General features: G+C 66.9%; 46 protein-coding genes, 2 tRNA genes and 1 riboswitch (1 of these 49 running past the window's edge). Of the genes, 22 read left to right on the top strand and 26 right to left on the bottom strand.

Features of this window, described 5'->3' with window-relative positions:
- The 3 genes from J7I84_RS08355 to J7I84_RS08345 all read left to right on the top strand — a co-directional run.
- A protein-coding gene (locus J7I84_RS08355; RefSeq protein ID WP_214943281.1) for a TPM domain-containing protein crosses the window boundary here: on the top strand, positions 1-1189 show its 3' portion. Its footprint begins 875 nt before the window's first position; 1189 of the gene's 2064 nt are visible here — the last part of the coding sequence; its start codon lies off the left edge, out of view; it ends in the stop codon at positions 1187-1189.
- Positions 1190-1296: 107 nt separating this feature from the next.
- Entirely contained in the window at positions 1297-2085 is a 789-nt protein-coding gene (locus J7I84_RS08350; RefSeq protein WP_214943279.1) for a PspA/IM30 family protein, read from the top strand.
- Positions 2086-2174: 89 nt separating this feature from the next.
- A complete protein-coding gene (locus J7I84_RS08345; protein ID WP_214943276.1) occupies positions 2175-3602 on the top strand; it encodes a deoxyribodipyrimidine photo-lyase in 1428 nt (475 codons plus the stop codon).
- Between the two features lie 24 nt (positions 3603-3626).
- Here the strand turns inward: J7I84_RS08345 and J7I84_RS08340 are convergent, their stop codons facing one another.
- The 5 genes from J7I84_RS08340 to J7I84_RS08320 all read right to left on the bottom strand — a co-directional run bounded on the left by J7I84_RS08340 (position 3627) and on the right by J7I84_RS08320 (position 9453).
- On the bottom strand, positions 3627-4559 hold the full coding sequence (locus J7I84_RS08340; RefSeq protein WP_214943274.1) for a cytochrome b/b6 domain-containing protein: 933 nt from the start codon (positions 4557-4559) through the stop codon (positions 3627-3629).
- Positions 4560-4697: 138 nt separating this feature from the next.
- Positions 4698-4771 (bottom strand) — tRNA-Met (locus J7I84_RS08335).
- A gap of 134 nt (positions 4772-4905) precedes the next feature.
- Positions 4906-4979 (bottom strand) — tRNA-Met (locus tag J7I84_RS08330).
- Positions 4980-5096: 117 nt separating this feature from the next.
- Entirely contained in the window at positions 5097-8096 is a 3000-nt protein-coding gene (locus J7I84_RS08325) for a UPF0182 family protein (protein WP_214943868.1), read from the bottom strand.
- A 142-nt stretch (positions 8097-8238) separates the two neighbouring features.
- Entirely contained in the window at positions 8239-9453 is a 1215-nt protein-coding gene (locus tag J7I84_RS08320; protein WP_396020048.1) for a PDZ domain-containing protein, read from the bottom strand.
- A 136-nt stretch (positions 9454-9589) separates the two neighbouring features.
- Between J7I84_RS08320 and J7I84_RS08315 the strand changes: the two genes are divergently transcribed.
- Positions 9590-11023 (top strand): zinc-dependent metalloprotease, encoded by a 1434-nt coding sequence (locus tag J7I84_RS08315; protein ID WP_214943271.1) that lies wholly within the window; start codon positions 9590-9592, stop codon positions 11021-11023.
- Positions 11024-11181: 158 nt separating this feature from the next.
- On the opposite strand, the gene J7I84_RS08310 is transcribed toward J7I84_RS08315, so the two are convergent.
- From J7I84_RS08310 to nudC, 3 genes are read right to left on the bottom strand one after another with little or no spacing between them, the layout of a single operon-like run.
- Positions 11182-11832 carry a M48 family metallopeptidase gene (locus J7I84_RS08310; protein WP_214943269.1) on the bottom strand — a complete coding sequence of 217 codons (651 nt, stop codon included), beginning with the start codon at positions 11830-11832 and terminating at the stop codon, positions 11182-11184.
- Positions 11829-13964: an ATP-dependent DNA helicase UvrD2 gene (locus J7I84_RS08305; protein ID WP_214943266.1), complete on the bottom strand. Its 2136-nt coding sequence runs from the start codon at positions 13962-13964 to the stop codon at positions 11829-11831. The genes J7I84_RS08310 and J7I84_RS08305 overlap by 4 nt, the downstream gene beginning before the upstream one ends.
- A 55-nt stretch (positions 13965-14019) precedes the next feature.
- Positions 14020-15042, bottom strand: coding sequence for an NAD(+) diphosphatase (gene nudC / locus J7I84_RS08300; protein WP_214943262.1), 1023 nt, complete (start codon positions 15040-15042; stop codon positions 14020-14022).
- Positions 15043-15183: 141 nt separating this feature from the next.
- Between nudC and J7I84_RS08295 the strand changes: the two genes are divergently transcribed.
- The gene (locus J7I84_RS08295; protein ID WP_214943259.1) at positions 15184-16452 is read left to right on the top strand and encodes a macrolide 2'-phosphotransferase; all 1269 of its coding nucleotides are present in this window, start codon (positions 15184-15186) and stop codon (positions 16450-16452) included.
- A gap of 47 nt (positions 16453-16499) precedes the next feature.
- Here the strand turns inward: J7I84_RS08295 and J7I84_RS08290 are convergent, their stop codons facing one another.
- Genes J7I84_RS08290 through J7I84_RS08280 form a run of 3 tightly spaced genes read right to left on the bottom strand, consistent with a single transcriptional unit; the run spans position 16500 to position 23751 of the window.
- Complete coding sequence (locus tag J7I84_RS08290) at positions 16500-20009, bottom strand: ATP-dependent DNA helicase (RefSeq protein WP_214943257.1); 3510 nt, start codon at positions 20007-20009, stop codon at positions 16500-16502.
- Complete coding sequence (locus J7I84_RS08285) at positions 20006-23338, bottom strand: ATP-dependent DNA helicase (protein ID WP_214943254.1); 3333 nt, start codon at positions 23336-23338, stop codon at positions 20006-20008. The genes J7I84_RS08290 and J7I84_RS08285 overlap by 4 nt, the downstream gene beginning before the upstream one ends.
- Positions 23335-23751 (bottom strand): MGMT family protein, encoded by a 417-nt coding sequence (locus tag J7I84_RS08280; RefSeq protein WP_214943250.1) that lies wholly within the window; start codon positions 23749-23751, stop codon positions 23335-23337. Before J7I84_RS08280 ends, J7I84_RS08285 begins: the two co-directional genes overlap by 4 nt.
- 63 nt (positions 23752-23814) lie before the next feature.
- Here J7I84_RS08280 and J7I84_RS08275 point away from each other — a divergent pair, with 63 nt between their 5' ends.
- From J7I84_RS08275 to J7I84_RS08260, 4 genes are all read left to right on the top strand, one after another.
- Positions 23815-24525, top strand: coding sequence for a 3'-5' exonuclease (locus J7I84_RS08275; RefSeq protein WP_214943247.1), 711 nt, complete (start codon positions 23815-23817; stop codon positions 24523-24525).
- A gap of 328 nt (positions 24526-24853) precedes the next feature.
- On the top strand, positions 24854-25807 hold the full coding sequence (locus J7I84_RS08270; protein ID WP_214943245.1) for an ABC transporter substrate-binding protein: 954 nt from the start codon (positions 24854-24856) through the stop codon (positions 25805-25807).
- Positions 25808-25819: 12 nt separating this feature from the next.
- The gene (locus J7I84_RS08265) at positions 25820-26584 is read left to right on the top strand and encodes an amino acid ABC transporter permease (RefSeq protein ID WP_214943242.1); all 765 of its coding nucleotides are present in this window, start codon (positions 25820-25822) and stop codon (positions 26582-26584) included.
- The gene (locus J7I84_RS08260) at positions 26581-27318 is read left to right on the top strand and encodes an amino acid ABC transporter ATP-binding protein (RefSeq protein WP_214943239.1); all 738 of its coding nucleotides are present in this window, start codon (positions 26581-26583) and stop codon (positions 27316-27318) included. Before J7I84_RS08265 ends, J7I84_RS08260 begins: the two co-directional genes overlap by 4 nt.
- Positions 27319-27479: 161 nt before the next feature.
- On the opposite strand, the gene hemL is transcribed toward J7I84_RS08260, so the two are convergent.
- From hemL to hemQ, 7 genes are read right to left on the bottom strand one after another with little or no spacing between them, the layout of a single operon-like run.
- Entirely contained in the window at positions 27480-28811 is a 1332-nt protein-coding gene (gene hemL, locus J7I84_RS08255; protein WP_214943236.1) for a glutamate-1-semialdehyde 2,1-aminomutase, read from the bottom strand.
- A gap of 44 nt (positions 28812-28855) precedes the next feature.
- Positions 28856-29929, bottom strand: coding sequence for an LLM class flavin-dependent oxidoreductase (locus tag J7I84_RS08250; protein ID WP_214943233.1), 1074 nt, complete (start codon positions 29927-29929; stop codon positions 28856-28858).
- Positions 29926-30909 (bottom strand): porphobilinogen synthase, encoded by a 984-nt coding sequence (hemB, locus tag J7I84_RS08245; protein ID WP_214943230.1) that lies wholly within the window; start codon positions 30907-30909, stop codon positions 29926-29928. Before hemB ends, J7I84_RS08250 begins: the two co-directional genes overlap by 4 nt.
- A 47-nt stretch (positions 30910-30956) precedes the next feature.
- Positions 30957-31844 carry a uroporphyrinogen-III synthase gene (locus J7I84_RS08240; RefSeq protein WP_214943227.1) on the bottom strand — a complete coding sequence of 296 codons (888 nt, stop codon included), beginning with the start codon at positions 31842-31844 and terminating at the stop codon, positions 30957-30959.
- Positions 31845-31851: 7 nt separating this feature from the next.
- Entirely contained in the window at positions 31852-32850 is a 999-nt protein-coding gene (gene hemC / locus J7I84_RS08235; protein ID WP_214943224.1) for a hydroxymethylbilane synthase, read from the bottom strand.
- Positions 32847-34034, bottom strand: a complete 1188-nt coding sequence (locus tag J7I84_RS08230; RefSeq protein ID WP_214943864.1) for a ferrochelatase — start codon at positions 34032-34034, stop codon at positions 32847-32849. The genes hemC and J7I84_RS08230 overlap by 4 nt, the downstream gene beginning before the upstream one ends.
- 53 nt (positions 34035-34087) lie before the next feature.
- Positions 34088-34789: a hydrogen peroxide-dependent heme synthase gene (hemQ, locus tag J7I84_RS08225; protein ID WP_214943220.1), complete on the bottom strand. Its 702-nt coding sequence runs from the start codon at positions 34787-34789 to the stop codon at positions 34088-34090.
- A 123-nt stretch (positions 34790-34912) separates the two neighbouring features.
- Here hemQ and J7I84_RS08220 point away from each other — a divergent pair, with 123 nt between their 5' ends.
- A complete protein-coding gene (locus J7I84_RS08220; protein ID WP_214943217.1) occupies positions 34913-35605 on the top strand; it encodes a hypothetical protein in 693 nt (230 codons plus the stop codon).
- Positions 35606-36041: 436 nt separating this feature from the next.
- Here the strand turns inward: J7I84_RS08220 and hemG are convergent, their stop codons facing one another.
- Entirely contained in the window at positions 36042-37490 is a 1449-nt protein-coding gene (gene hemG / locus J7I84_RS08215) for a protoporphyrinogen oxidase (RefSeq protein WP_214943215.1), read from the bottom strand.
- Between the two features lie 2 nt (positions 37491-37492).
- Positions 37493-38587 (bottom strand): uroporphyrinogen decarboxylase, encoded by a 1095-nt coding sequence (gene hemE, locus J7I84_RS08210; protein WP_214943212.1) that lies wholly within the window; start codon positions 38585-38587, stop codon positions 37493-37495.
- 158 nt (positions 38588-38745) lie between these two features.
- Between hemE and J7I84_RS08205 the strand changes: the two genes are divergently transcribed.
- The gene (locus tag J7I84_RS08205) at positions 38746-40101 is read left to right on the top strand and encodes a glutamyl-tRNA reductase (RefSeq protein WP_214943209.1); all 1356 of its coding nucleotides are present in this window, start codon (positions 38746-38748) and stop codon (positions 40099-40101) included.
- Positions 40102-40249: 148 nt separating this feature from the next.
- Here J7I84_RS08205 and moeB read toward each other — a convergent pair whose 3' ends face one another.
- Positions 40250-41449 (bottom strand): molybdopterin-synthase adenylyltransferase MoeB, encoded by a 1200-nt coding sequence (moeB, locus tag J7I84_RS08200; protein ID WP_214943206.1) that lies wholly within the window; start codon positions 41447-41449, stop codon positions 40250-40252.
- Positions 41450-41534: 85 nt separating this feature from the next.
- Here moeB and J7I84_RS08195 point away from each other — a divergent pair, with 85 nt between their 5' ends.
- From J7I84_RS08195 to J7I84_RS08185, 3 genes are all read left to right on the top strand, one after another.
- Entirely contained in the window at positions 41535-42200 is a 666-nt protein-coding gene (locus tag J7I84_RS08195) for a TetR/AcrR family transcriptional regulator (protein WP_214943203.1), read from the top strand.
- Positions 42201-42262: 62 nt separating this feature from the next.
- Entirely contained in the window at positions 42263-42487 is a 225-nt protein-coding gene (locus J7I84_RS08190; RefSeq protein WP_188570977.1) for a DUF3107 domain-containing protein, read from the top strand.
- A 59-nt stretch (positions 42488-42546) separates the two neighbouring features.
- Positions 42547-42849 (top strand): hypothetical protein, encoded by a 303-nt coding sequence (locus J7I84_RS08185; protein ID WP_214943200.1) that lies wholly within the window; start codon positions 42547-42549, stop codon positions 42847-42849.
- A 76-nt stretch (positions 42850-42925) separates the two neighbouring features.
- Here J7I84_RS08185 and J7I84_RS08180 read toward each other — a convergent pair whose 3' ends face one another.
- From J7I84_RS08180 to thiO, 3 genes are all read right to left on the bottom strand, one after another.
- Complete coding sequence (locus J7I84_RS08180; RefSeq protein WP_214943198.1) at positions 42926-43741, bottom strand: thiazole synthase; 816 nt, start codon at positions 43739-43741, stop codon at positions 42926-42928.
- A gap of 4 nt (positions 43742-43745) precedes the next feature.
- On the bottom strand, positions 43746-43982 hold the full coding sequence (gene thiS / locus J7I84_RS08175; RefSeq protein ID WP_214943194.1) for a sulfur carrier protein ThiS: 237 nt from the start codon (positions 43980-43982) through the stop codon (positions 43746-43748).
- A complete protein-coding gene (thiO, locus tag J7I84_RS08170) occupies positions 43979-45277 on the bottom strand; it encodes a glycine oxidase ThiO (protein ID WP_214943191.1) in 1299 nt (432 codons plus the stop codon). Before thiO ends, thiS begins: the two co-directional genes overlap by 4 nt.
- A riboswitch (TPP riboswitch) is annotated at positions 45270-45388 on the bottom strand. It overlaps the preceding gene by 8 nt.
- A gap of 27 nt (positions 45389-45415) precedes the next feature.
- Here thiO and thiE point away from each other — a divergent pair.
- The 4 genes from thiE to J7I84_RS08150 all read left to right on the top strand — a co-directional run bounded on the left by thiE (position 45416) and on the right by J7I84_RS08150 (position 50548).
- On the top strand, positions 45416-46165 hold the full coding sequence (gene thiE / locus J7I84_RS08165; RefSeq protein WP_214943188.1) for a thiamine phosphate synthase: 750 nt from the start codon (positions 45416-45418) through the stop codon (positions 46163-46165).
- Between the two features lie 37 nt (positions 46166-46202).
- Positions 46203-47702 carry an RNB domain-containing ribonuclease gene (locus J7I84_RS08160; RefSeq protein WP_214943185.1) on the top strand — a complete coding sequence of 500 codons (1500 nt, stop codon included), beginning with the start codon at positions 46203-46205 and terminating at the stop codon, positions 47700-47702.
- Positions 47703-47972: 270 nt separating this feature from the next.
- Positions 47973-49667, top strand: coding sequence for a DEAD/DEAH box helicase (locus tag J7I84_RS08155; RefSeq protein ID WP_214943182.1), 1695 nt, complete (start codon positions 47973-47975; stop codon positions 49665-49667).
- A gap of 8 nt (positions 49668-49675) precedes the next feature.
- A complete protein-coding gene (locus J7I84_RS08150; protein ID WP_214943179.1) occupies positions 49676-50548 on the top strand; it encodes a site-specific DNA-methyltransferase in 873 nt (290 codons plus the stop codon).
- 14 nt (positions 50549-50562) lie between these two features.
- Here the strand turns inward: J7I84_RS08150 and J7I84_RS08145 are convergent, their stop codons facing one another.
- Positions 50563-51411, bottom strand: coding sequence for a PHP domain-containing protein (locus J7I84_RS08145; RefSeq protein WP_214943177.1), 849 nt, complete (start codon positions 51409-51411; stop codon positions 50563-50565).
- A gap of 80 nt (positions 51412-51491) precedes the next feature.
- On the opposite strand from J7I84_RS08145, the gene J7I84_RS08140 reads away from it, so the two are divergent.
- The gene (locus J7I84_RS08140) at positions 51492-53066 is read left to right on the top strand and encodes an aminopeptidase P N-terminal domain-containing protein (protein WP_214943175.1); all 1575 of its coding nucleotides are present in this window, start codon (positions 51492-51494) and stop codon (positions 53064-53066) included.
- 116 nt (positions 53067-53182) lie between these two features.
- Here J7I84_RS08140 and J7I84_RS08135 read toward each other — a convergent pair whose 3' ends face one another.
- The gene (locus tag J7I84_RS08135; protein WP_214943172.1) at positions 53183-54175 is read right to left on the bottom strand and encodes a general stress protein; all 993 of its coding nucleotides are present in this window, start codon (positions 54173-54175) and stop codon (positions 53183-53185) included.
- 77 nt (positions 54176-54252) lie between these two features.
- Here J7I84_RS08135 and J7I84_RS08130 point away from each other — a divergent pair, with 77 nt between their 5' ends.
- The 3 genes from J7I84_RS08130 (at position 54253) to J7I84_RS08120 (ending at position 57434) form a co-directional block, all read left to right on the top strand.
- Positions 54253-55536 carry a magnesium transporter MgtE N-terminal domain-containing protein gene (locus tag J7I84_RS08130; RefSeq protein ID WP_214943169.1) on the top strand — a complete coding sequence of 428 codons (1284 nt, stop codon included), beginning with the start codon at positions 54253-54255 and terminating at the stop codon, positions 55534-55536.
- Positions 55520-56212, top strand: coding sequence for a DUF1003 domain-containing protein (locus tag J7I84_RS08125; protein WP_214943166.1), 693 nt, complete (start codon positions 55520-55522; stop codon positions 56210-56212). The genes J7I84_RS08130 and J7I84_RS08125 overlap by 17 nt, the downstream gene beginning before the upstream one ends.
- A gap of 64 nt (positions 56213-56276) precedes the next feature.
- Complete coding sequence (locus tag J7I84_RS08120; RefSeq protein ID WP_214943163.1) at positions 56277-57434, top strand: Mrp/NBP35 family ATP-binding protein; 1158 nt, start codon at positions 56277-56279, stop codon at positions 57432-57434.
- Positions 57435-57671 lie beyond the last annotated feature (237 nt).

Here is a 57671-nt window from a genome sequence, read left to right as displayed (position 1 = left end):
CGAGGAGCAGCAGCGGACCTGGCTGGGTGAGATTATCCGCCGCTCCGAGGCCGCCCTCGAATCCCTCCAGGAGCAGAAGGCGGACTTCGACTCCCTGCGTGAGCTGGAGAAGAACGCTCCGCAGGCCCTTGCCGCCGTCAACGCCGGAGCCCGTGAGGCGGATGGCAAAATCGCCAGCGCCGAGCAGTCCCTGGCGGCCATGCGGTCCCAGTACGCGGACAGTGCGCTGGCACAGGTATCGGACAACATTGTGCAGGCCAAGGAACGGCTCGCCTTTGTGCAGAATGCATCCCAAACCGCCCAGCAGAAGCTGAGTGGGGGCGAAGGGAGCCTGGCCGCCGTGGCCGTCCGGGCGGCCGAGGAGAGCCTGCACCAGACCAACGTCCTCCTGGAAGCAATTTCCAAGGTCGAGGCCAACCTTGATGAAGCCCGCAACGGCCTCGAAGCCGCCGTTGTGGATACGTCCCAGGACCTGGCCCAGGCAAAGGCCATTATCCAGTCCGGCGCCCACGCGGAGCTGGCGGGCCCCGTGGCCGCGGTGGAGGCCGCTTTGGCACAGGTAAAGACCGAAATCCAGGGCGGACGGATCGACCCCATCGCCACCCTCCAGCGGGTGGAAACCGCCCACCAGTCCCTGGACCAGGCCCTGACCGGCATCCGCGACCAGCAGGAGCAGTCCCGGCGTGCCCAGGCGTCCCTGCAGCAGACCATCATGTCGGCGCAGGCCCAGATCAGCGCCACCTCCGACTACATCACCGCCCGGCGCGGCGGGGTGGGCACCGAGGCACGCACCCGGCTCGCAGAGTCCCAGCGGAACCTCGACTACGCGCTGTCCATCTCCCGCACCGACCCGGTCACCGCGCTCACCTACGCCCAGCAGGCGCACGCCCTGGCAGCCCAGGCAGCCCAGCTGGCCCAGGCCGACGTGGACCACTTCGACGGCTATGCCAACCAGGGCTTCAGCCGCGGCGGCATGTTCGGCGGCGGAGGCGGCGGCGGACTTGGCGGTGCCATCCTGGGCGGCATCCTGATCAACTCCATCCTCAATGGGGGCCACGGGGGCTGGGGCGGCGGTGGCGGCTGGGGTGACGGCGGCGGAGGCGGCGGCTGGGGTGGAGATTCCGGCGGCTTTGGCGGCGGGGACTTTGGCGGCGGCGACTTCGGCGGCGGAGACTCCGGCAGTTTCTAGGATCTTCCGCCGGACACGCCGGAAGATCCCGGCAGGCGGACAGACGCAGTACACCACTGTGCACCGGTTCCAGTGGTCAACACAGAGCAGGACGAAAGGCAAACACCATGGTTAAGCAGTCCATTTTCGGCCGGATCGCGCAACTGGCAAAGGCGAACATCAACTCGTTGCTGGACAACGCCGAGGATCCGCAGAAGATGCTGGACCAAATGGTCCGCGACTACACCAACAACATCGCCGAAGCCGAGTCCGCCGTGGCGCAGACAATCGGCAACCTCCGGATGCTGGAGGACGACTACAACGAGGACGTTAAGAACTCCCAGGACTGGGGCAACAAGGCCCTAGCCGCCTCCCGCAGGGCTGATGAATTCCGTGCCGCCGGCGACGTAGCCGACGCCGAGAAGTTCGACAACCTGGCAAAGGTGGCGCTGCAGCGCCAGATGGCGGCCGAAAGCGAAGCCAAGGGTGCAGAGCCGAGCATCGCCTCCCAGCGCGAGGTAGTGGACAAGCTGAAGACCGGCCTGGACCAGATGAAGAGCAAGCTCAACCAGCTGACCAGCAAGCGTAATGAGCTGGTTGCCAGGTCCAAGACGGCGGCGGCGCAGACCCAGGTCCACGACGCCATCAAGAGCATCGACATCATGGACCCCACCAGCGAGGTGGGCCGGTTCGAGGAAAAGATCCGCCGCGAAGAGGCAAAGGTCCGTGGACAGCAGGAGCTTGCGGCGTCGAGCCTGGACGCCCAGTTCAACCAGCTGGAGGACCTGGGCGAGCAGACGGAGATCGAAGCCCGCCTGGCCGCGCTCAAGGCCGGAAACTCCAAGCCTGCCCTGGGCGCCGCGAGCCCCGCGTCGTCCGAATCAACCGTCGACGAGGCAGACTTCGACAAGCTCTAAAAGCCCGGGCGGCGTCTCCGGTTGAAACGGCAATGGCCGGGACCGTGGTCCCGGCCATTGCCGCGTCCGCTGTGTGTAGCGTGGGTGCCATGACTTCCTCCGATGGCACGTCCCTGGTTTGGCTGCGCGATGACCTGCGGTTGGATGACAACCCGGCCCTGGCAGAGGCCGCCGGACGGGGTGCCCCGCTGACGGTGGCTTACATCCTGGACGAGGAGTCCGACGGCGTGCGGCCCCTTGGTGGAGCAGCGCGCTGGTGGCTGCACCGTTCCCTGGCGGCACTGTCCGCCGAGCTCGAAAGCAAGGGATCCCGCCTGGTGCTTCGGCGTGGCCCCGCAGGTGCGGTCCTCAGGAACCTCGCCAGCCAGACAAAGGCCGGCCACCTCTTCTGGAACCGCCGGTACGGGCAGCCGGAGCGGACCATCGACGCAGAGCTCGAGGAATGGGCAGGCAACAACGGAATCCAAGCCTCGAGCTTCCAGGCGAACCTCATGTTTGAGCCCTGGACTGTCAGGACGGGGGCCGGCGGCCCCTACAAGGTCTACTCCCCTTTCTGGCGGGCCTGCCTCGCATCACAGGACATCCGTGACCCATTCGAAGCGCCGGATACAGTGCCGCAACCCGCCGCAGCCGGCCGCGGCCTGCCGGCCAGCGACGCCCTCAGCAGCTGGAAGCTCCTGCCTTCCTCCCCCGACTGGAGCGGCGGGCTCGCAGAGGCCTGGGTTCCTGGTGAGAAAGGTGCTGTTAGCCGGCTCCAGGACTTTCTGGACGGCCCCATAGAGGAATACGGCACCGGCCGGAACCTGCCCGGAAGGGAGGGCACCAGCCGGCTGTCACCACATCTCCGTTTCGGCGAGGTCAGCCCGTTCCGCGTGTGGCGGGAGATCCGCCGCCGGCATCCGGGCAAGATCCCTTCCGGCGTGGGGACCTATCAGTCTGAGCTGGGCTGGCGGGAGTTCAACTGGCACCTGCTGTACCACAACCCGGATCTGGCCACCCGTAACTTCCGGTCCGCCCTCGACAACTTCCAGTGGGCGCCCCCCAACCGCCAGGAGATTGCCGCGTGGCAGCACGGAAACACCGGTTACCCGCTGGTGGATGCCGGGATGCGGCAGCTGTGGCAGACAGGCTGGATGCACAACCGGGTACGGATGGCTGCCGCGTCCTTCCTGGTCAAGAATCTCCTGACGGACTGGCGGATCGGTGAGGAATGGTTCTGGGATACCCTGGTGGACGCCGACGCCGCGAACAACCCCGCCAACTGGCAATGGGTGGCGGGATCCGGGGCGGATGCCTCGCCCTACTATCGGATCTTCAACCCGGTGACCCAAAGCAAGAAGTTCGACGCCGACGGCAGCTACCTGCGGGCCTATATTCCGGAACTCCGCGGGCTGCAGGGTAGGGAAATCCACGAACCGTGGGCAGCGGCCGCGGAGGGCTACCCCAAACCGCTCGTGGACCTGCCGGAGTCGCGGGAACGGGCCCTGGACGCCTACCAGAAACTCAAGGACGCCTGACGGCGTCCCCGGGGCCCTCCACCGTCAGCGGCTGACCTTGCCCATCAGCGACGCGATGGGCCGCAGGAAGATCGGGCGTGCCAGGAACCAGGCGGCAACCATGACCGCCACGGAGGCGAGGAACACCCAGAAACCAAACCAGCCGTCGTCGTCCCTGACCCCATACATATGGTTCAGGTTCCGCAGGGCACCGGTGGTAAGCACCAGGAAGATGTGGACCACGATGAACGCCACGAAGTAGAGCATCACCGGGAAATGGACGGCGCGTGCCCATTCGATCGGGTAGGCCTTATTCAGTCCTGCCGCCTTCTTGGGCCAGGCGGAGGACATCCGCAGGCCCGTGATGAAGGCCAGGGGCGCGGCGATGAAAACGGTGACGAAGTAGGCAAGGAGCTGCAGGGCGTTGTAGTTGATCCAGCCGTCTTCCGTTGGCCAGTCCAGCGACGCGTACTGCAGCGCGGCTGAGAGGGCATTGGGGACCACGTCCCAGCTGGTGGGCACGATGCGCATCCATTGCCCGGTGGCGAGCAGCAGGACGGCGAAGACGAGCCCGTTCAGGATCCAGAGGGCATCCAGTGTCAGGTGGAACCAGAGCTCAAGGCTGATCTTGGTGGGCGCGTTCCTGGTGCGGATCAGGCCCTTGTTGTTCCTGGTCCAGTGCCCGCTGGGCCGTGTGGTGGTCCGCACCTGCCAGCCGGTGCGGATGATCAGGAGGAGGAAGAACGCGTTGAGGAAGTGCTGCCACGCCAGCCACGCCGGGAATCCCACTGGGGCGTTGCCGGGCAGTTCGGACTGGCCCGGGTAGTCGGTGACAAAGGAGGCGACGGCGGGCAGTCCCACGAGCAGCCTGGCAATCAGCACCACCACGACCAGCGCCACGAGGACGGCAGGAACCATCCAGTAAAGCCGGGACCGCTTACCCGTCGCGGCGCCGGGCTTCTTGGTGGGTGTGGCCATGGAACAACATACCTCTCAGGAATGACTGGGGCTGCCCACAGATCGCGGGACCCTTCGAAAGAGAATACTAGGAACTGGGCGCATCCAAGGAAAAGAAAGGCCCCGACCGGCGTAACTGCCGGTCAGGGCCTTCATAAGTTGCGGGGACAGGATTTGAACCTGTGACCTCTGGGTTATGAGCCCAGCGAGCTACCGAACTGCTCCACCCCGCGTCGCTTGATCTACACTACCCTACTTTGGCGGCCGCCTCGACCACTCCCCCCCTCAAAGGGGGCATCTGGGAACAGGAGCACCCAGGGAAAACAAAAGACCCGGACATCGTGTCCGATGTCCGGGTCTTTCCCAGTTGCGGGGACAGGATTTGAACCTGTGACCTCTGGGTTATGAGCCCAGCGAGCTACCGAACTGCTCCACCCCGCGTCGCAAGAACTACTTTACCGGGAGGTGAACCGCAGGCCAAATCGGAACGGCGTGACGTCCGTTACGCCGCTCCCGGCACCCGTCCCGCGGGGATCGGGTGCCGGTGCCGCCGTCGTACTACTGCCCCGCTGACGGGGACGGCGAGGCGGAGGGCGACCCCGAAGCAGCGGGGGCCGGGCTGGCCTCCGGAGCAGTAACCGGAATCTTGGCCTCAGCGTCCATTGCCTTCTTCAGGGCTGCGGCAACCTTCTTCTGCGCGTCGCCGTAAGCAGCGAAGTCGCCGGCTGCAAGTGCCGTTTGGCCTGCCTGGATGGCGGAGTTCGCATCATCCAGGGCCGCCTTCAGCTGGGCCTTCGCATCCGCTTCTCCAGGGGTGGCAGGCGCTGACGGCCCCGCAGGTGTCTGGCCGTTGTTGGCGGAATCTCCCGCGGCTGCTCCGGAATCGCCACCGAAGAGCTGCTTGAGGGCTGCATCGAGCGTCGGCGCGAAGCCCACCTTGTCGCCAAAGGCCACCAACACGCGCTGCAGCGTGGGGTACGACGTCTCACCCGTCGACTTGAGGTAGACCGGCTGGACGTAGAGGATGCCGCCGCCCACCGGCAGCGTGAGCAGGTTGCCGTTCAGGACGTCCGAGGCACCCTGCCGCAGCAGGTTAAGTGCCTGCGACACGGTGGGATCTGAGTTGAACTTGTTTTGCGCCTGCCCCGGACCGGGCACCTGTGTTTCCGGCGGGATCTGCAGCAGCCTCAGCTTTCCGTAGCCGTCAGCCTTCACTCCGGCCTGGTTGCCAGCATCGGAGTCGGCCGCGAGGAAGCCGTACAGGACGTTGCGCGCGTTTCCATTCACGATCTGCGGGATGAAGGACGACGTCAGCTGGAACGCCGGCTTCTGCTGGTCCGGCATCTGCAGCGACATGTAGAACGGCGGCTGCTTTACATCCGTACTGACGGTGGGGTCAGCCGGCGTGCTCCACGCGTCGTTGTTCTTGTAGAAGCTGGTGGGATCCGTCACGTGGTACTGCCCCAGCAGCTCGCGCTGGACCTTGAACAGGTCCTCCGGGTAGCGGACGTGGCTCATCAGGGCGCCGGACATCTCCGAATACGGCTTCAGCGTGGAAGGGAAGACTTTCTGCCAGGCCTTGAGGACGGGGTCGGTGTCGTCCCAGGCATACAGGGTGACCGAGCCGTCATAGGCATCCACAGTCGCCTTGACCGAGTTGCGGATGTAATTCACCGTGCTGTTGGGCAGTGCCACGGCGCGGCCGGAACTCGTCTGGGAATCAGCAGTTGCGTCCGACAGCTGCTTCTGCTGCGAGTAGGGGAAATACTGGCTGGTGGTGTAACCGTCCACGATCCACTTGACCCGGCCGTCCACCAGGGCCGGGTAGGCGCCCCCGTCCACCGTCAGGTAGGGAGCCACCTTCTGCACCCGATCGCGGGGGCTGCGGTCATAAAGGATCTGCGAGTCGGTGTTCACGCCGTCCGAGAGCAGCAGGTCCGAGGACTGGAACTTGATGGCGTAGAGGATCTTGTTGAAGAACGACCCCACATTCGGCCCGCCGTTGCCCTTGAAGGTGTACTGGGTTTCGCCCTCCCCTTCCTTCCCGGAGGGGCGGTCCTGTTCGCGCGGACTTGCGCCATCAGGGGCACCCACGATCGAGTATTCAGGCGAAGACTCACCGAAGTAGATCCGCGGTTCGTAGGTGGTGTCGTTACCCAGCACGCCGGTGGATGGAATGCCGGACTGGAGGAATTCGGGCTTGCCGTCCACTGTGAACTTGTTGCCCTTGGCCGCCACAACCCCGTAGCCGTGCGTGTACACCACGTGCTGGTTCAGCCAGCCCTGCTGGTTGGTTGCGACGTTCGTGGGGTTCAGCTCACGCACGGCAATCACGGTGTCCTGGATCTTGCCGTCCACCTCGTAGCGGTCCACGTTGAGGGCCTTGGGGAACTGGTAGTACGGGCGGTACTGCTCCAGCTGCGCAAAAGCGTCGGAGATCAGGTTCGGATCCAGGAGCCGGATATTTGCCGTGGTCTGGGCGTCGGGGGCCAGCGCGCCGCTGTTGGCAGTGTTGGTGGCGTCATACCGGGTCTCCTGGATGCCGTCCAGGCCGTACGCCTTGCGGGTGTTCTCGATGTTGCGCTGGATGTACTTGCTTTCCAGGGTCTGCTCCGACGGGCGGACCTGGAACTGCTGGATCACCCAGGGATAAACGCCGCCGGCGAGGATAGAGGTGATGATCAGCATGGCGGTGCCGATTACCGGCAGGCGCCAGCGGCCGATGACGGCGGCAACGATGAAGAGGATGGCCACCAGGACCGCAGCTACGGCGAGAATTGACTTGGTGGGGATGACGGCGTTGACGTCGGTGTAGAGGGCACCGGCCCAGCGTCCGCCGTTGCTTTGGACGGAAGAGTAGCGGTCCAGCCAAAAGTTGACGCCCAGGAGCACCAGGAACGCGGCACCGATAACTGCGATGTGGATCTGCGCCGCGCGGCTGGTGAACACACCGCGCTCCATCAGCCGGATGCTGCCGTACAGATAGTGCGTGAGGATGCCGGCGATGCCTGCGATCACCACCACGCTGATGAGGAACCCGGTGACGAACCCGAGGAACGGCAGGGTCATCAGGTAGAAGCTGATGTCCATGTTGAACTGCGGATCGGGTTGGCCGAAACCTACCTGGTTGAAGAAGAGCAGGACCTTCTGCCACTGGCTCGCGGCTGCGCTGCCTGCAAAAAGGCCGAACAGGACAGGAAGGCCGATCATGACAATCCGGCGGACCGGCTCCAGCTGCGCCTGGTACCGGTTGAGGTTGTCCCGGATCTCAGAGTCCGGGGCGTAGACGGGCCGGGAGTTGTAGGCGATGCGGATTGAGAAGAAAACCGCCGCGAACATGATGGCGAAACCGGCCACGAATATGGCGATCTTGGCGAGGTTTTCGGTGACGAACACTCCGATGAAACCCAGCTGCTGGTACCAAAGGACGTCGGTCCAGACGTTGGCGAAGAAAATGAAGCCCACTACCACCAGGGCAACGACGATCAGGGTGGGCGTCAGGGCGCCCCGTCGCGAGGGGGGCCTTCCTGTGGACGTGGTGCTGGCGGGACGGGACAAACTGGGTACCTCATAGCTGGTCGTCGAGACAATCGAAGCGTGCGAGCGACGGACGGTACCGGTCAAACGGCTGGTTTCGTCCGTCATCAGTGCCACGAGTGGCGGTAATGCTTAGTTCCTGTCGAGTCTAGTTGCGCCCAGTCTATTTGCCGGTGCAGCCCGGGAGCGCGGATATGTCCTGCCCGCTTCCGGCCAGTTCCACGGCGTGCCGCGCCTCCGCAAGGTTTTCCACGCGGACTACCTGGAGGCCATCGGGGATGTGGCCGGCTACCTCGTCGCAGTTGCCGGCAGGCGCCAGGAACAGGGAGGCTCCGGACGAGCGCGCACCCCGCATTTTTTGCCCGATACCGCCGATGGGTCCCACGGCACCGTCCGGCGAAATGGTGCCGGTGCCCGCGATGTGTTTGCCACCGGTGAGGTCGCCCGGGGTGACCGTATCAATGATGCCCAGTGAGAACATGAGCCCGGCGCTGGGGCCGCCCACCTTGTCCAGGGAGATCTGCACCTGGAACGGGAAACTGAACAGGTACTTCAACATGACGCCGAGGATGAAGCGGCCCTGGCCGTTGTCCTTGGGCGTCACCTCCAGGGCAACGGACTGGCCGGCCCGTTCCACCGTCAGGGCGGCCGGGGCGCCCTTGCCCGCGGCCAGTTCATCCTGGATGACCGTGAGCGAGGTGATGTCCTTGCCGTTGATGGACTTGAGGATGTCCCCTTGCTGGATCTTGCCCGCTGATGCCGAATCCTTGGACAGGCCTGCAGCCTGGAGCTGCTGGCCGTAGGGGATCTTGAGTTCGTTCAAGGCGGAGGCCACGGCGTTCTCCTGCGAAGTGGCCATGGCAACCGCGCTCTGCTCCTGGGCCTCTTCCTTGGTGGTACCCGTGGGATAGATCAGTTCCACCGGGTAGACGGCCTTGGAATTGTCCAACCATGCGGAGAACGCATTGAGGATGCTGACGGAGCCCGTGGGACCGCCATCGACATACACGGTTGTGAGGTCCAGGCTTCCGGCCGCGGGATACGTTTCGTGGCCGCTGACGTTGATGACCGGATGGCCCTGGCTCTCCCCCAGCGTGTTGTAGGTGGGCCCGGGCGACTCGATCACGTAGGGCACCGGAAGCGTGCCCACGGCAATTCCCAGCCCCAGCGCCGCCAGCCCGGCAACCATCATGGTGGATAACCGCCGGCCCGGGCGTCCGGCATCGGCCGCGCCGGTGCTCCCGCCCGCACCCGCTGTGCCGCCGCTTCCGTGGGCGCTTTCCGTTGGATTGGCGGCACCCGATGGCCCGGCGCTGGCGAAGGGGGAAAGATCGGGAACGTGGTCCTCGGAGGGATGGCCGCCACGGGTTGTAGTCACCCCACCAACAGTACGCGGTGGAGGCACGCCGGAAGGCTTTGCCTAGAGCGAACGACGGCGGCGGGCGGCAGACAGCCGACCCCCACCGGGGTACCGTGAAGGTTGATCAACAGTCACACCATCGATCGGCGGGACCATGACCTCCAATCCACTCAATCCGTCCAACGGCGACGACACCCCCAAGGACCCGTTGACCGAAATGCTGCAGAACCTGATGGGCGGCAAGGGGATGGAAAACTTCGACCCCTCCGAACTCGCCAAGGCTGCCGGCCTGCCGGATGACCCCAACCTGCTGGCCCAGATGTTCTCCCAGGTCCAGGCCATGATGAGCGCCCCGTCCGAGGGCCCCGTCAACTGGACGCTGGCCCACGACAACGCCCGCCGCGTGGCCGCCGGCAGTTCAGACCCGTCGGTCTCGGCCCAGCAGTCCCGGGAGGTGGACGAGGCGCTGCGCCTCGCCGAGCTGTGGCTGGACCCGGTCACGGACCTGCCCGGCACCGGCCTGATCGGCAAAGCCTGGTCCCGCGCGGAATGGGTGGAGGCCACCCTGGGTACCTGGAAGCGGCTGACCGAACCCGTGGCCAACAGCATCGCCAATGCGCTCTCCTCCGCCATGACGGAGCAGATGCCCGAGGAAATGAAGTCCATGATGGGCGGCGCCTCCTCCATGCTGCAGAACATGGGCGGGGCCATTTTCGGCATGCAGCTGGGCCAGGCCATTGGCGCCTTGTCCCAGGACGTGGTGAGCTCCACCGACATCGGCGTCCCGCTGGCCGACCTTGAAATGGCTCTCCTGCCAACAAACGTTGCCGCTTTCGGCCAGGGCCTGTCCCTGCCGGAGAACGACATCCGGCTGTTCCTCGCCGTCCGGGAAGCCGCGCACGCGCGCCTCTTCGTGCAGGTTCCCTGGCTGCGCGGCCACCTGCTGGGCGCCATCGAGGCATACGCCCGCGGCATCCACATCGACACCTCACGAATTGAGGAACTCGCCCGCGACCTGGACCCCAGCAACCCTGAAGGCATCCAGGAGGCCCTCTCCCAGGGTGTGTTCATGCCGCAGCGGACCCCTGCGCAGGAGCAGGCGCTGGAGAAGCTCGAGACCGCGCTGGCCCTGGTGGAGGGCTGGGTGGACGAACTCACCGCTGCTGCCACAGAAAAGGTGCTGCCGTCGGCCGGCGCGCTGCGCGAAACCGTACGGCGCCGCCGGGCAACGGGCGGTCCCGCCGAGCACGCCTTCGCTTCCCTCGTGGGGCTGGAGCTGCGCCCGCGCAGGCTCCGCGACGCCGCCACCTTGTGGGCGACACTGAAGGAGGAACGCGGCATCGAGGGCCGGGACGCCATCTGGCATCACCCCGACCTGCTGCCCACCGCCGAGGACCTGGACGACCCGAAGGGCTTCAGCTCACGCCGGAAACTCGCCGAGGCCAGCGACAGCGAAGTTGATGACGCACTGCAGAAACTGCTGAGCGGCGGTTTCGACGACACCTCCACTGAAGAGGGCGGGACCGGGGAGGCGGGAGCTGACGGCGGCACTGACGACGACGGCGGGCCCGAGCAGCCCAGTAGCTGACACTGTACCGGCGGGCCAGGATTTCCTGGCCCGCCGGGGTGTTTAACGTCCAGTGGGTTCCGGGCCACCGCAGGTCAACAGTTCGGGAACTGGTGGGCTGACTGTTCCGAAACTGGTTGGTTGACTGTTCCGGAACTGGTTGCCTGTCCGTTCAGGAGTTAGTCGGCGTCTTCGGACCAGGGGCCCGGCGCTTGGCCGCCGCCGTCCCCGCTGCCGGCCGCACCGTCCTTGTCCAGGCCCCGGGACGTGGCAAACGAAACCCCCTCGAGGAATGCCTTGGCCCGCTGGGTTTCAGGGTACGCCTCCAGCAACTTCCAGAACGCGGCATTGTGCGAAGCCACCAGGAGGTGGGCCAGTTCGTGCAGCAGGACATAATCGATGACCCACTGCGGCATCGGCCGCAGCTTGTCCGAGAGCCGAATTGTTCCGTCGGCCGGGGTAGCTGAGCCCCACCGGGAGTTCTGGTTGCTGACCCAGCGCACGGATGTTGGCACTGGCCGGCCGCCGAGGTATTGCGCCGACAGCTGCGCGGCATGGGCTGCAAGGGCGTCGTCACTTGCCGGCCGCCGCCGGCCGGCTGCAGCCCGCCGCTCCCCCTGCTTATGCAGCTTGGCCAGCATGCGGTGCACCCACTCCCGCTCCTGCGCCGCGGTGAAGCGGGCCGGAATGGCAATCACCGCCGTTCCGTCTTCCCAGAACGCCGCCACGGTCCGTGTGCGCCTCGCAGAGCGGCGCACCTCCACGGGAGCACCCTGGGATGTGGTCAGTAACGCGGGCTGATTGGGCCCGGCACCGGGACTGCGCCTCACAGGACGGAGCTTTCAACAAGGACCCGGAGGACGTCTTCCCCGTACTTTTCAAGCTTGGACGGGCCGACGCCAGCGAGGCCGGCGAGCTCCTCCAGCGACGCGGGCCTCGCCTCGGCAATGGCAGTGAGGGTGGCATCGGTGAAGACGACGAACGCGGGGACATCCGCGGACTGCGCCACCTCGCGGCGCCAATCACGCAGGGCGTCAAAGGTCTGTTCCTCGTACGTGGGGGGACACGCATTGCAGCGGCCCACCTTGCGTTCTGCCCCGGTGGCCAGCATGGTGCCGCAGACCCTGCACACGGCCGGCGCGGCAGCTTTCCGGCGTGGAGCGGCTCCCTTTCCCCGGGCATTTGAGCTTGCCACCGAATCAGGCCGCAGCCCGTCCAGGAACCGGGACGGCTTCCGGTTGGCGCGGCCCCCGGGAGTCCTCGCGGTGCTCCACGAGAGGAAGAGATGTTCGCGGGCGCGGGTGATGCCCACGTACAGCAGGCGGCGTTCCTCATCCACGGATTCGGGTGAATCCGCGAAGGAGATGGGCACCAGGCCTTCACTGAGCCCCACCAGGAAAACCGCGTCCCACTCCAGGCCCTTGGCCGCGTGGAGGGAGGCGAGCGTGACGCCCTGGACGGTAGGGGCATGCTGGGCGAGGGAACGTTCCTGGAGTTCGTTGACAAAATCCGCCAGGCCGAACTGTGGGCCGCGGTTCCGTGCGAGTTCGTCGGCCAGTGCCACCAGCGCCGCGAGGGACTCCCACCGTTCGCGCAGGGCTCCGCCGCTGTGCGGAGCGGAATCCGTGTAGCCGAGGGAGGAGACGATGTCCCGGACCAGCTGGCCCAGCGGTTCTGGAGCATCTGCTTCAGAAACAGCCCTGGTGGCTGCGCGCAGCTGGAGGATGGCGTCCCGGACCTCCTTGCGGGCGAAGAAGCGCTCGCCGCCCCGCAGCTGGTAGCCGATTCCCGCCGCAGCCAGCGCCTGTTCGTAGGCCTCCGACTGGCCGTTGGTGCGGAAAAGGACGGCTACTTCGCTGGCCGGGGTCCCGGCGTCGAGCAGTGCCTTGATCTTCTGCGCCACCGTGGCGGCTTCGGCTTCGTCATCCGTGCATTCGGTGAATTGGGGCACCGGCCCGGCCGGGCGCTGCGCCACGAGCTGAAGGGGGGCTGCCCAGGCGGCATCGGCCGTCGGACCGCCACTTCGGCGGCCGGCCAGCAGGTCATTGGCCAGTTTCACTACCTGGGGGGTGGAACGGTAGTCCCGCACGAGCTTGACCACATTGGCCTGCGGATAACGGGTCTTGAAGTCCAGCAGGTGCCTGGGCGAGGCGCCGGTAAAGGAGTAGATGGTCTGGCTGGCGTCCCCCACCACGCAAAGTTCGTCGCGCCCGCCGAGCCAGAGCTCCAGGAGCCGCTGCTGCAGGGGGGATACGTCCTGGTACTCGTCCACCACGAAGTGCCGGTACTGTTCGCGGACCGTGGCAGCCACCTTCTCGTCCTCCTGCAGGATGCCCACCGTGATCAGCAGGACGTCCTCAAAGTCGATCACGTTGCGGTCCGTCTTGACGTCCTCGTAGGACTGGAAGACGCGGGCTACCGCCGTAAGGTCGAACCCGCCGGGGGCGCCCCGCCCCTGCGCGTTTTCCAGGTAATTCGCGGGGGTGAGCATGGACACCTTGGCCCATTCGATTTCCGAGGCGAGATCGCGGATGGAGGCCCGGTCCGTGCTGAGCCTAAGCCGCCGGGCGGCTTCTGCAAGCAGCTGGGCCTTGTGGTCCAGCAGGTTGGGCAGCGTACCGCCCACCGCCTGCGGCCAAAAGAACTGCAACTGGCGCAATGCTGCGGCGTGGAAGGTCCGGGCCTGCACGTTTCCGGCACCGAGGTCGCGCAGGCGGCTGCGCATCTCCGCCGCCGCCCGCGCGGTAAAAGTTACCGCCAGCAGGCGTTGCGGGCTGTAGACCCCGGAGTGAACGCCGTAGGCAATGCGGTGGGTGATGGCGCGGGTCTTCCCGGTTCCCGCGCCGGCGAGCACGCATAACGGGCCGCTCAGCGTACTGGCCACCTCACGCTGTTCTGCGTCAAGCCCCCCGAGGATACGGTCCTCAAGGGAGGCTGCTCCGTCAATATCTTCTGTAGTCACTTCTGCTGCTTTGTTTCTCGACTACCGCGTTCTGGAGTCTGGTGGATGGAACAACTTAGGCGCCGGCCCTGTCATGGATCCGGCCGCCGTACCAGTGCTCAATCAGGGAGCGCGCAATGGAGAGCCTGCTGGAAATGGTGATCTCACCACTGAGCACCGCTTCCTGGAGTTCCTCGCGGCTGAACCAGCGCGCCCTGGTGACCTCCACGCCGTCGGGCGTTGCCTGGGTGTCCTCGGTGACGGCGGTAAAACCAAGCATAAGGGAGGCCGGGAATGGCCACGACTGGGAGCCCAGATACTGGCAGGCTGCGACCCGCACGCCAACCTCTTCCTGGATCTCGCGGACCACGGCTTCCTCCAGGGACTCCCCGGGCTCCACAAACCCGGCCAGGGTGGAGTAGTTCCGGGCATCCAGGGGGCCGCCGCCCCCAAGGAGCAGCCGGCCGTCCGGGCCTACCACCGTGACAATGATTGCGGGGTCGGTCCGGGGATAGTGTTCGGAATTGTCTGCCGGGCACCGGCGTACCCAGCCGCCGGCTTCAACGTCGGTGGGTGTGCCGCAGCGGGGGCAGTGGGTGTGGGCTGCATGCCAGTTGGCGATGGCGCTGGCTTCCACGAACAAGGCAGTGGAGGTGGCCGTCAGGTCCGCTGCGACCTCCCTGAACCCAGCCCACGAAGCATCCGCGGGTATACCGGCGGTGCCGGGTTCCGGAGGTGCGGGAAGGACGAAAAGCAGCATTTCGGTCCCGGCCGGAACGTCCGCAGCAGGCAGGGCTGATCCCAGGTACACCACCAGTTCCGGGGGTGATCCTGCCTCTGTCAGCTGTGCCAGGAGTTCCCGGGCGCCGGTCATGACCAGGTTGCTGCCCCGCACCAGGCCCTGGCGCCTTGACAGTACTGCAGCCACCGCGTCAGTTCCGGCCAACAGATCATCGATCATGCCGGGCCTGATGCGGGCGGTTGATCCGCGGTCCACCAGTGCCGGCCTCACCGGGAGGAGGGTGTCCACCAGATGGTTTGCCGGCAGCCGCGCGGGCACAGCCTGGTGGACGGGTGTGGCAGACTCGGTGTGGCTCATGCTTCCACCGTACTGACTGCTGCCGACATTTCACATTTCGCCCAACCACTGTGGTGCTGGGCGCCCCGCGATTTCCAGCTATCTGAAGACTCGCCGCGGCCAGACCGCCGTCTGGGACGGCACGCAATCTACCGTGGAACGGTGAGAAGAAAACCGATTGAACTGGCGGCGATTGCAACCGCGGCAGTCCCCGGACTGACCCCGACAGCTGTTAGCTCTGCGCCGGATGACCCCGCGGACTTCGACTCGGCCCTGCTCCTCGATTCCGAAGGCAAGCGTTGGCGGGTGCGGTCGCCGCGGCACGCGGAAGCCAGCGCGCGGCTGGAAACCGAGTTCCTGGTGCTGCGCGCCTTCGCTCCCGCTGTACGGGCAGAACTGCCGTTCCTGATGCCCACCGTGGCCGGCAGCGTCCGGCTGGGAAGCCTGACCACCTTCGTGTACTCACACCTGTCCGGCAGCACGCGCAGTGTGGAGGAACTGACATCCGGGCCGGCCAGCCTGGCACGCGAAATCGGTTCCGCACTGGCAGCGGTCCACGACCTCCCCCGGTCCTTGGTCAGCAACGCCGACCTGCCCAGCTACACCCCCAATGAGTTCCGCCAACGGCGGCTGAACGAACTGGACCAGGCAGCAACCACGGGCAGGATTCCTGCCGCACTGCTGCGCCGCTGGGAACACGCCATGGAGGACGTATCCCTGTGGCGGTTCAACCCCTGCGTGGTCCACGGCGACCTGCACGAGGACAACCTGCTGGTGGAGTCGGGACGGGTAACCGCAGTAACCGGCTGGACGGACCTGCGCATCGGCGACCCCGCAGACGATTTTGCCTGGCTGGTGGCCTCCAATGAGCAGGAGTTCATTGATGCCGTGCTGGAGTCCTACACTTCCAGCCGGCGGGATGTCCCGGACCAGCACCTCCTCCGCCGGGCCGCACTGTCCGCCGAGTTCGCCCTGGCGCAGTACATGGTCAAGGGTCTGGCGGCCGGTGACCAGGAAATGGTCGGCGAGGCGGAGGGAATGCTGGAGAGCCTGGCCAGCGATATTGCCGAATTCGGCGGGCAACCGATCAGCGTTGAGCCGCTTCCGGCCAAGGGCAGCCCCGCCGGGCCGGAAACTGCCGCTCCCGCCCCCGCCGGAACTTCCGGGGCAGCCCCGGCATCGGCGGGCGGCAGTTCTGCGGTGAGCCCTGCAGTGACCGTCATTCCGGTCCCCGCCGTACCGGCAGCAGATGCCGCACCGGCTGTTCCGGGAACGGAAGTCCATTCACAGCCCGCCGTACACGTCACCCCCATTCCGGTGGAACAGCCTGCTGCGGAAGTTGAGGCCGCGGAGGTGCAGGTCCACCAAACCAAGGGCCCGGACGATACGTCCACAGCCGCCATCTCGATCGTCAACGCCAAGCGGGGCTGAGCCGGACAGGCGCCACCCCGCTGGTGGGCATCGTTTAGGGGCAGCCCTCAAGGCCGGGCAAGCGCGTCGGTAACGATTCCTTCCAGCTCGGCTGCCGACCCGAGATCGTGCGGCCGCACCACGGCGTTATCAGCCACGTAGAAGAATGCGGCCCGCACGTCCTCCAACGGAACATTCTTGAGGCGCGCCCATGCCAGCCGGTACACTGCCAACTGGATCGAACGGGTCTTCAGCTGCCCGGTGGATGGCCGGCGGCCGGTTTTCCAGTCCACCAGGTCCCAGCTGCCGTCAGCCTCCTGGAACACGGCATCCACCCGGCCGCGCACCACCACCTCCCCCACCCTGGTTTCCACGGGAACCTCAACGAAGGCTGGGGACCTGTCAGCCCAGGGGGAAGCCTTGAACGTGGCTACCATCTCATCCAGGTCGTAGGCGGCATCGATGTGATCGTCCGAACCCGGTGCCTCGCCGAGGTCCAGCATGCCGGCCCTTCCGAAATATTCCTCCACCCAGGCGTGGAACGCCGTGCCCTTCCGCGCCGACATACCGGGTTCGCGCGGCACAGGGCGGCGCAGCCGGCCCAGCACCGCTTGGGGGTCGTCTCCGAGGTCCACGAGGGTGGAAGCCGAGATATGGGTGGGCAGGTGCACGTCCTGGCCGCCTGACCTTCTTGCCCTGCGCTCCAGCAGCAGCGCAGCTTCGCGCGCCCAGCCGGCCGCTGGCCCTGTCAGGCCAGGCAGCGGACTGCTTACCTGGCCGGCAGTGTGTAGCTGCCCAGTGCCCCCAGCCCGCACCAATGGACCGTCACCGGTGCCCAGGATCCCGAGCACCCGCTGCGCCGCCGCCTCCATGGCTGTCCTGCGCCCAGGGGCCAGGCGCAGTCGCTGACCGGTGCGAGGGTCCACGGGTCCTTCAAGGGGATCGTACGGCCAGCGGGCTTCTTCCGTTTCACGCGTCAGTGGGCTCTGGAGGGGCAGTGCCCCCTCCTCCAGAGACAGCGGATGAACCAGAGCGTTTGCACGGGGTCCGCCGTCAGCCTGTTGCCTCAAGGCGTCCAGTTCCGCGAGGAACGGGGACATTTCCGCCCGTCCGGCCCGTGATCCCACCCACGCAGCGCTGGACACCCACAGGACGTGTTTGGCCCTGGTATAGGCAACGTAAGCCAGCCGCCGTTCCTCCGCCTCGCTGTGGGCCTGGACGCCGGCCTTGTATTCCTTCTCGGAATCCAGCCAGCCTTTCTGGTCGGGCTGGTCCAGGTCCCACTGGGGCAGATCTGCTCGGTCCCCGCGAAGGGGCCACGGCAGTGCTGCAGAGCCGCTGCTCCAGCGGGAGTCGCGGTCGCTGGGGAAAGCCCCCGCATTCATGCCTGGGACAAATACCACGTCCCACTCGAGGCCCTTGGAAGCATGCACCGTCAACAGCTGCACGGCTTCCCGGTTTACGTCGCTGGCCGGCGCCTCCAAACCGTTTTCTTCCGCCGACGCAGCCTCAAGCCAGGACAGGAAAGCGAGGATGTCGACCCGCTGCGAGGTGCGGAGGAAGCCTGCGGCCGCATCCTGGAAGGCGTCGAGGTTGCGGCGGGCCTGGTGGATGCTGATCCCGGGGCGGGCTGCCACTTCGATATCCAGCAGCATGGCCCTTTCCACCTCGCCCAGGAGCGTGGTGAGGTCATCACCGAGGTAGCCCCGCAGTTGCCGCAGCTCGGCTGACAGCCTGGCCAGCCTGCTCCGCGCACCCGCGCTGAGGGTGCGGCCATTCGACGATGTCCACCCCTCCCGGGGCAGGAAATCAAGGGCCTCCACGAGGCTGGCCCCGTCGGTCAGGTCGCCCTCGGGGACGGGGCCATCCGCTTCATCGCTGTCAATGTCCCGGACGTCGGCCCTGGACCCTTGTGCAGCCTTCTCCCGGCTCCGTTCAAGCTGCCTGGACCAGTCGCGCAGGGCCATGAGGTCGGCAGGCCCTATCCGCCATCGCGTTCCTGCGACAAGTCGCATGAGCGCATCAGACCGGCCGGGATCTGCAAGGACGCGCAGGGTGGCCACCAGATCCACTATCTCCGGGGTGTCCAGAAGCCCACCGAGGCCCACTATTTCGTAGGGTATCCCCCGGGCCTCAAACTGCCGCCGGACGGGCTCCATCTGTGCGCGCCTGCGGCACAGGACGGCCAGCGCCGGCGGCTCCGCTGTACCGTCAGGCTTCAGCTCAAAGTCCGTCACCCGGTACCTCAGGACGTCGTCGGCCAAGGCTGCAGCTTCCTCCACGTCGCTGGCGAAACGCCCCAGCACCACGGTCCCGTCCACCGCATGGGGACTCGGCTGCAGCGGAGGAACCTCGGCAGCAGCTGTCCTGTTCCCGGCAGGTCCATTGTGAGCTGCCGTCCGGCCCAGGGATTGCGACATGACGTTGGCCGCTGCGAGGATCGATCGGCCATTCCGCCATGCCGTGGTCAGATAGGAAGTTGGGGCCGGCGCCCAGCCCGCCCCTTCCTCCGGTGCATCGATCCGAACGGGAAACTCGCGAACGAAGTGGAACAACTGGCCTGCCGAAGCGCCCCGAAAACCGTAGATTGACTGGTTGGGGTCGCCGACCGCTGTCACGGCATGGCCGCCCCCGAAAAGGCGCGAAAAAAGCACCAGCTGGGCAAACGACGTGTCCTGGAACTCGTCGAGCAGAACCACCTTGTACCGCTGGCGCTCCATCTGGGCCGCCAACGGGACGTCCTGCGCCACCTTGGCAGCGAGGGCCACCAGGTCCCCGAAGTCGAGTGCCCCGCGGGCTCGTTTAGCGGCGGCGTAGCGGCCCACCATGTCGGCGACGCTTGCCCTGGTCCGCAGCATCCCGCCGAGGTCCAGGGCTGCCTTTGGCCTGTTCTTCTTCTTGTCTGCCAGGTATGGCAGGGATTCAAACTCGGAGAGACGCGCCATGAGCCACCCTTCGACGTCTTCAGGTTCCTGAAGGTGTTCGGCGCATTCTCCAGCCAACTGTATGACGGCCTTCACCAGGGTGGACTTGGCGGCACGGAAGTGGTGGTATTCGCCGTCGTAGGCTTCAACCACCTCGCTGGCGAGCTGCCAGGCCTGCGCACCGCCGAGCAGGACCACATCCCGCTCCACGCCAAGCCGCAGCCCGTAGTCGGAGACGATGCCGCTGGCGAACGAGTGGTACGTGGACACTTTGGGTTCCAAAGCGTCATTGCTGAGCAGTCCTGCTGGGAACAGCTCCTGTCCGCTGTCCTTTGCGGCAAGGCGCTGCAGCGCCAGGAGCTTTGACCGGATGCGGGTGGCGAGTTCGCCCGCAGCCTTGCGGGTGAAGGTCACGCCCAGGACTTCCTCAGGGGTGACCCATCCGTTGGCAACGAGCCATACCACCCGGTCCGCCATGGTGGCGGTCTTTCCCGAGCCTGCGCCGGCAATAACCAGCCGAGGCGCCAAGGGGGATGCGATGATGGCGGATTGCTCGGGCGTGGGCGTGTTCTTCTCGCCAAGCAGCACGGACAGTTCTTCGGGGCTGAAGCGCACGGCCGGGGCGGCTTCCGCCCCAGGCAGTGCCACGCTCATTCGGTCACCTGCCGTCCACGCACGCAGAGCGGGCACACCTCGGGGAGCCTGCACCCATGGCCGCCATGGCTGCCCTTGGCTGGATCGTGCCGCGCAATGAATTCGCTGCCACCCATCACGGCGGCTGCCTCCATGACCATGTCCAATGCCCAGTTCTCCTGCGGGTCGAGTGGTTCCTGCTGTTGGATGGCTGGGTTTATTGCCCCGGTTCCGAGTTGCGCCAGCACAGCGCCGCCGGGCAGGCCCTGCCCGCCGCGGGAGCCGACGTCGAACCCGCCGGCCAGCACTGCTGCCTGGTACGAACCAAGCTGCGGATGGCGGGACAGTTCGTCCTTGCCTGGCTGCCTTTTTCCGGTCTTGAGGTCAACCACCACCAGCCGGCCTTCGCCGTCGATTTCCAACCGGTCCACCTGGCCGCGGAGTACCGCCTCCCGCGGCGAGGCTTCGTCCACCGCCACCTGCCCAAGCGCCACTTCGAAGTCCTGCTCAACGCCCAGCAGGCTGCGGCCTTCACTTCTCATGACGAGTACATAGTGGGCCAGCTTCCGCACCATCGTTTCAGCGCGCTGGAAGTCCAGCCGGCCCTCCCAATTGTCCTTCATGCCGAGGGCGGGCCAGCGCCGCACCAGTTCAGCAACGTACTCGGACCCGGAGGCGTCCGGCATGTCCTGGGCGATCGCATGCACCAAGGTGCCCAGGCTCCGGGCGAAGTCGGTGGCAGGTTCCCCTCCTGCTGCCTGGACGAACCAGTCCAACGGCGACTTTTGAACTGTTTCGACCTTTGACGGCGACACGGACACTGTTCCCCCCGGCGGCACCACCGCTTCGGAGGAGGTCAGCGGGGCCAGTCCCCACCAGCTGTCGGGGTGTGCTCCGGCCACGGCAGGTTCCGCCACGGCGAGATGCGCCAGGACCCTGGCAGCTTCTGCTGCCTGCGGCGTCCCGCCGTCAAGCTGGGCATGTTGGCGGAGCTCGGCGACTAAAGCGCGCAGCGTCATGGGCCGTTCCACCTGGGTGAAAGCCCGGCCCTCCGCTTCCGGTCCCAGGGGTGCAACAAAGTCGAGGAACGAGGACGGCTGCTCGTCTTCGGACGAGACCGCGGTACAGACCAGCAGTTCCCGCGCCCTGGACACCGCCGTGGAAAAGCTGCGGAGTTCGTCATAGCGGATGTCCCGCAACCGGCTCAGCGGGTCACGCTGGAGGGCATATTCGGGACCGTGTTCGACGGCATCCGCATACAGGGTGCTGCCGAGCAGTTCACCGCGGAGCCTCGTATTGGGCCACACCCCCTCCTGCAGCCCGGCGATGATCACCACCGGCCACTCCCGGCCTGCCGCACTGGCCGGCGTCATCAGCTCCACAGCATCATCAAGCTGGGCACGGGCGGCAAGGGTGTCCATGGGAAGCTCCTGGTTCAGGAGATACTCCAGGAACTGTTCAGGGCCGGCGCCGGGCATCTGGTCCACGTAGCGTTCCGCCGTATGGAAAAGCGCCATCATGGCGTCAAGGTCGCGGTCAGCCCGGGCTCCCTGCGGTCCTCCCGCCAAGGCTGCCTCGGTCCAGGCCGGGGACAGCCCCGTTGAGTCCCAGAGGGCCCACAGCACCGTCTCGGCATTGGCACCCGGCAGTCCGGCTGCCTCCCGCCCCGCACGGATCATCCGGGCCGTGCGCCTGGCGGCGCGGCCTTCGATCCCCAACGTGCCAAGCGCGCCCGGCTCCAGCAGGGCCTGGACCAAAAGCGCATCACTGGCGCGGCCCCCGCCGCCCAGGAGTTCTTCCCGCCGCAACGATTGCCGCAGCCTGCGCAGCTCAATGGAGGTGGCACCTCCGATCCGGGAGGTGAGAAGGGACACCGCAGCCTCGGGGGTCAAAAGCTCCGGATCCAGCGCGATGGCGTAAGCATCGAGGAGCGGACGGACAGCCACCTCGTCCCGGACCGCGGATTCAGCCACGGGCACCCGCACGGGAATGCCCTGTCCGGACAAATAGCGTTGCAACTCGCTGACCTGGCCGCCGTTGCGCACGATGACTGCGATGTCCGCCAGGTCGCGGTTGTGGTTTATGTGCTGGTCCAGGATCCGCTGGGCAACATACCGGAGCTCGTGAACTGGAGTAGGGACCAGATGGGCCTCAACGCTGCCGGGCTTATCGTCCTGTCCGGGCTGTGTGAGGCGGCGTGCCAGTTGCCCGCCTGCCCGCTGTGAGATGCGGCCCGCGACGTTCAGCCACGCCTCTGCCACAGCCGGCGCCATGCCATGGGCATGCCACAGCGGACGCTCGAGGACAGGTGCCTGGGCTGACAACAGCAGGGGCAGTTCAGCCACCAAATCCGGCCGGGCTCCCCGGAACCCCTGGACCACGGTGTCCGGCGACGACGTTACGTAGCAGTCTTTTCCCGCGGCGATGTCCGCCAGTAACTCGAAAATGGCCGGGTTCGCTTCCTGGATATCGTCCACCAGGACAACCTGCAGCCTCGCGCGTTCGGCCGCGAGGAACTCCGGCACATCCTGGAAGATCTGCCGTGCAGCCGTGATGATCCCGGCGGGGTCGAAAGCTTCGGGCATCCGCAGGTCAAGGACGTCCCGGTATTCCGCGTAGAGGCCTGCTGCGGCTTTCCAGTCCGGCCGGCCGCAGGAATCCGCCAGCTGCGCGAGGTCCTCCGCCGTGCGGCCCGATTCAATGATGCGGTCAAAGAGTTGCCGCACCTCCTGGCGGAAGCCCCTGGTCTCCAGGGCGCCATCAAGATCGGACGGCCATGGCAGTTCCAGTCCGGGCAGCCGGTGGCCCTCGAGGAGCTCCTTGATGATGAGGTCCTGCTCCGGGCCTGACAGCAGGCGGGGTGGCCTGGACAGCGGCATGGCGCCTTCAGCCTTGGCACGGCGGATCAGGTCGAATGCGTAGGAGGCCCACGTCCTGGCCGGAGTGGTGCTGAGGCTCCTGTCCAGGCGGGCAGTGAAACGGTCCCGCAGGAAATCGGCAGCCAGACGGGTGGGCGCAAGAATCAGCATGTGTTCGGGGTCGACACCGTCGCGGAAGACCCGCTGGACAGCGGCCTCGACGAGGACGGTGGTCTTTCCCGTGCCCGGCGCACCGGGAACCAGGACTGGTCCGGAGCCTTGGGAGACGTCAACCGCTGCCTGCTGGTCCGGTGTAAGCCGGAGTGGTTCCGCGTGCACCCGCCGTGGCGGCAGCAACCGAAGGGCGGGGGTGACCGGCCGGGCGCTGCCGTCCGGGTTTCCCGGGCCAGTGGTGGAAGCCGGTTTTCGGCCCGCCTCCGGTTCCTGCCGGTGCGGGTCCCGGGGGCTGGTCAAAGGAATTGTTACGGTCACACAATCATTCCATCATCAGGCACCGACAAGCTGTGGAGCCGACGCTCCAATTCCTCGGCGACTGTGTCAATACTTTCAAAATCCTCGTCCGTGGGTGCCCAGCGGGCGGCAGCCAGATCAACCCGCCACCGCCCGTCCCCGGTCCGGATATACGAACCGTAGTCACCAACCAGCGGAGTGCCTTCCTCAAGGTAAAGGAGCAGGGCCTCGGCTTCGTGTCCCGGAGGCGCGTGGCCGCTGGCTTTCAGGACGCGCCACCAGGGGACGTCGCCTCCGTAGTGGCTCATGACGGAACCGACTTGCCGCGGGCCGCCCGATCCCAGGAGCTCCGCGACGTCCCCATACGATACGGCCGCCCCTGCCGGCACCAGCCTCACGACAGCCAGGACCGCCTGGACGTACTCATTCCGCATTGATCCAATCTAGCCGCAGTGGCGTTCCACCGAATTGTCGGTGGGTCCACGTAGCGTTGAAGCATGAGTTCCTGGAACACCCTTCCCCGTGCGGCCTTCGACCTGGAAACCACCGGGCGCAACTCGCGGGCGGCGAGAATCGTCACGGCATCGATCACCGTCGTGGACCACCAGGGTGAGGTGATCAAGGAGCACGAGTGGCTGGCCGATCCGGGTGTGGAAATACCCGTCGAGGCAAGTGACGTCCACGGCGTCACCACCGAACAGGCAAGGCGGGACGGGCGCCCTGCCCATGAGGTCACGCGCGAAGTCGCCGCAGTCCTGCAGGAGCTGTTCGACTCCGGCACACCAGTGATCGCGTTCAACGCGAGCTACGACTTCACGGTCCTTGCCGCCGAGTCCGCCCGGTACGGGATTCCGCAGCTTTCCCGTTTCCCGGTCCTGGATCCTTACATCATGAACAAGCAGGTTGACCGCTATCGCAAGGGGAAGCGGACACTCACCGCACTGTGCGAAGAGTACGGTGTGGTGTTGGACAACGCACACACGTCGGCGGCGGATGCCCTGGCGACCCTTCGGGTTTTGGATGCGATGGCCGGCAAGTTCCCCAAGCTGATGATGCCGGCCAGCCAGCTGCACCAACTTCAGGTGGACTGGGCGGTCAGCCAGGCATCGGACTTCCAGGACTACCTCCGCAAGACGAAGCCGGCCGCCGTGATCGAGGGAGACTGGCCGGTCCTGCCACCGCAGGACGCCACGGCCGGTGGCTTCTAGGACGCTGCGGCACGCCCTTAGTGGGAGACATGTCACAGTCACGCCGGTTAATAAATCCCAGGGTCCCAACAAGGGCATCGTTCGCTCGCACCGGGCCACGACCCTGCACCTGCGTGCTGTAGCCGCCTCCCCAGGAGACAATATTCGGTCTGGACGCTCAGGGCTTCTAGATTCTTCATCCCGCTACCGGTATTCGCCCAGGTGAGACAATAAAGTTTTGCGGCCACCCCTGCCCCGGACAGCTGGACCAGCTCCGGGCAGGTACCGGGCGCCACGCGCTGCCCAGCGGCCCGGTCGACTTTACGACTCACATGAAAGTGACAACCTGATGAAAATCAAAGCGATGAAGTGGCTCACTACCGCTCCCGTTGCACTTGCCCTCGCTGTTTCCCTCGCGGCCTGCGGCGGAGGGTCTTCCCAGCCCAGCGGCACCCCCACGGACGCCCTGAAGGGCAGCGACCAGCAGACGCTGGACAAGTACACCACTGCCAGCGTCACCCCGGTCGACAAGATCGATAAGACCAAGCTTGGCCTCATCACCGAGGGCACCTTGCGTGTGGGAACCCTTTCGGACGCCCCGCCCAACATCTTCATCGACCCCTCCGGCAAGTTCACCGGCTACGACAACGAACTGCTGCGCGCCATCGGTGACAAGCTGGGCCTCAAGGTTGAGTTTGCCTCCACCGACTTCTCCGCCCTGCTCTCCCAGGTGGCCAACAAGCAGTTCGACGTCGGATCCTCCTCGATCTCCACCACCGACGCCCGCCGCAAGACCGTTGGCTTCACCAATGGTTATGACTTCGGCTACATGGCTGTCGTCACCAAGAACGGCTCCAAGGTCAACGGCTTCGCCGACCTCAAGGACGGGGTCCGCATCGGCGTCGTCCAGGGCACCGTGCAGGACGACTACGTGACCAACACCCTCAAGCTGGAGCCTGTCCGCTTCCCGGACTACAACACCGTTTACGGCAATGTGAAGAACGGGCAGATCGACGCCTGGGTGGCCCCGTCCCAGCAGGCCACCGGGCAGGTCAAGGAAGGCGACAACACCAAGATCGCCGAAAAGGTTGTAAACACCCAGAACTTCACCGCCTACGCAGTGAACAAGGACAACCAGCCGCTGATCGACGCGCTTAACTCCGGCCTTGACGCGGTCATCGCCGACGGAACCTGGACCAAGCTGACGTCGGAATGGTACAAGGACCGCCCCACCGTCGCCGACCAGACCCCCCAGGGCTGGAAGCCGGGCAGCAAGGCTGTCCAGATCCCGGCAGCCAAGTAACCAGGGCGTTCCATGGATATCCTCAAGCAACTCGCTGACACCTTCCTTGACTGGAAGGCGATGGGCGAAGTCATCCCCAAGATGTTCGCCGTCGGTTTGCCGAACACCCTCGTGCTGGCCATCATTTCGGGCATCATCGGGACCGCCCTGGGAATGCTGCTCGCCCTGATGGGGATCTCCCGGAACGCAGCAGCGCGCTGGGTGGCACGGGTCTACACCGACATCCTTCGCGGTCTTCCGCCCGTCCTGACCATCCTGGTCATCGGGTTCGGGTTCGGGCCGATCATTCGTGAACTGACCGGTTCCACCAGCCCCTATCCCATGGCTGTCGCGGCCCTTTCCTTGATGTCCGGCGCCTACATCGGCGAGATCTTCCGGTCCGGCATCCAGAGCGTCGACAAGGGACAACTCGAGGCATCACGTGCCCTGGGGTTCGGCTACGGCGCGTCCATGCGCCTCGTAGTTGTTCCCCAGGGCATCCGCCGGGTGCTTCCTGCACTGGTCAACCAGTTCATTGCGCTGATCAAGGAGTCGTCCCTGGTCTTCCTCCTGGGCCTGCTGGCCACCGAGCGGGAAATTTTCCAGATCGGCAAGGATGCGGCGTCCACCACCGGCAACCTTTCGCCCTACGTGGCGGCAGCAGTGTTCTACCTGGTGCTCACCGTTCCATTGACGCACTTCGTGAACTGGATCGACCGGCGCCTCCGCAACGGCCGGCCCGAAAAGAAAGAACCGGACGATGCCGCAGCCGTCGTTGGAAAGGGAGCCCAGGCATGAGCGAGTTCGCATCCGGAACACTGAGCGCCAAGAATATCCACCTTTCCTTCGGGAGCAACCACGTCCTGCGGGGCATCGACCTGCACGTTCCGCAAGGCACCACGGCGTCCGTTATTGGACCGTCGGGTTCCGGCAAGTCAACCCTGCTGCGGGTCATGAACCGGCTGATCGAACCCGACCAAGGGGACATCCTGCTGGACGGCCGTTCGGTGCTGAAGGACAACCCTGACGAGCTCCGCCGCAGGATCGGCATGGTGTTCCAGCAGTTCAACCTGTTCCCGCACAAGACGGTGGTGGAAAACGTTTCCCTGGCGCTGCAGAAGCTGCGGAAGCTCCCGAAAGACCAGGCCCGCGCCCAGGCCCTGGAGCAACTGGACCTGGTCGGCCTGAAGCACAAGGCGGATTCCCGCCCGGCCAACCTCTCCGGCGGCCAGCAGCAGCGGGTGGCCATCGCCCGCGCGCTGGCCATGAACCCTGAGGTCATGTTCTTCGACGAGGCTACCTCTGCCCTGGACCCCGAACTGGTCAAGGGCGTCCTGGCACTGATGACGGACCTGGCGAAGGGCGGCATGACCATGGTGGTGGTAACCCATGAGATGGGCTTCTCCCGCAACGTCTCCGACGCCGTGACGTTTATGGATGCCGGCGTAGTGGTGGAGTCCGGGCCGCCTGAACAGCTCTTCACCGAGCCAAGGACTGACCGGCTCAAGGGCTTCCTCTCGGACGTCCTGTAGCAACCGAAGCGCAAAAGGAAATCCCCGCCTGCAGCCTGCAGGCGGGGATTTCCTTTTGTTTCCACGGGATGACACTGAACGGCAATACCCGTGCATGGGACTGCGGTTAAGTGCCACTTCGCGGCGAACGGACGACGGCGGGACGTGCCTTGCGCGCGGCCTTAACCCTGCGCGGCGGCAGCGGCCTTGGCTGCCGCGGGAAGGGCGTCGTAGATCCGGTTCATGGCGGCATCGTCGTGGGCGGCGGAGAGGAACCAGGCCTCGAAGACCGACGGCGGCAGGTAGACCCCCGACTCCAGCATGGAGTGGAAGAACGGCGCGTAGCGGAACGTTTCCTGCGCCTGGGCGTCCGCGTAGTTGTGGACGCCGTTGGCCGACGTCCCGAAGGCCACCGAGAAGAGGTTTCCGGCGAACTGGATGGAGTGGTCAACACCCGCGGCATCCAACGCGTTGGAGACAGCTGATGACAGTTCCAGCGACCGGACGTCGATGAAGGAGTAGACGTCGCGGGTGGCGTTGCTCAGGGTGGCCACGCCGGCGGCCATGGCCACCGGGTTCCCGGAAAGGGTGCCGGCCTGGTAGACCGGGCCGGTGGGAGCCAGGTAGTCCATGACGTCGGCCCGTCCGCCAAGGGCCGCCGTCGGCATGCCGCCGCCGATGACCTTGCCGAAGGTGAGCAAATCGGGGGTCCACGGGTCCTCGGCATCCGGCGCACCGCCGGTGAGGCCCCAGTAGCCGGAGTAGCCGGTACGGAAGCCGGTCAGGACCTCGTCGACGATGAGGAGCGCGCCGTACTCCCGGGTGATCTGCGAGAGCCCCAGGTTGAATCCCTCGGCAGGGGTTACCACGCCCATGTTGGCAGGCGCAGCCTCGGTGATCACCGCAGCGATGTTCGGGCCGTGCACGGCAAACGCTTCCTTGACGGCAGCAAGGTCGTTATAGGGCAGCACCAGCGTCTCAGCTGCGGTCGCTTCGGTGACGCCGGCGGAGCCGGGCAGCGCGAGGGTCGCCAGGCCGGAGCCGGCAGCTGCCAGGAGTCCGTCAAGGTGGCCGTGGTAGCAGCCGGCAAACTTGATGATGAGGTTGCGGCCGGTGAACCCGCGGGCCAGCCGGACCGCAGTCATGGTGGCTTCGGTTCCGGTGGACACCATCCTGAGGCGTTCGACGGCGGGGACGCGTTCCTGGACGATGGCGGCCAGGTTTGCCTCATCCGGGGTTGAAGCACCAAAGGAGAGACCGCGGTCCACGGCGGCGTGGACCGCATCGAGCACGGCCGGGTGGGCATGGCCCAGCAGGGCCGGGCCCCAGGAGCAGACCAGGTCCACGTATTCCTTGCCGTCGGCATCTGTCAGGTACGGCCCCTTGGCGGAGACCATGAAGCGCGGTGTCCCGCCCACGGAGCCGAAGGCGCGGACCGGCGAGTTGACGCCGCCGGGCATCAACTGGCGGGCACGGTCGAAGAGCGCCTCATTGCGAGGATTACTGGAAGTCATGGTTCCTATTCTCTCAGGTAGCGGGTAAAGCTCAGGTAGCCCGATCAGCCGACGAGCAGCTCTGCCACCCTGGGCGCCACTGCCGTGCCCATCAGTTCGATCGAACGCATCATGGCTGCGTGCGGCAGCGGACCGTTGCTGTACTTCAGGTCGAAGCGGTCCACGCCCAGGTTCCGTTTCAGCCGGACGATTTTTTGCGCCACCGTTTCCGGTGATCCGACGTACAGGGCGCCCTCTGTGGAGCAGAGGGCATCGAACTCACCGCGTCCGGCCGGACCCCACCCGCGTTCGGCTCCCAGCCGGTTCCGCAGCGCAAGCCAGTGCGGGAACAGCTCTTCCCGGGCCTGTTCATCCGTGTCGGCCACGTGCCCGGGCGAATGGGTGGCGATCTGCTGCATCGGGTGTCCGTACTTGCCCATCGCCTCGCGGTAGAGATCGGCCAGGGGGCGGAAGCTCCGCGGCTGGCCGCCGATGATGGCAAAGATGATCGGGTACCCGAACTGGGCGCAGCGGAGCACCGATTCCGGCGTGCCGCCCACGCCAATCCATGTGGGCAGCAGGTGCTGTTCCAACGGCGGGTAGACGCTCAGCCCGTGCAGGGCTGGCCGGGTGCGGCCTTCCCAATGCACTGGCTTTTGCGCCCGCACCTTGTCGAACAGCTCGAGTTTCTCCTCGAACAGCACCTCATAATCCGCCAGGTCCAGGCCGAACAGCGGGAAGGACTCCACGAACGATCCGCGGCCCAGCATCACTTCGGCCCGGCCGTTGGAGATGGCGTCCACCGTGGCAAAGCGCTGGAACACCCTGATGGGATCGTCCGAACTGAGAACCGTCACGGCGGAGCCCAGCCGGATGCTGGACGTACGCGCCGCGGCGGCGGCCAGGAAGACTTCCGGCGCCGAGACGGCGTAATCCTTGCGGTGGTGCTCCCCCACGCCGAAGGCATGGAGGCCGACGGCATCCGCGAGTTCCGCCTGTTCCAGCAGCTGGCGCAGGACCTGGGCATGAGGTTGCGGGCTGCCGTCCGGATTCGCACCAATGTCTCCAAAGGTGTTCAGTCCGAGAAGGATGCGGCCCTCCCCCACAGGTGCGGTTGGCGGGGCGGAAGAATCGGTCACCGGGATTCCTTCAGCCAGCCGGCCAGTTCGGCCGCCCAGTAAGTGAGGACTGTGTGGGCCCCCGCGCGCCGGATGCCCAGCACGGACTCCGTGATGGCGGCGCGGCGGTCGATCCATCCGTTGGCGGCGGCGGCCTCGATCATGGCGTATTCGCCGGAGATCTGGTAAGCGGACACGGGCACCGGGCTCATGGCGGCAACGTCTGCCACGATGTCCAGGTAGCTCATGGCCGGCTTGACCATGATGATGTCGGCACCCTCGGCCAGGTCCAGTTCCACCTCGCGCAGCGCCTCGGTGCGGTTGCCGGCATCCATCTGGTACGTCCGCCGGTCACCCTTGAGCTGGGAGTCCACTGCTTCCCGGAAAGGTCCATAAAACGCGGAGGCGTACTTCGCGGAGTACGCGATAACGGACGTGTTGACGTGGCCGGCCTCATCCAGCGCTGAGCGGATGGCTGCGATCTGGCCGTCCATCATCCCGGATGGGCCCAGCATGTGGGCGCCGGCCTCTGCCTGCGCCACGGCCATCCTGGCGTAGATCTCCACGGTGCGGTCGTTGTCCACGTAACCGTCGGCGTCGAGCACTCCGCAGTGGCCGTGGTCGGTGAATTCGTCCAGGCAGACGTCGCTCATGATCACCAGGTCGTCGCCCACTTCCGCGCGGACGTCCCGGATGGCCTTGTTCAGCACGCCCTCGGGATCGAGTGAGGCGCTCCCCTCTGCGTCGCGGGTCTCCGGAATGCCGAACAGCATGATCCCGCCCAGGCCGAGCTCAACGGCCTCGGCGGCGGCCCGCTTCAGGCTGTCGGTGGTGTGCTGGACCACGCCTGGCATGGACGTGATGGGGTTGGGCTCGGTGAGTCCCTCCCTGATGAAGGCCGGGAGGATGAGTTCGGCAGGTGCAAGGCGGGTTTCGGCGGTCATCCGGCGCATGGCGGGGGTGGTGCGCAGCCGGCGGGGGCGTTGGGTTGGGAAAGTCATGGGTCCTGTCCTTGGCGTTGTGTTTATGCGTTATGGAGGAAAGCGGGTCAGGGCGGGTTGACGGCTTTCGCGACGGCCGCCACGAGTCCCTCCGGTGTGGGTTCGGCCGCCACCGCAGCCACCTCAAGGCCCAGGGCGGCGGCCTGGTCCGCCGTCGAACGTCCTATGGCTACGAGCCGGCACCCTGCCAACGGCACCAGGGCGGCGATGCGGCGCACGGCGCTCGGTGAGGCGGCGACCACTGCGGCAATGCGCCCTTCAGCGATTTCCAAGGCGGCGGTTTCCGGTGTCACGAGGGAGTACGACGGCGGCTGCGGGCCGGCGTCGTCGTCCTCCGGCTGCACGGCGAGCCTTCGCTCCGCTGCCGCCGGATAGTCGACGGTGCGGTAGGCGGTCACCGCGGTGACGTCGCTTCCGGCCGCTGCCAGGCCCGCTGCGAGCGTGCCGGCCGCGATGTCCGCCTGGGGCAGCAGGATCCTGCCGCCGCCCGGCCAAACCATGAGCATGCCGGCCGCCGACTGCTCGCCATCCGGTGTGAGGGCGACGTCCAGCCCGCCCACCTCCAGCAGCCGGCGCGTTGCGGGACCGACGGCGGCGATCCGGGTACCGGGCGGAACCAGTTGGGCCAGGCCCAGGCCACGTTCGGCCGCCTTTTCCATCAGGACGTGCACGGTGGTGGCGCTGCTGACCACCAGCCAGTCGAAGGCGCCCGCTGCCAGGGCGTCGCAGGCGACGTCCAGCGCGTGTTGGTCCGGAGCCCGTTCGAAGTCGATGAGCGGGAGCAGCACCGGCGTCGCCCCGGCTTCCCGCAGGGCCGCCACCAGGGCGCCCGAACGTTCGGGGCTGCGCGTGACCAGGACCCGGACGCCGCCAAGCGGCATGGCGGCGGGCGGCTTGCCGGATCCGGAACCGGAACCGCGGGAGGGCTCCGTCATTGCCAGGTCAGGACGCCTGCAGGTCTGCGATGTCGGCGGCTCCGGCAGCAAGCAGGACCTCAGCCAGTTCGATGCCCAGCAGGGTGGCTCCCACTTCGGTCAGCCCGTCTGTGGCCCGCCTGTCCCGCACGGTGGCGGTACCATCCACGGCGCACACCACGGCTTCGAGGTGCAGCATGCTGCCTTTCCGGTAGGCGTAAGCGCCAACCGGCGCTGCGCAGCCTGCTTCGAGCCGGGCCAGAAGGGCACGTTCGGCCGTGACGGCAAGGCGGGTATCGGGGTCGTCCAACGCGGCCAGGGCCTGCGCGAGGACTTCCTGGGAGTTTCCGGCAGAGCCGGGTCTTGCCGGGGCGTCCGCTGTCCGGCACTCGATGGCCAGGGAGCCCTGGCCTGCTGCGGGCAGCATCACGTCGGTTTCCAGGTATTCGGTGACGGCGTCCAGGCGGCCGATTCGTTCCAGGCCGGCTGCCGCCAGCACCACGGCGTCCAGGTCGCACGACTTTCCGGGCACCACCTGGTCCGTGGTGTTGCCGGGAAGTCCCGGAACGCGCCCAAGGCGGGTATCCACGTTGCCGCGGATGTCCACGATGTCCAGGTCCGCGCGGGCGGCGCGCAGCTGGGCTGCGCGCCGCGGCGAACCGGTGCCAACGCGGGCCCCGGGCGGCAGGTCTGCCAGCTTCAGTCCGTCGCGCGCGCAGAGGACGTCGCGGACGTCCACGCGGCGCGGGGTGGCGGCAAGGCTGAGCCCTACCGCTGCCCCTGTTGGCAGGTCCTTGAGCGAGTGGACGGCCACGTCGCACTCATTGCGCAGGAGCGCGTCGCGCAGGGCAGCAACAAAGACCCCCGTGCCGCCCATCTGGGACAGCGACCCCGTGAGGACGTCGCCGTCCGTGCGGATGTGCACCAGTTCCACCGGGAATCCTCCGACGGCGGCAAGCTGGTCGGCGGTCTGCTGGGTCTGGGTGAGCGCGAGCTTGCTGGCCCGCGTTCCAATCCGGACGGTCACAGCTCCGCCGTTTCCCCGGCAGCAACGGACGGATACGGGTCGTGGCCGGCGCCAACAGTGGTGTCGGCACCTGCGATGGTGGGCTTTTCGCCCCGGAAGTTGGCGCAGCATCCGGGCCGGCAGACGTCATACCAGGGACCAAGGTCCGTAACGGCGGGGCGGTCGCTGATGTTGTTGGCCACCGTCCGCTCGCAGATAAGGTCCACCAGGCCGTCAACGAATTTCCGGTGCGTACCGGGCGTGGGGACGCGCGTGGCGGACAATCCCAGGTTGGCGCAGGTTTCCATGGCTTCGGTGTCCAGGTCCCAGACAACTTCCATGTGGTCGCTGACGAAGCCGAGCGGAACGATGACGATGCCCTTGACGCCCTGGCCGGCCAGCTCTTCGATGGCGTCATTGATGTCCGGCTCCAGCCACGGCACGTGCGGGGCGCCCGAACGGGACTGGTACACCAGGGACCACGGCGCCGTCAGGCCGGACTCAGCCTTGACCCGATCGATAACAGCAGCGGCATTGGCGAGGTGCTGGGCCACGTAGGCCGAGCCTTCCTCGAATTCGCGGGGCTCCCCTTCGGACCGGCCCGCGGCCTCAGCGTCCCGGGTGGGGATGGAGTGGGTGGCGAACAGGATGTGGATGGGGGCGTCCGGAGTACCGGCTTCGGCGAGCTTGGCCTGCACATCGGCGAGGCCGGTTGCCGTTCCCTCGATAAACGGCTCCACGAAACCGGGATGGTCGAAGTACTGGCGGACTTTGTCCACTTCGAGCTTGCCGTCAAGGCCGGTCTCCGTCAGCGCAATGCCAATGTCCTCGCGGTACTGGCGGCAGCTGGAGTAACAGGAGTAGGCACTCGTGGTGAGCATCAACACCCGGCGGTGCCCGGCGTCGTACGCTTCCTGCAGGGTCTGCGGGATGTACGGCGCCCAGTTGCGGTTGCCCCACAGCACGGGCAGCTTGATGCCGCGGGCAGCCAGTTCGGCTTCCAGCGCCGCCTTGAGCTCGCGGTTCTGCTGGTTGATGGGGCTCACCCCGCCGTTGGCACGGTAGTGGTGCGAGACTTCCTCAAGCCGCTCGTCCGGAATTCCCCGGCCCCGGGTGACGTTGCGGAGGAACGGGATCACGTCCTCCTGGCCCTCGGGTCCGCCGAAGGAGGCCAGCAGGACGGCGTCGTAGTCCTTCGGAGCCATGCGCCCGGCTTCGGTGACGGGGTTGACGGCGGTGGCCGCCTGCTGTTCCGGACTCACGCGAGGACCTCGGCGACCTCGTCGGCAGAGATACGGCGTCCGGTGTAGAACGGGATTTCCTCCCGCACGTGGTTGCGGGCCTCGGTGGAGCGCAGGTGCCGCATGAGGTCCACAAGGTCCACCAGTTCGGGGGCCTCCAGGCCAAGGATCCACTCCCAGTCGCCCAACGCGAAGGAAGAGACGGTGTTGGAGATGACCTGCGGGAAGTCACGGCCCAACATGCCGTGGTCGCGCAGCATCTTGCCCCGCTCGGCCTCCGGCAGGATGTACCACTCGTAGGAGCGCACGAACGGGTAGACGCAGAGCCACTCAGCAGGAGCCACGCCGCGGGAGTAGGCGGGTGTGTGGTTCTTTGCGAATTCGGCCTCGCGGTGGACACCCATGGCAGACCAGACGATCTCCGTGCCGGCGAACAGGGTGCTGCGGCGGATGTCGCGGATGGCCTGCTGCAGGGCCTCCGGCTTGGAGCCGTGGAGCCACACCATGATGTCCGCGTCGGCGCGCATGGCTGAGACATCATAGCTGCCCCGGTGCGTGACGCCGGCCGCGGCGAGGCGCTCCAGCAAAGCTTCGAAATCGGCGGCGGCATCCGCACTGCGGACCACTGCCTCCGACCGCTTGAAAACGGTCCAGAGGGTAAAGAACTGCTCGGCTGATTCTTCGGTTTTAGTGACAGATTCGGCAGAAGTGTGGCTCATGGTTACAAGTTTGCCCCTTCCCTGCCCCCAAGGCGAAACCGAAAAGTTCTACAGCTCGTAGAAGTGGGCAAAGTCACGTTCCGGGTCCTGCAGCCCACCTGCGTGCTCCCCTAGGGACGGCGCATGCGCAGGAACACCAGCCCTGCGGCCGCACCCACGCCAACCAGGCCGGCACCCAGCCAGATCATGGCATCGGGCACGTCCGGCAGTGGCCCAGTGGACGAAACTGCGCGGCCCGGACTGTCAGGCGCGCCGGCAGCCTGTGGCATGCGGGTGGGCTGGGACTGGCGCGCATTGATGGACAGCGAGGTTGGCAGGGCCGGCGCCGGCGTGACGTACGCTCCACTGGCCGGCGCCTGGGTGGGCCCGCCCGCTGCGTTGCCGGTTTCCGTGGTGGCGGGAACGGAAGCTCCATCCGCTCCGCCGGCAGCGAGCACATCCGCGGCCTGCCCGCCGAAGGCAGGTGCAGGCCCTCCCGTCGCTGCTCCTGCAGCCGTCCCATCAGCCGGGGGCGCGACGTCCGATGCCGGGCCGCCTGCCGCCGTGGAAATACCGGGTGCGGGGGCAGCGGCCGGGGAGGAAGCCGTGGCGGGCCCGGACGCAGTGGGAGACCCTGGCCGGCCCGGGGCCGGGGATCCGGTCGGCGTGGCGGCGGCCGTGGTTTGCGGGCCCGGCGCCAGTGGCGTCCCTGGGGACGTCGGAGTGGGCGCGGGAGTCGCTGCGGTCCCTGCGGAAGCGGTGATCGCCGGTAGCCAGGACCCGGGCACGGAGATCATCGACGGCGGCATGCGTGGGGCGCGGGTTGCAGGCGCCTGAATTGCCGGGGCGTCGGCAGAAGGTCCCCCGGCTCTCTGCCCGCCATCCGCCTGGCTCCCCGACGCACCGCTCCCTGTCGCCTCCTGCGTGTCGGGAGCGCCTTGACGGGCCGCTGTGGACAGTCCGAACGCCGTAGCCGTTGCGGCCACGGATCCTTGTGCTGCCGGGTGTGGCGGAGGGGGAACCGCGTCGTCAGCCAAGGACGCCTGGACGCCGGTGGAAAGAACCAGTACCGCTCCGACGGCCGCTGCTGCGGTAACGCGCCGGATTCCCCCATGGATACCGGTCCGGGACAAGGAAAGCTCGGACCTTTGTTGAACCATAGTCATCGACCCTAACCAGAACGCTTGGCCGATTGGAAACCGGAGAGGACACCGTTCCGGAGGCTGCACGGGACTCCTTTGACCCGCTTTGGCACGTTGACCAGCGGCGATACTCAGGTGGCGGTCAGTCGGCGAATTTGCTCGCGTGTGTCCGCCACCACAGCGGCCAGCCCGTTCCCGGCGACCCATCCGCCCACGACTGCCAGGCCGCCGGCAGCACTGCAGGCCTGCCGGATATCCGTTGCCCGTGCGCGGTGCCCCACGGCGGCGAACGGCAGGGCACCGCGCCACCTGACTACATCCCAGCCCCGCACGTCCTCAGTGGAAATCCGGACGCTCAACAGTGCGGAAGCGTCGTGCAGGGCGGCCGCGAACAGGTCATCATCGGTTTCCGGGCCGCCCGGCCGCGCCGACGCGCCGTCCACGCGGCCGTAGGAAAGGCGCACCACATGGCGCCCCGGACCGGCAGCGGCGGCCAGCCAATCCCATTTGCCCGTGGCGTGCGTCAACGCCTTCGCTTGGATGCCCGGCGTTTGCGGAGCCACCAGGATTCCCGTTCCGCGCGGCCGCCGGTCCAGGTCCCGTTTGTCCAGGACCAGCGTGACCAGCTTGACGTCCGGCCCGGAGGCCGGTTTTTTTCCTGCGATCGCAGGTACCGCGTCTTCCAGCAGTTCGACGGCGGCCGGGCCTTCCACGGCGATGACCAGCAGGGTGGCATGGAAGGCCATCCCGACGGCGTCGACCCGCCAGCCTTCCGGGGTGCGGGAGACCGATGTGGCGGGAGCACCCAACAGCAGGGTCACGCCCCGGCGCTGGAGATCCGCCACGAGGGCCTTTACCAGGGTGTGCATGCCGCCTTCGAGGCCCGCGACGGCGGAACCGGCCTTGGCAGGTTGGGGCCCCCGGGAATTGGAGGTGCTGCCGGTGCCGCGCCGCTGCGCCGACACCGCGGCAGCGAGGGAACCGTGCTTGCGCAGCCCTGCACGTAGGCCGGGAGCCACCATATCGACGTCGAGCAGGCCCGGATCCGCGGAGTGGACGCCGCCCACCACCGGCGAGACCAGCCGGTCCAGCACCCGCGAACCCATGCGGGCGCGGACCAGCGCGGAGACGCTGGTGACGCCCGCGCCTGCACCTATGGAGGCGGGCAGCAGCCGGTCCAAGGATGCGCGGAGGGAGCCCAACGTACCCAGGGTGCGGCGGACTTCAGGGTCCCAGGGGTTGGCGGGGATGCCCAGGACCCCGGTCCTGGGCAGTTCGCGGGGCCCGTCCGGCAGCTGCACCCACGCACCCCCGGGGCGCGGCGGAACGATCTTCCCGCCGAGCCCGAGTTCGGTGCAGAGCCGGGCTACGGCGTCGGACCTGGTGGCGAAGGACTCTGCGCCACTGTCCAGGGTGAATCCCGCCACGGTGTGGCTGCCCACACAGCCGCCCCATACAGTCCCCGCCTCCAGGACAGTCACCTCATGACCGGCCGTGGCAAGTTCGCGGGCGGAGAGCAGCCCGGAGATCCCGCCGCCCACCACCAGCGCAGTGCCAGGACTCGCCGGGGAGCTGCCCACGATTACGCCGGTGAGATGGAGTGGATGAGCTCCACCACCCGGGTCAGCACCGCGGGATCCGTTTCCGGCGGTACTCCGTGTCCGAGGTTCAGGACGTGGCCGGGCGCGGCGGAACCGGCGGCGATAACGTCGCGGACGTGGGCTTCAAGGATTTCCCAGGGTGCTGCCAGCAGCGCGGGATCGATATTTCCCTGCAGCGGCACGGTCCCACCCAGCCGGCGGTTCGCCTCATCGAGCGGCAGTCGGTAGTCGACGCCCACCACGTCCACGCCCACGTCCCGCATGGCAACAAGGAGCTCGGACGTACCGGTGCCGAAGTGGATGAGCGGGGCACCGAGGTGGCGCACATGGTCCAGGGCGCGCGCCGAGGCCGGGGCAACGTATTTGGTGTAGTCGGCCAGCCCAAGGGAGCCCGCCCAGGAGTCAAAGAGCTGGGCGGCGGAGGCGCCCGCCTCCAGCTGGGCCTGGAGGAACATGCCTGAGGCGTCGGCAGCCCAGTTGGCCAGCGCGTTCCACGTCTCCGGGTCGGCGTGCATCATGGTCCGTGGGCCCAGGTGGTCGCGGGAAGGCTTTCCTTCCACCATGTAGGCGGCCAGGGTGAACGGTGCCCCGGCGAAACCAATCAGGGGTGTCTTGCCCAGTTCGGCCACCGTGAGGCGGACTGCTTCGCGGATGGGTTCCAGGGCCTCCCACGTCAGCTGCGGCAGGGCCGCGACATCGGCGGCAGTGCGCACGGGCTTATCAAGGACCGGCCCCACCCCGGGCACGATGTCCACGCCCACCCCGGCGAGCTTCAGCGGGATGACGATGTCCGAAAAGAAGATGCCGGCGTCCACGTCATGGCGTCGGACCGGCTGGAGCGTGATCTCGGAGGCCAGTTCCGGCCGGAGGCAGGAATCCAGCATGGCGATGCCCTCGCGCACCTTGAGGTATTCCGGGAGCGACCGGCCCGCCTGCCGCATGAACCAGACGGGGCGGCGGGACGGCTTGCCGCCGCGGTAGGCCGTGATCAGCGCGGAGTCTGCTGTGCGGCCGTCCATCAGTGGATGGTCTGCGGCGAGGGTGCCGGCAGCGGAGACGGCAGGGCTAGGAGTCATGCTTTTGATTGTGCCCAAAAAGAGCAGTAAAAGATAACGACAACCTGTCGTCCACGCCGCGGCGATCGGGATGGTGGCGCGGATCACGCCCCAGTGTGGCGACTATCCTTTCCGGTGGTTGTTCTACCGGGCAACGAAAAAGCTATGATTGGTCTGTTGTGGTTCTTTTCTCATTGGTGGCTACACACGCCGACATCGACCTCGAAACCGTTGCCCAGTTGAGCAACGGTTCCTCCGGGATTGCCGCAACCGCCCTCACCGAATCCCCCGCCGTGGCCGGCGCCGTAGTCCTTGCCACCTGCAACCGCTACGAGATCTACGGCGAGGCACCCAATCCGAACGATGTCGAGGCGGCCCGGGCTGCACTCGTTTCGCGGATCAGCGAGGCCAGCGGACTTGCAGAGCCCCTCGTGTCGCGTTCCTTCAGCACCCGCACCGGACCCGAAGTGACCCAGCACCTCTTTGCCGTCAGCGCAGGACTGGACTCCGCCGTCGTGGGTGAACGGGAGATCGCCGGCCAGGTGCGCCGAGCCCTCATCACCGCCCAGCACGACGGTACTGCCAGCGCCGGCCTCGTCCGGCTGTTCCAGGCTGCCTCCAAAACAGCCAAGGACGTGGGCGCACAGACTGCCCTCGGTTCCCGGGGTCTTTCCATCGTTTCGGTGGCACTGGACCTGGCCACGGATCTTTCCGAAAACCCCGACTGGTCAACCAAGAAGGTTGTGCTGTTCGGGACCGGCGCGTACGCCGGCGCCACCATGGCACTTCTGCGAGAACGCGGCTGCACGGACATCTCCGTTTTCTCCTCGTCCGGCCGGGCCGAAGGATTCGTGGCCTCGCGCGGCGGTGCCGCCCTGGATACGGAGTCGCTGCGCCCCGCGGTGGCTGCCGCCGACGTCATGATCGGCTGCAGCGGCTCGGATACCCGGGTTGAAGCCTATGAACTGGCCCAGGTCCGCGCACATTCACCGCAGCCCCTGATCGCCATTGACCTGGCGCTCACGCATGACTTCGATCCCGCCGTCGGCGAATTGGACGGCGTGGAACTGCTGACCCTGGAATCGGTACGCCTGGCGGCACCACAGGAACAGGCGGAGTCGTTGGCCCAGGCCAGCGGGATCGTCAAGGGCGCCGCCCAGGCCTTCGAGCAGGAACGGGAAGCCCGCTCCGTGGATTCAGCCATCGTTGCCCTGAGGCGCCACACCATGAACGTGCTGGACGCGGAGATGGAGAAGGTCCGCGCCCGCCACGGCTGCACTGCTGCCGCCGAAGAAGTTGAGTTTGCCCTGCGGCGCATGGTCAAGCAGTTGCTGCACGTCCCCACGGTCCGCGCCCGCGAACTGGCCGCGAACGGCCAGCAGGACGATTACGTGGCGGCGCTTGAGGCGCTCTACGGCATCACCGTCGAACAGCCCGGCACCGCACAACCCAACACTGCCCGGCCAGGCACCCCCGCGCCTGTGGTGGTGGAGGCCGAATGCCCGGTGGACCACCAGGGCCGCGAAACCGCCTGACCCGCGTAAGCCACCACTTCAGCACCAGTGCCCCAGCCTCCAACGCCCGCTCACTTCCGGGCCTTTTCATGGAAACGCCCGCTCACTTTCTTCAAGCAAGTGAGCGGGCGTCTCCAGTAAGGCTGCCAGATGTGAGCGGGGGTCTGGGTCAGTAGACGGGCTTTTGGGGTTCCACGTCGCGCACCCAGGCCAGGATTCCGCCGTCGAGGTGGCTGACCCGCTGGTAGCCGGCCTCCCGCGCCGCCGCCAGCACGTTGGCGGACCGGGCCCCGGCCTTGCAGTGGAACACAATTTCCCGGTCCTGCGGGAGTTCATCCCATGCCTCCCCCGCGAGGATTCGTCCCTGCGGGATCAGCCTGGCCCCGTCGATCCGGACGATGTCGAACTCCCCCGCCTCACGGACGTCCACCAGTTCAAAGTCCTTGAGCCCTGCCTTCCGCGAGGCCAGCATGGTGGCGAGCTGGGTGGCGGTGACGGTGTGTTCGGTGTCCGCCTGCGTTGCCGGAGCGATCCCGCAGAAGGCCTCGTAGTCGGTGAGTTCCGTGATGGGTTCAGCCGCCGGGTCCTTCGACACCCGTATCTCGCGCCAGCTGCCGCCCAGGGCGTCAAACAGGGCCACGCGGCCCAGCAGGGAGCGTCCGACGCCGGTAATCAGCTTCAGCGCCTCGGTCACCATGAGCGATCCCACGGCGGCGCACAGCATGCCGAACACGCCCCCCTCACCGCAGGAAGGGACGGAACCGGCAGGCGGGGCCTCGGGATACAGGTCCCGGTAGGTGGGGCCGTGCTTTTCCCAGAACACGCTGACCTGGCCGTCGAAACGGAAGATCGAACCCCAGACGTAGGGCTTGCCGAGGATGGCGGCGGCATCGTTCACAAGGTACCGTGTGGCGAAGTTATCGGCGCCGTCCAGGATGAGGTCGTAACCGCTGAACAGCTCCAGGGCGTTGGATGAGTCCAGGCGGACGTTGTGCAGCCGGACATCCACCAGCGGATTGAGCTCGCCAATGGCATCGCGGGCTGATTCGGTCTTGGGCCGGCCTACATCACTGACGCCGTGGATCACCTGGCGCTGCAGGTTGCTCAGGTCCACAACATCGTCGTCGATGATTCCGATCGTCCCCACACCTGCCGCGGCAAGGTACAGCAACGCGGGGGCGCCCAGGCCGCCGGCGCCGATCACCAGCACCTTGGCATTCTTGAGCCGCCGCTGCCCCAGCGCGCCGATCTCGGGAATGATCAGGTGCCGGGAGTACCGCTCAACCTCGGCGGGAGTGAGGTCGGCGGCCGGTTCCACCAGCGGATCCAGGGAAGGGGCGGAAACATTTGCGGTGAAAGACGAAGCCATACTTCAATGTATGCCCCGGGATACCGCCGGGTCATATTACCCCGCAGTAAAGTGAAGGGTAACTGCAACGGAAAGAAGGACAACTGTGGTCCCTGAAGCACGGGCTGGCCGCCCGGCCGCCGCCGAACCGCAAACTGCCTCCCGCCCCGCAGGCCAGCGGTCCGCCCGGCTGCCCCGGGATGAGCGCCGCGCACAACTCCTTGCGGCGGCCCAGGAGGTCTTCGTAGCCAACGGCTATCACGGCGCTGCGATGGACGAGATTGCAGAAACCGCACACGTGAGTAAGCCGGTGCTGTACCAGCACTTTCCCTCCAAGCGCGACCTGTACCTCGCCCTGCTGGAAAGCCACCTGGCTTCGCTGACCGAGCTGATGCTGGGCGCCCTGAACTCCACCACGGACAACGATGAACGCGTCCAGGCCGTCATGCGCGCCTACTTCCACTTCATCGCCAACGACGACCAGGCCCACCGCCTGGTGTTCGAATCCGACCTGGTCAACGACCCGGATGTCAGCTCCAGGCTGGAAACCTTCAACCGGACCTTCGCCGACGCCATCGCCCGGGTCATTGCCGAGGACACCAAGCTCCCCCACCTGGAAGCGGAACTGCTGGGCCGCGGCCTGGCCGGAATGGCGCAGGTCAGTGCCCGGTACTGGCTGGAAACGGACGGCAACCTGGACCTGGAGGTGGCCAGTGACCTCATCTACCGTTTAGCTTGGCGCGGAATCTCTCGCTTCCCCAAAGAGTCCTAGACTACAAATAAGACAACACCTCGTAGAGAAACACGAGTACTTTCACAGGCTGGGAGGCCCCCTTGGAAATTAAGATCGGCGTGCAAAACGTTGGCCGGGAAATCGTGCTGGAATCGGCCCAGGACGCGGAGACGGTGGCCAAGGTTGTTGGCGAAGCCATTAACGAGGGCAGCGAACTGCGCCTGAAGGATGACAAAGGACGCCTGATCATTGTTCCGGGCAACGCTTTGGCCTACGTCGAGATCGGTGCCGAAGAGGTTCGGCGCGTCGGTTTCGGCCAGTTCTAGTCCCGGCCCGTTCCAGGGCCACCGCCCGTTTTGCGCCCGCTGCCGTTTAAGGAAGATCCATGCTTTCGCTGACTATCGTGGTGCTGGCCACCGTCGCCGCCGGCTTTGTCGTCTGGGCCAATGACAAGCGGCATGGCAGGTATGGCGCGGCACTGCCGGCCGGCATCGCCGTCGGTATTGCGGCGCTGACCTGGATCATCCTGATGGCAGCGGGCTTCGGCTACCTGCCGGGAACCACCTGGCTGCCATGGGTCCTGCCCATTGTCCTGGGCTTGGCCGCGGCCATCGCCGTCGCCGTCTACCTGGGCCGCACCCGTGCCCGCCGCGACACGGAGCGGCTGACTGTCATTTTGCGGCGCTGAGACGTCCTTAAACACCTGTGGCCGCCACCCGTATGGGTGGCGGCCACAGGTGTATCTGCCGCGCAAGGCAACAGGGTCAGAGGAACTCCGCCCTGCCCTCCATCGCCGATGACGCAAGGGCGTGCTCCCGGCGCGGGATGCGCCCCGCGGCCCTGGCCATCCGGCCCGCGACCACTGCATGCTTGAACGCCTCGCCCATGAGCGCCGGGTTCTGCGCCCGCGTCACGGCCGTGGCCAGCAGGACGGCGTCGCAGCCAAGCTCCATGGCCAGGGCGGCATCCGATGCCGTGCCGATGCCCGCATCCAAAACCACCGGCACCGAGGCCCGGGAAACGATGAGCTCGATGTTGTGCGGGTTCAGGATGCCCAGCCCGGTGCCGATCGGGGCGCCCAGCGGCATCACGGCGGTGGCGCCGAGGTTTTCGAGCCGCAGTGCGAGCACAGGATCGTCGTTGGTGTAGGCGAAAACCTTGAAACCCCGGTTGACCAGCTGTTCCGTGGCCTCCACCAGTTCCACCGCGTCGGGCAGGAGGGTCTGCTCGTCCGCAATCACCTCCAGTTTCACCCAGTCGGTCTCCAGGGCTTCCCGGGCCAGTTCCGCCGTGAGGACCGCGTCCCTGGCGGTGAAGCAGCCGGCGGTGTTGGGCAGCACGCGGATTCCGTGGTCCACCAGCAGCTGGAACAGGGAGCCGGTTTCCGCGGTTGAGTAGCGCCGCATGGCCACCGTGGTCAGGGCCGTCCCGGAAGCCAGGAGCGCTGCGCCCAGGCCGTCCAGGCTGGGGGCTCCGCCCGTGCCCATGATGAGCCGGGATCCGAGGGCGACGCCGTCAATCACCAGGGCGTCGCCGGTACCGGGGTTTCCGGCGGGGTTGATGGTGCTGGTTTCGGTCATGGTGTCAGCCTCCCTGCACTGCCGTGACAAGTTCGATGTCGTCACCCTCGGCGAGCGCCGTGGCGAACCATTGGCTGCGTGGCACCACCTGGGCGTTATGTGCGACGGCGACGCCCAGTTTCCCGCCGTCCGTCGCCTGTCCGTTCGCTGCCAGCGGGCGTCCGGTGACCTGGCTGACGAGCGTGGTGATGGAGGCGCCGTCGGCCACCGTGTGGGTGTTTCCGTTCAGGGTGATGTTCACGCAGTCTCCTTGATGGGGTGGGTTGTGGCGGCTGCCACCGGCCGGGAGAACCGCTCCGGGCTGAAGGGCGCCCAGCGGGGATCGGCTTTCCCGTTTAGCAGTTCCGTGCAGATCGCTGCTGCGGCGGGAGTGAGCAGGACGCCGTGCCGGAAGAACCCGGTGGCGATGATGAGTCCGGGTACGTCCCCGGCCTCGGTGCGTGCCGGTCCCGTCGGCGCCGGCACGCGGCCCAGCAGCGGTGCGTTGTCAGGGGTTCCGGGGCGGGCCCGTGCGGTGCATTCCATGAGTTCCAGTTCGGCGACGGCGGGCACCAGCGCCTGGGCGTCACGCAGCAGCTGGTACACGCCGCCGGCGCTGACGGCATCGGAGAGGGCGTCCTCGCGCTGGGTGGCCCCGATGACCACGGTCCCGTCCTGCCGCGGGACGATGTACACCGGGATGCCGTGGACCAGGCCGCGCACGGTGGAGGTCACCAGGGGCTGGAGGTGCCGGGGAACGGCGAGGCGGAGGATGTCCCCGTGCACTGGGCGCAGGGGCAGCTCCAGGCCGTCGGGCAGGCCGCCAAGGGTCCCTGCCTGGAGGCCGTTGGCCACCACTGTTTCCGTTGCCAGGACGGTGCCGCCGTTAGCGAGCTTGGCGCCGGTAACGGTTCCGCCGTCCCACAGCAGGCCGGTGGCCCGGTCCGGTACGGCATACCCGTCCACCGCCCCGGCAACCGCGAGTCCGGGCGCCGCCTGCGCCGCGCCGGCGAGGGCCAGCCGCAGGGCTGCCACGAGGCGCCTGGGGTCCACCTGGTGGTCCGCGGGCGTATCCAGGGCACAGGCTATGGCGGGGCTGAGCAGCGGCTCCCGCGTCCGGGCTTCCCGCACGGTCAGGGGTTCCACCACCAGGCCGTTGGCCTGCTGTACCGCGCGGAGGTCCATCAGTGCGCGGCGGTCTGCGGCGTCGGCACCCACGGCCAGTGTCGGCGTCGTGAGGTATCCGGAATCCGCACCCGTAGCAGTGGCGATGCCGGCGGCGAACCCTGGCCAGCGGGACGATGCCTCAAGCATGAGTTCCAGGAGGTACTCCTCCTGGTAGTGCAGTTCGCTGACGGGCGCCAGCATGCCGGCGGCGGCCCAGCTGGCACCGTTTCCGGGAGCGTCATCGATCAGGGCGATGGAACGGCCGGACCGCTGCACCTCCCAGGCGATTCCGTGCCCAACCACTCCGCCGCCGATGACGGCGACGTCGGCGCGCACCGTGGAAGCGGCGGCATCGGCGGATCCGGGGCGGTTGTCGAGGGGGGTATGCATATGGTTCCTTCCCTACGCCGGTATTAACCGGATCAGGTCAAGCGGTCGGCTCTGACGCCCTCTCAGCCCGGCGCTTTATGACAGCTGCCGCGGGCTCCCGCAGTACCAGGCCAGTTTAGAGGAACTAGGCTTGCAGGCATGAATGTGTCCACCTCATCCCTGCCCGCCGGCCCCCATGCGCCAGCCACCGCGGCTGTCAGTGCCGAAGTTGCCAATGCGGGGCACCGCGACGCCCTCAAGGCAGCCCGCCTCTACCTCTGCACCGATGCGCGCCGTGCGCACGGAGACTTTGCGGAGTTCGTGGACGCAGCGTTCGCCGGCGGTGTGGACATCATCCAACTGCGCGACAAGACCATCGAAGCCGCAGAGGAACTGGACCTCCTGGCGGTATTGAAGGAGGCCGCTGTGCGCCACGGCAGGCTGTGGGCCGTCAATGACCGCGCCGACATCGCCGTGCTGTCCGGGGCACCGGTGTTCCACATTGGCCAGAAGGACCTGCCGTTGCCCGCGGCGCGGACGCTGGTCGACGGAAACGCCGCCATCGGGCTCTCCAGCCACACCAGTGAGCAAGTGGATGCCGCCCTGGCAGCAACTGCCGCCCCGTCTGGACTGGACTACTTCTGCGTGGGTCCCGTTTGGGCCACACCCACTAAACCCGGGAGGGCCGCCGTCGGCCCCGAACTGGTCAAGTACGCCGCCGAGGCTTCCCGCCAAGCGGCGGATCCGGTGCCGTGGTTTGCCATTGGCGGCATCGACCACGGCAACGTCCGCGAGGTGGCGGAGGCGGGCGCGCGCAGGATCGTGGTGGTCCGCGCCATCACCGAGGCCCCCGATCCCGCTGCGGCGGCTGCCTCCCTCCTCGGCGCGCTGGACGCCGCGGGCTCCTGACTGCTTAATCCCGGGACTTGGGGCTACGCTGATTTTTGTGTCACATCATCGGTTGGCCCCCAACGTCCACGACCACAAGAACGCCCTGGAAGAGGCACTGGGCCTGCTGCGGACGGAACTGGAACTTCCCGGCCCGTATCCTGCCGCAGCTGTCGAAGACGCCCTGGCAGCCGTGGCGGCGCTGAAGCTGCCGTCCTACGACCTGACCGCCGTCGAGTTCGTGACCATCGACCCTGCCTCGTCTACGGACCTCGACCAGGCAGTGTTCATCGAGCCGGACGGGAACGGCTATCGGGTCATGTATGCCATTGCCGATGTTCCGGCATTTGTGTCTCCGGGAGGTCCACTGGACGCCGAAACCCGGCGCCGCGGACAGACGTTCTACGCTCCGGATGGCCGGATTCCGCTGCACCCCGAGGTCATCAGCGAAGGGGCCGGGAGCCTTCTGCCTGGCCAGGAGTGCTCGGCTTTCGTTTGGGACTTCACGCTCGACGGCGACGCGTCAGTGCTGTCGGTGGGTCTCCGCAGGGCGCGGGTCCGCAGCCGCGACAAGCTCAGTTATAAGGGCGCCCAGGCCGATCTCGACGCCGGGACAGCCGCACCGGTGCTGCGGCTGCTCCGTGAGGTGGGACTGAAGCGGGTGGAGCTGGAGCGGGCGCGCGAGGGGGCCAGCCTGAACATGCCTGAACAGGAGATCGTCCAGCTGCCCGACGGCAGCTACCGCATAGACGCCGTTCCGCAGCTTCCCGTGGAGGATTGGAACGCCCAGATTTCGTTGATGACCGGAATGGCCGCCGCGCAGCTCATGCTGGCCGGCAAGGTGGGTATCCTGCGGACCATGCCGGCGCCGGATGAACGGTCGCTGCGGCATTTCCGGCTGCAGACAGAGGTGCTGGGCAGGCCCTGGGACGGGGAGGTCAGCTACGGCGAGTACCTGCGGACGCTCGATCCCACCAACCCGCGGCAGCTGGCCATCATGCATTCGGCCGGCATGCTGTTCCGCGGGGCGTCCTATACCGCATTCGACGGGACTGTTCCCGAGGATGGCGTGCAGTCCGCCATCGGTGCTGCCTACGCCCACACCACCGCACCGCTGCGCCGCCTGGTGGACCGCTTCGTGCTGGTGATCTGTGAGGCCCTGAGCAACGGCGGCGATGTGCCCGGCTGGGCGCGGGACGCCCTGCCGCTGCTTCCGGGCATCATGGCCGGATCGGACCAGCTGGCCTCCCGGATGGAGCGCATGGCCCTGGATACCGTGGAGGCGGCGCTGCTGCTGAACCACATCGGACAGGAGTTTGAGGCGATCGTGATTTCCGGATCCAAGCCGCAGAACGGGAACGGCAACGGAAACGGCAAGAACGGGAACGGGAACGGCAGTTCGGGGATCATCCAGATCGCAGAGCCAGCGGTGACCGCTCGCTGCGCCGGCGAGCTGGAGTCCGGCACCAAGGTCCGCGTCCGGCTGGTTTCTTCGGACATCACCACCCGTCAGATCCACTTCGAACTCGTTCCCCGAGGGGTGGGCGGGCGCCGTTGACGGGCCTAAACCGTGTTTCTGCGCCCGTGCCGCTAGACTGGAGGGGTAGAACTGGATGCCCGGTCGTTGATTTCCTCGATTTGAAACCAACAAGCCCGCCCCTACGCGATCTTGAGAATTACCCGTTGGTCACCAGTGCCAGCATTAGATAGCCCGCGATCGGCTTCCACTGGAATCGCTTGCGCGCCTGAGCGTGCTCCGGAGCGGCCAGCCTTGGCCGGCCCGTTGAGCAGGCAGCGCCATTGCCCAAATGAATAAGGAAACTCCCCTGTGAGTGAATTGCATACCCACCAGCTCCTGAGCGATGTGTCCGGCACGGAAACCATCGAACCGGAAGAAACCATTATCTCGGACGAGACGCCGCACGAGATCGCGGAGAAGTCATTCGCCGACTACAACGTCCGCGAGGACATCGTTGAGTCATTGGCTGACGCCGGGATCACCCACCCCTTCCCCATCCAGGCCATGACCCTGCCGGTGGCATTGGCCGGCCACGACATCATCGGCCAGGCCAAAACCGGTACCGGCAAGACCCTGGGATTCGGTATTCCCGCGCTGCAGCGGGTCATCGGGCAGGACGACCCCGGCTATGCCAAACTCGCCGTTCCCGGCGCCCCGCAGGCCCTGGTCATTGTTCCCACCCGCGAACTGGCCGTGCAGGTGGCCAACGATCTCCAGACGGCATCGCGCAAGCGCAACGCCAGGATCACCACCATTTACGGCGGCCGCGCCTACGAGCCCCAGGTTGATGCCCTGCAGAAGGGCGTCGAGATTGTCGTGGGCACTCCAGGGCGCCTGATCGACCTCTACAAGCAGAAGCACCTGAGCCTGAAGAACGTCAAGATGGTCATCCTGGACGAGGCCGACGAGATGCTGGACCTCGGGTTCCTGCCGGACGTCGAGACCCTCATCGCCGGAACCCCCGCGGTCCGCCAGACGCTGCTTTTCTCAGCCACCATGCCCGGCCCCGTCATCGCGATGGCGCGCCGCTACATGACCCAGCCCACCCACATCCGCGCAGCGGATCCGGAGGACGAGGGCCTGACCAAGCGGGACATCCGCCAACTGATCTACCGTGCGCACAGCATGGACAAGACCGAAGTGGTGGCCCGCATCCTGCAGGCCCGCGGCCGCGGCCGGACCATCATCTTCACCAAGACCAAGCGCACCGCCGCGAAGGTGGCCGAGGAGCTGGTGGACCGGGGGTTCGCGGCGGCCGCCATCCACGGCGACCTGGGCCAGGGCGCCCGTGAGCAGGCACTGCGGGCGTTCCGTAACAACAAAGTGGACGTCCTGGTGGCCACGGACGTCGCTGCCCGCGGCATCGACGTGGACGACGTCACGCACGTGATCAACTACCAGTGCGTCGAGGACGAAAAGATCTACCTGCACCGTGTGGGCCGCACCGGCCGCGCCGGCAACAAGGGCACCGCCGTCACGTTCGTGGACTGGGACGACATGCCGCGCTGGGCGCTCATCAACAAGGCCCTCGGCCTGAGCGTACCCGAGCCGGTGGAAACCTATTCCTCGTCCCCGCACCTCTACGCGGACCTTGACATCCCCGCAGGCACCAAGGGCCGCCTGCCCCGCGACAAGCGGACCCTCGCCGGCGTCGACGCCGAGGTACTCGAGGACCTCGGCGAAACCGGCAAGAAGAACAGCCGCGGCGCCCGCGACGCAGGCCGGTCACGCGACCGGGACGTACGGGGCCGTGGAAGAGGCGACGGCGGCAAGGCCGGCAGCCGCGACGGTGGCCGCAGCAGCGACTCCGCAGAGCGCTCAGGTGAGCGCCGCCGTCGTACGCCTGACTCGGCTGCCGCTCCTGCCGGTGAGGCTGCCGCACCCGCAACCGACGGCGAAAAGCCGTCACGCGCCCGGCGGACCCGCACCCGTACCCGCCGGCGCAACGGTGAAGTGGTGGCCGGTGCGGACAACGGCACGCAGCCCGGCAACTCCGAGGCCTAACCGCACTGATGACTGACACTGTTTGGGCGCCGGACGGCGGCAGCCTGGTGGTGCACGCGGACAACGCGGCGTACCTCCCCACGCTGCCGGACGGCGCCTTCACACTGATTTATGTGGACCCGCCCTTCAACACGGGCCGGCCGCAGCAGCGCCAGGAAACCCGGATGGTGGTGAACGCCGGAGGCGCCGGGGACCGGGTGGGCTTCAAGGGCCGCTCGTACGACACCATCAAGGGCGCCCTGCACCGCTACGATGACGCGTTCAGCGACTACTGGTCCTTCCTTGAGCCCCGGTTGGTGGAGGCGTGGCGGCTGCTGGCGGACGACGGGACCCTGTACCTGCACCTGGACTACCGTGAGGTGCACTATGCCAAGGTGATGCTGGACGCCATCTTTGGCCGGGAATGCTTCCTCAACGAGATCATTTGGGCATACGACTACGGCGCCCGCGCAAAAAACCGCTGGCCCACCAAGCACGACAACATCCTGGTGTACGTCAAGAACCCGGCGAAATACCACTTTGACAGTGCCGAGGTGGACCGGGAGCCGTACATGGCGCCGGGCCTGGTGACTCCTGCCAAGCGGGAACTCGGCAAGCTGCCCACCGACGTCTGGTGGCACACCATCGTCTCGCCCACTGGCAAGGAAAAGACGGGCTACCCCACACAGAAGCCGGAGGGCCTGGTCCGCCGCGTGGTCGCTGCCTCGTCCCGCCCCGGTGACTGGTGCCTGGACTTCTTCGCCGGCTCCGGCACCCTGGGGGCGGTTGCGGCCAAGCTCGGCCGCAAGTTCGTGTGCGTGGACCAGAACCAGCCTGCCATCGACATCATGGCCAAACGGCTCGGTGCACACGCCACCCTGACGTCGTTCCTGCCCAGCTAGGTCCCGCCTGCCGTTCAGGGGCGGACGACGGCGGTTCCCGTGCCCAGTTCCTCGATCCGTTCCAGCATGGCGGGTGCGGTGAGGTTTTCGCCGAGCAGGTTTGGCTTGCCGGTGCCGTGGTAGTCCGAGGACCCGGTGATCAGCAGGCCATGCCTGGCCGCGAGTTTGCGCAGGAAGTCGCGGCCCTCCTCCGGATTGTCCCGGTGGTCGATCTCCAGGCCCGCCAGGCCGGCGTCGATCATCTCCCGGTAGGTCCGCTCCCCCACGATCCGGCCCCGGGCAGAGGCCACCGGGTGGGCGAACACGGGCACGCCGCCGGCGGCCCGGACGAGCTCGACGGCGGTGGCCGGGTCCGGGGCGTAGTGCGGGATGAAGTAGCGGGACCGGGAGGTGAGGATGGAGGCGAAAGCCTCGGAACGGTCCTCCACGACACCTGCTGCGACGAGCGCGTCCGCGATGTGCGGCCGGCCGAGGGTGGCGCCCGGGGCAACGTGGTGGATCACGTCGTCCCATGTGAGCGGGTAGTCCTCGGCGAGGATGGTGACCATCCGTTCGGCCCGGGTCAGGCGGGAGTCCTTGGCCTTGGTAATTTCCTCGAGGAGGCCGGGATGGGTGGGGTCATGCAGGTAGCTCAGGAGGTGCACGCTGATGCCCTCTTCCGTCCGGCACGAGACCTCCATGCCCGGCACCAGCGCCACCCCGCAGGTGGCAGCGGCGGCCGCGGCCTCCGCCCAGCCCGCCGTTGAATCGTGGTCGGTCAGGGCCACCACGTCCAGTCCCGCCCGGGAAGCAGAGGCCATGACATCGGCCGGTGTCTCGGTGCCGTCGGAGACGTTGGAGTGGGCATGCAGGTCAATCCTCACCTATCCAGCGTAGTGGACCGGGAACAAGAGACCGGGGAGGCCTGTTCGCTTAGCCGGGATGCTGGTGAGACGATGGTGCCGTGAACGATGCCGAAAACACCCAAAACTCTGCTTCCCAGCCGCTGGAGGAGCGCGTCAACAACCGCTCCCAGCGGCCCAGTTCCAACGCCTTCAAGGCCTTCATGGCCAGCAACTGGGCGCCGTCCAGCGGGGCGCTTCCCCAGCGGGACGACGTCGCCGGTTACGCCGCAACCCGGCGCAGGGCGATCTCTGCCCAGTTCAAAGGCGAACGGCTGGTCATCCCGGCGGGGCCGCTCAAGGTCCGCTCCAACGACTGCGACTACCGCTTCCGCCCGCACTCCGGCTTCGCCCACCTGACCGGGCTTGGCCTTGACCACGAGCCGGACGCGGTCCTGATCCTGGAACCGGTGGAAGAGGGAACGGGCGACGACGGCGGCCACCACAGCGCCACGCTTTACTTCCGGCCTCTGGCCGGCCGGGATACGGAACAGTTCTACGCGGACTCCCGCTCCGGCGAGTTCTGGATTGGGGCCCGCCCCACCCTGGAAGAGTTCGAGGCCCGCCTGGGACTGGCCACCGCCCATATCGACCAGCTGGAAACAGCGATCACCAAGGACGTGGGCGCCCCGGAAATCGGCGGCATCTCCATCCGCCTGGTCCGCAAGGTTGACGACAACATTGACGCCCTGGTGGACACGGCCCGGTACAACACCGCCAAGGACCCCGAAAACCTGGACCTTGGCGAGCTCGACGCCTTGGATGAGAAGCTCAGCGAAGCCCTCTCCGAACTGCGCCTGCTCAAGGATGAGTGGGAAATCGAACAGATGAAGATCGCGGTGTCCGCCACCGTCGAAGGATTCGAGGAGGTTGTCAAGGCCTTGCCGCGGGCCCTCACGCATGCCCGCGGCGAACGCGTGGTGGAGGGCGCGTTCTTCGCCCGTGCCCGCGAGGTTGGCAACGAACTCGGCTATGACACCATCGCAGCGGCGGGCAACAACGCCACCGTGCTGCACTGGACCCGCAACACAGGCCGCGTCCACGCCGGCGAACTCCTGCTCCTGGACGCCGGCGTCGAGGCCGACTCGCTCTACACGGCAGACATCACCCGGACCCTTCCGGCCAGCGGTACCTTCAGCGACATCCAGCGGAAGGTCTACCAGGCAGTCCTGGACGCTGCCGACGCCGGCTTCGCCGCTGCCCGGCCGGGTACCAAGTTCCGCGACATCCACACGGCGGCAACCACGGTCCTGGCGGAGCGCCTGGCCGAATGGGGGATCCTGCCCGTCAGCGTGGAGGAAGCCATCAGCCCGGAGGGCCAGCAGCACCGCCGCTGGATGCCGCACGGCACCAGCCACCACCTGGGCCTGGACGTCCATGACTGCGCGCAGGCCAAGCGGGAGCTCTACCTCGACGGCGTCCTCGCCGAAGGCATGGTGTTCACCATCGAGCCGGGCCTGTACTTCAAGCAGGAAGACCTGGCGATCCCCGAGGAGTACCGCGGCATCGGAGTCAGGATCGAGGACGACATCCTCATGACCGCTGACGGGCCCGTCAACCTCAGTGCGGCCCTGCCGCGCCATGCCGAGGATGTGGAGGACTGGATGGCCGGCATCTACCGGACCGAAGAGGCCTGATACGGAGACAACGAAGAGCGGGACCGCCGGATTCATTCCAGCGGTCCCGCTCTTTCTTTATGCCACCGGTTCTGGTGGTGCTGCCACGCTTCCTGGGCCCGGGCGGCACCTCGCCGTTAGTGGCGGTGTTCGCCCCGGTGCTGGTCCCCGTCCGGACCATATTGTTGTTCAGGCTGGTGTTCCGCGCCATCCTGTGGGTGATCCATTGGCCCGTGTTCGCCAGGGTGCTCTGTGCCCTGTCCAGTGCCTGGCTGCCCCGCCTCCACGGCGGCACCCTGGGGCAGGCGGACGCCGTACTGCGGGCGGCCGTCGGGCAGGTCGGGATAGCGGACCGGACGGACCGGCTGTGCCGGCTGGCCGCCGTCGTACTGCTGCGCAGGCTGCTGGCCGCTGTGCTGCTGCTGGCCGTGGTCGCCCGGGTACCCGTGGCCTTCTTCGACCGGTCCATCGTGGACTGACGAACCGGAGGACCGCTGGCCGTAGGGATCGTTCCACCCGGCGGGGCGGGACGGACCCTGCCCCTGCTGCTGCCCGGGCTGCTGGTACGGCTGGTTGTAGTAGTCGTGCTGCTGGTACGGCCCATGCCCGGATGCTGCGTCTGAACGGGACATGGGCAACTGCTGCAGGAGGCGCCGGGCTTCGTGCGCGGCCTCCGGCGCCACGATCACGTCGTAGCTCGTGGCCACCACCTGGCTGGTGGAGGTAAAGTCCCGTTTGCCCCGCTGCATGGCGTAGGTGACGATGCCGAAGAGCATGAAGAACGCCGCGCCCATCAGCACCGACGTCATGATGGAGAAGTATCCCGGTGACGGAGCGAAGAAGGACAGCATGACGCCGACGAACAGGCCGAACCACATGCCGCTCAGCGCCCCGGACAACGCCACCCGCGGGTAGCTCAGGCGCCCGGTGACCCGCTCCACCATCTTCAGCTCATTGCCCACGATGGACACCATCTGGACCGGGAACTGCTGGTCCGCCAGGTAGTCAACTGCTTTTTGGGCGTCGAGGTAGGAAGTGTAGGAGCCAACGGTGTCACCGGTGGGAACAGCCCGGGCATCGTCCGGTCCGTTCGGGGCGCCGGCCTTGGGAGCACCAAAAATGTTCGACATAAACCCATTCTTGCCCATCATGGTGGGTGCCGCCTGTAAATTCAGCTAAAAGAGAGCAGACTCGGTAGCCTGTAGTGGTGAGCACAACACCTACACGCGTCTTCGTGGCACGCCTCCTGGGCCTCGACGTCTTCGACCCGCTGGGCGACCGGCTGGGCCGGCTGCGCGACGTTGTTGTGCTGTCCCGGGGCACCCAGGGAGCCCCGCACGTGGTGGGCATCGTGGTGGAGGTTCCAGGCAAGAAGCGTGTCTTCGTCCCCATGACCCGCATCACCTCGATCGACCAGACGCAGGTCATCTGCACCGGCCTGGTCAACCTGCGCCGCTTTGAACAGCGCGGGGCGGAAACCCTGGTGGTGGCCGAAATGTTCGACCGCCGGGTCACCCTCCGCGACGGCAGCGGTGACGCCACCATCGAAGACATCGCCATGGACCAGCACAGGTCCCGCGACTGGTTCGTCAGCAAGCTCTTTGTCCGCCGCGGCCACTCGCTGTCCCCCTTGAGCCGGCTGCGCCGAAACGAGACCCTGATCATTGACTGGGCGGACGCGCAGCAGGGGCCGCGGACCGAGCCCCAGGCTGCCACCCAGTTCGTGGCCAACCACGAGGACCTCAAACCCGCCGACTTCGCCGAAGCCCTGCAGGAGATGAGCGACAAGCGCCGCTTCGAGGTGGCCAGCGAACTGCAGGACGAACGGCTGGCAGACGTCCTCCAGGAACTGCCGGAGGACGACCAGGTGGAGATCCTCTCATCGCTGGACCTCCAGCGCGCCGCCGATGTCCTTGAAGAGATGGACCCCGACGACGCCGCCGACCTCCTGGGAGAACTTCCTTCCGCGCAGGCCGAGGAACTGCTCCAGCTCATGGAGCCCGAAGGCGCCGAAGACGTCCGCCGCCTGCTTGAATACGACGAGGACACCGCCGGCGGCCTGATGACCCCGGTGCCGGTTATCCTTCCGCCGGAGGCCACCGTCGCCGAAGCCCTGGCCCACGTTAGGCGCGAAGAGCTCTCCCCTGCCCTGGCGTCGTCGATCTTCATTGCCCGGCCGCCGCTGGAAACGCCCACCGGTCGATTTCTCGGCGTGGTGCACATCCAGCAGTTGCTGCGTTTTCCGCCATTCGAGGCACTGGGAAACCTGGTGGACAAGAACCTCGAGCCGCTGTCCGATCAAGCGCACATCAGCGAAGTGGCACGGACCCTGGCTACCTATAACCTGAACTCGCTCCCGGTGGTCAATGATGCCGGCCGGCTTGTGGGGGCGGTGACTGTTGATGACGTATTGGATCACTTGTTGCCGGACGACTGGCGCGCCCACGATGGCGAAGCCCCGATAAGAAAGCTCGGTGGCCGCATTGGCTGATAACAGCGCTCCGAAGAACCCCAACCAGCGGAACCTGGCCAAAGCGGAATCAAGAGGCAGCCTGGACACACCCCTGAGCGGCAGGCAGCGCATCCTGCCCACGTTCCGCCCCGACCCGGATGCGTTCGGGCATGCCACCGAGGGCTTTGCCCGGTTCATGGGAACGCCGCAGTTCCTGGTCTACATGACGATTTTCTGCATCTTTTGGCTGGGCTGGAACACGTGGGCCCCCACCAACTGGCAGTTCGACTCGAGGGACCTTGGCTTCACCCTGCTGACCCTGATGCTGTCGCTGCAGGCATCCTACGCAGCACCCCTGCTGCTGCTGGCGCAGAACCGGCAGGATGACCGCGACCGCGTATCGCTGCAGCAGGACCGCCAGCGTGCCGAGCGCAACCTGTCCGATACCGAGTACCTGACGCGGGAGCTGGCCTCCCTCCGGATCGCGCTGCGCGAAGTGGCCACCCGTGACTATGTCCGGGCCGAGCTGCGCTCGCTCCTTGAAGACCTGCTGGACGCCCAGGAGGAGCTGCGGACCCATGAGGACTCCGGTCCGGGCTCGCACGAGTCCCCCCGGGACAAGGCCAAGGACAAACTGCGCGAACAACGGGACCGGCAGCGCAACCCGCGCACCCAGCAGATCCCCCGGGTCCAACCCGGCCACTCTGCCCAATGACCACCAGGCCGCCCGTGACACGCCTGCCCGTCGCCGCTACCGCTTGAAAGCCGAGGCCCCTTCCATGAGCGCCCCCACCGGTCCTGCAGCCGCCAACCGGACACCGTTGGTCCAGGCAGTCAACAATGCCCTGGCCACGGTCATCGATCCAGAACTCCGCCGCCCCATCACGGAGCTGGGGATGGTGGACTCCGTCCAGGTGTCCGACGACGGCAAGGTCACCGTGGCAGTCCTGCTTACCATCGCAGGCTGCCCGTTGCGTGACACCATCACCGCCGATTCCCGGAAGGCCCTTTTCGCGGTACCCGGCGTCACCGCCGTCGACGTCGAACTCAAGGTGATGGACCAGGCCCAGCGCGACGCCCTCAAGGAGAAGCTGCGCGGGCCGGGCGGCCAACGAAGGATTCCGTTCAATGAGCCGGATTCACTGACCAAGGTTTACGCGGTTGCCAGTGGCAAGGGCGGCGTGGGCAAGTCCTCGGTAACGGTCAACCTGGCCACAGCCCTGGCCGCCCAGGGCCTCCGGGTGGGCATCGTGGACGCCGACGTTTACGGCTTCTCCGTGCCTGCGCTGATGGGCATCACGCAAAAACCCACCCAGGTGGATGACATGATCCTTCCGCCGGTTGCCTACGGCGTGAAGGTCATATCCATCGGCATGTTCGTGACGGGCAACCAGCCGGTGGCATGGCGCGGACCCATGCTGCACAGGGCGCTGGAACAGTTCCTCACGGACGTCTACTTCGGCGACCTCGATGTCCTGTTCCTGGACCTCCCGCCGGGCACGGGCGACATCGCCATCTCCGTTGCCCAGCTGCTGCCCAAGGCGGAAATCCTGGTGGTCACCACGCCGCAGGCAGCGGCCGCGGACGTCGCCGAACGCGCGGGCGCGATTGCCACCCAGACGGGGCAGAAGATTGCCGGGGTCATTGAGAATATGTCCTACTTGGACATGCCCGGCGGAGGCCGGATGGCGCTCTTCGGAAGCGGCGGCGGGGCGGTGCTCACGGAACGGCTCAGTGCAACGGTGGGCGCGGACGTTCCTTTGCTGGGCCAGATTCCCTTGGACATCCAACTGCGCGAAGGCGGGGATGCGGGGGTTCCGATAGTCCTCGGCCGGCCCGGGGCCGCCGCGGCTGCCGCGCTGGCGGGCATCGCCGGGCAGCTTGCCGCCAAACCGCGCGGCCTGGCCGGGATGAAGCTGGGGCTGCAACCGCGCTGAGCAGTTCTGTTTGAAGCGGAAGCCGGGAGGCGGGGGCCGCTGCAGCCATTGGGGATGGCTAGGTGTATTGACCACGGACGTTAGGAACATGCGGCGTGGTTAGGTGACAAACAGAAGACCTCCAAGTGGAGTGGGGCTTGTCTAGAGTCCGAACCACAAGGAGGTCTTCAATGTCCCATGCTAACGCGCTCCTGACGCCCAAGGGACGGCTCCGGCTTGCCAGATGCATCGTCGATG

Source organism: Arthrobacter sp. ISL-85, assembly GCF_018613675.1.
GTDB lineage: Bacteria > Actinomycetota > Actinomycetes > Actinomycetales > Micrococcaceae > Arthrobacter.
This window is presented reverse-complemented; position numbering and strand designations above follow the sequence as displayed.

What these genes read in the sequence shown, in the direction of transcription:
- J7I84_RS08350 (WP_214943279.1), top strand. Translation starts at nt 1,297, where the DNA reads ATGGTTAAGCAGTCCATTTTCGGCCGGATCGCGCAACTGGCAAAGGCG.
- J7I84_RS08345 (WP_214943276.1), top strand. Translation starts at nt 2,175, where the DNA reads ATGACTTCCTCCGATGGCACGTCCCTGGTTTGGCTGCGCGATGACCTG.
- J7I84_RS08340 (WP_214943274.1), bottom strand. Translation starts at nt 4,559, where the DNA reads ATGGCCACACCCACCAAGAAGCCCGGCGCCGCGACGGGTAAGCGGTCC.
- J7I84_RS08315 (WP_214943271.1), top strand. Translation starts at nt 9,590, where the DNA reads ATGACCTCCAATCCACTCAATCCGTCCAACGGCGACGACACCCCCAAG.
- nudC (WP_214943262.1), bottom strand. Translation starts at nt 15,042, where the DNA reads ATGAGCCACACCGAGTCTGCCACACCCGTCCACCAGGCTGTGCCCGCG.
- J7I84_RS08290 (WP_214943257.1), bottom strand. Translation starts at nt 20,009, where the DNA reads ATGAGCGTGGCACTGCCTGGGGCGGAAGCCGCCCCGGCCGTGCGCTTC.
- J7I84_RS08280 (WP_214943250.1), bottom strand. Translation starts at nt 23,751, where the DNA reads ATGCGGAATGAGTACGTCCAGGCGGTCCTGGCTGTCGTGAGGCTGGTG.
- J7I84_RS08275 (WP_214943247.1), top strand. Translation starts at nt 23,815, where the DNA reads ATGAGTTCCTGGAACACCCTTCCCCGTGCGGCCTTCGACCTGGAAACC.
- J7I84_RS08270 (WP_214943245.1), top strand. Translation starts at nt 24,854, where the DNA reads ATGAAAATCAAAGCGATGAAGTGGCTCACTACCGCTCCCGTTGCACTT.
- J7I84_RS08265 (WP_214943242.1), top strand. Translation starts at nt 25,820, where the DNA reads ATGGATATCCTCAAGCAACTCGCTGACACCTTCCTTGACTGGAAGGCG.
- J7I84_RS08260 (WP_214943239.1), top strand. Translation starts at nt 26,581, where the DNA reads ATGAGCGAGTTCGCATCCGGAACACTGAGCGCCAAGAATATCCACCTT.
- hemL (WP_214943236.1), bottom strand. Translation starts at nt 28,811, where the DNA reads ATGACTTCCAGTAATCCTCGCAATGAGGCGCTCTTCGACCGTGCCCGC.
- hemB (WP_214943230.1), bottom strand. Translation starts at nt 30,909, where the DNA reads ATGACTTTCCCAACCCAACGCCCCCGCCGGCTGCGCACCACCCCCGCC.
- J7I84_RS08240 (WP_214943227.1), bottom strand. Translation starts at nt 31,844, where the DNA reads ATGACGGAGCCCTCCCGCGGTTCCGGTTCCGGATCCGGCAAGCCGCCC.
- J7I84_RS08230 (WP_214943864.1), bottom strand. Translation starts at nt 34,034, where the DNA reads ATGGCTCCGAAGGACTACGACGCCGTCCTGCTGGCCTCCTTCGGCGGA.
- hemQ (WP_214943220.1), bottom strand. Translation starts at nt 34,789, where the DNA reads ATGAGCCACACTTCTGCCGAATCTGTCACTAAAACCGAAGAATCAGCC.
- J7I84_RS08220 (WP_214943217.1), top strand. Translation starts at nt 34,913, where the DNA reads ATGCGCAGGAACACCAGCCCTGCGGCCGCACCCACGCCAACCAGGCCG.
- hemE (WP_214943212.1), bottom strand. Translation starts at nt 38,587, where the DNA reads ATGACTCCTAGCCCTGCCGTCTCCGCTGCCGGCACCCTCGCCGCAGAC.
- moeB (WP_214943206.1), bottom strand. Translation starts at nt 41,449, where the DNA reads ATGGCTTCGTCTTTCACCGCAAATGTTTCCGCCCCTTCCCTGGATCCG.
- J7I84_RS08185 (WP_214943200.1), top strand. Translation starts at nt 42,547, where the DNA reads ATGCTTTCGCTGACTATCGTGGTGCTGGCCACCGTCGCCGCCGGCTTT.
- J7I84_RS08180 (WP_214943198.1), bottom strand. Translation starts at nt 43,741, where the DNA reads ATGACCGAAACCAGCACCATCAACCCCGCCGGAAACCCCGGTACCGGC.
- thiO (WP_214943191.1), bottom strand. Translation starts at nt 45,277, where the DNA reads ATGCATACCCCCCTCGACAACCGCCCCGGATCCGCCGATGCCGCCGCT.
- thiE (WP_214943188.1), top strand. Translation starts at nt 45,416, where the DNA reads ATGAATGTGTCCACCTCATCCCTGCCCGCCGGCCCCCATGCGCCAGCC.
- J7I84_RS08150 (WP_214943179.1), top strand. Translation starts at nt 49,676, where the DNA reads ATGACTGACACTGTTTGGGCGCCGGACGGCGGCAGCCTGGTGGTGCAC.
- J7I84_RS08135 (WP_214943172.1), bottom strand. Translation starts at nt 54,175, where the DNA reads ATGTCGAACATTTTTGGTGCTCCCAAGGCCGGCGCCCCGAACGGACCG.
- J7I84_RS08120 (WP_214943163.1), top strand. Translation starts at nt 56,277, where the DNA reads ATGAGCGCCCCCACCGGTCCTGCAGCCGCCAACCGGACACCGTTGGTC.